Below are 57,671 nucleotides of genomic sequence, written 5' to 3'. Positions count from 1 at the left end.
AAATCTTCTAAATAATGAACAAGATTATATGTGAAACTGTCGTAATTATCTATAACTAATACCTTTATCATGATTAAATCTCTTCCGCTAGTTTAATAGCTTTGTTTAATGCGCCTAGTTTGTTATACACTTCCTGTAATTCATTTTTGGCATTGGATTTTGATACCAGTCCTGCACCTGCTTGCCAATGTAGTTTATGATTTTTACTCAAAAAGGTACGGATCATTATGGCATGGTTAAAGTTGCCGTCAAAGTCCATAAATCCAATGGCTCCACCATAAAATGTACGGCTTGTTTTTTCGTATTGCTCTATGAGTTGCATGGCCCGATGTTTTGGGGCACCACTTAAGGTTCCTGCAGGAAAAGTATCTGCCACCACCTGCATAGTTGAGGTGTTTTTATGTTTATTCCCAGTTACTTTGCTAACCAAGTGGATAACATGCGAGAAAAACTGAACCTCACGATAAGTCTCAACCGTTACATTGCTGCCATGTCTGCTCAAATCGTTACGAGCTAAATCTACTAACATGACATGCTCGGCATTTTCTTTATCGTCTATGGTTAACTGTTTAGCTAGTTCGGCATCTTTAGAATCCTTTCCTGTTCTTTTAAATGTTCCTGCGATAGGATGGATTTCAGCTTTGCCATGATTTACTATGAGTTGAGCTTCAGGAGAACTGCCAAAAATTTTAAAATTCCCGTAATCGAAATAAAATAGGTAAGGTGAAGGGTTAATGCTACGCAATGCCCTGTAAACGTTAAATTCGTCACCTTTAAATTGTTGCGTAAAACTTTTAGAAAGCACCAATTGGAAAACATCACCTCTTGCACAATGTTTTTTGGCCAATTCCACATGCTCTTTAAATTCTTCATCTGTTAAGTTTGATTCAATATTACCATTAGAAGAAAAACTGTAAGAGGCAAAATTTTTAACTTTTATAAGATGGTCAATATCATCAATATTGTTGTCTGCTTCATAGCAATGCGCAAAAATATAAGCTTCGTTTTTAAAGTGGTTGATAGCAATGATGTTTTGATAAACAGCATAATACACATCAGGTATTTGTAATGAATTTTCCTTTTTTGAAATTTCAATATCCTCAAAATAACGAACGGCATCATAAGCTAGATAACCAAACAACCCATTGTTTATGAATTTGAAATCTTGACTAGAACTCGCATTAAATCGTTTTGTGAACCCATGGATTTTCTCAGTAACATTGGTGTGGTCGTCTATTATGGTTGTAATATGGCTCCCATCTGGAAAAGTTTCCATGATTACTTCATTTTCAATCTTGATGGAAGCTATCGGGTTAAAGCAGACGTATGAGAAGCTATTATCGTTAGCATGATAGTCACTACTTTCCAATAAAATACTGTTAGGAAATTTATCTCTTATTTTTAAATAGACACTTACCGGCGTAATGGTATCGGCTAGAATTTTTTTATAATGAGTTTGTATGTTGTATGTTTTCATCTGTTAATGTTTATTTTTTATTGGTCAGATGCAATTCGTAAATAATCATTTTGTTTGTTATCAATTAAGCTGCCATAGCTCATTTCAAATGTTAAAAATTTTAGTAATTATTTTCTAACATTTGTTTATTTTACTGTCAACAAAAAAGGCTTGTCGTGAATGACAAGCCTTTTATATTTTTTAAGTTTTAAAAATACCAGGTTTACTTCACGAAATTTAGTTTCGAAAGCACCACCACCAAGTATTATTTAAAATCGTTTTCATTTATTTTTGTTTAACGGTTCAAATATAGAAATGAAAAAATAATTACGCAATAATTAAAACGGTTTTTATTTGTGTTTAATAAAAAAACTACCATAATTAGTCTGGTAGTTTTAGATGGTTATAAGGTCTAGGACGAATTTTAGTTTGCTATTAACCTTATTTTGCCTAATAATCAAATGAGCTCTTAAGCCTCATTGTTACTTCTATATACATTTACCCGTTGTTGTTTATAAAGATGTATGCTGATTGCATAAAATTAAACTTTTGTTAAATTAAGTAAGATTCATTTTACGAATATTTAAATTTAATGGTTGTATTGTTTAACAGCGTTTATTCATGAAAATTTTCAAGTCACTTTATTTTTTAACATTATTCTTTTTATTCTCTAACTGTGGTAATAAAAAAAGTAGCCATGATTCTGTTAATTTAATTGGTGATAATCATCCTACTGTACAAAGCACTTCTTCTATAGATTTGGAAGTTTATACTTTTGATGAGTTTTCTAAATTTTTAAATAAAAAAGATGATAGGGTTTATATTATTAATTTTTGGGCCACTTGGTGTGCTCCTTGTGTTAAGGAACTGCCTTATTTTGAGAAGATTAAAAAAGAATATGAAGGAGAAAATGTTGAGGTTCTATTGGTAAGCTTGGATTTTCCTCATTTATACGAGACAAAATTAAAGCCTTTTATAGTCAGTAAAAAATTAAAATCTAAAGTTGTTGCTCTAGACGATCCAGATATGAATGGCTGGATACCAAAAGTAGATAGTACCTGGACAGGTTCTATACCCGCTACAATGATATATAAAAATAATGCAAGAAAATTTTTTGAACAATCATTTACTTATGATGAGTTAAATACCGAATTGAAACAATTTTTAAAATAAACATACAGTTATGCAACAAATTAAATACATAGCACTTGCATTGGTCTTATTTACGATGCTTGGTGCTTTTAAAAATTCAAAATCCAGTTTAAGCAACGGATATCAAATAGGTGATGTAGTTAACGACTTTAAGTTAAAGAACATAGATGGGAATATGGTTTCCCTATCAGATTATAAAGATGCCAAAGGATTTATAATAACTTTTACTTGTAATACTTGTCCTTATGCAGTAATGTACGAGGATAGAATTATTGAACTTAATAATAAATATGCGCCTAAGGGGTATCCGGTAATCGCCATAATGCCAAATAATACTAATGTCAAGCCAGGAGATAATTTCGAGGCCATGAAAAAACGCGCAAAAACCAAAGGCTTTACTTTTCCCTATTTAATAGATAAGGAACAAACCGTTTTTCCAAAGTTTGGGGCAACGAGGACACCTCAGGTTTTTGTCTTGAAAAAAACTAAAAAAGGGAGTGTAGTAAAATATATTGGAGCTATTGATGACAATTATAAAGATGCTTCTGAAGTTAATACCAAATATGTTGAAAACGCAGTTAAAGCTCTTTTAGAAGGTAGGGAAGTTGAACAAAAAGAAACAAAAGCTATTGGCTGTTCCATAAAGGCTTAAAGGAAAAATACTCCAATAAAAAATCCGAGTTGTAATTTACTCGGATTTTTTTTGTTTATATTTAAATAAGATATATTAATTTTGTATCTCATCCTAATTACTAACCAATGGAAGATTTAACACAAGAAGAATGGGCTGAACAACTTGCTAAAGACAATAATGCAGTTGTTTTAGATGTTCGAACTGATGATGAAATAGCCGATGGAATGATTCCAAACGCCATTCATCTAGATATTTATAAAGGACAAGATTTTATTAATGAACTTGAAGAATTAGATAAGGCCAAAAGTTACTATGTGTATTGTAGATCAGGTAATAGAAGTGGCCAAGCCTGTCGCATTATGGATGAGTTAGGTTTTGATAACGTATTTAACCTTGAAGGAGGTATTTTAGAATGGCAAGGTGATATTGTAGATATAGACTAAAACATTGCAAATGAGGTTGGTTTTATTTTTATTTGGGTTAATGGTTTTTGTAGGATGTAAACAACCTACGGCATCCCAGACCAAAATTGTTACCCAAGAAGAGATGGAAGCTTTATTGCAAAACAAGGGCGTTCAATTGGTAGATGTTAGAACACCTGAAGAATATAGTGAAGGTTTTATACCGAGTGCAATAAATATTGATTTTTTATCACCTACTTTTTTAGAAGATATTGAAAGCCTAGATAAGGAAAAACCTATTATTGTGTATTGCCAAAGTGGTGGCAGAAGTGGTAAGTGCTCAAAAAAGCTGGAAGAAGCTGGCTTTAAAAAAATTTACGATTTACAAGGGGGGTACTCCAAATGGAAGTATAAAGGCCCTGATGCTGAAACAAAATAGTACAAAGCTCTCATTATGAGAGCTTTTTTTATCATCTGCTTTTTTTTTATTATATTTAGTAATCCAAATTAAGAGCCTGTATCTTAAATGAAAGATTTAGTTTTTCATTTATTATAATTCGATTTTTTCCAAAACATTTTTAGCAATCAATATGATATAATAGTGTATCATATTTAATCAACTAAATTTTTTTATTATGATTAAAAAATCAATTTCCCAATGTTTAATGGTTCTTTTAATAATGGGAGCCAGTATTACTTTGAAAGCACAAGATGATTCAAAGGATTATGTTATGTTTGAGAGCATGATGATGACTCCAGATTACACCAAGCTAAAAATTTTAGGAGACAATATGCGCGCCCATAATGCAAAGTATCATAAAGATGGGCCTTACAAAGCAGCTGTATATACTATTTCTACCGGACCAAATTCAGGTAGGATGGTGTGGATGATGGGACCTACAACTTATACGCATTTAGATTCTCGACCTTCAAATAATGGTCATGATGAAGATTGGAGAGATAATGTTATGCCCTATATCAAAAAAATTCATACTTCAGAATATTGGAAAATGAATGGTGAATTATCTAACACGTCTATGCTAGATGGAGATAACTCCAAATATCCATTAATATTGGTGAGATATGGTGAAATTGATGAAGATCATGCATATTCGCTTAACTCGTTTTTTGAAATGGTAAGTAAAACGGTAAAGGCCATGGAAGGGGAGAATCCTTGGGGCTTATACTATAATGAGTTTAGGCAAGGAAATTTAGGAAGGCATGTGGCATCTGTTAGTTTCTTTAAAAATTGGGCGGAATTAGATGACGACTCAGTAAGCTTTAAGGATACTTTTGAAACGACCATAGGAAAAAATAAATGGAGGAGCTTTATTGAGATGGGAGATGGTGTTTTTTCAAATTCATGGGACGAAATATGGTCTTATAGTGCTCATATGAGTGGAGAGTAAACCTATTGTAAAATTGTTTGTATTTTATCTATAAAAGTATAATCTTTATCAGTAAAGTATATCAGCAATTTTGGTTTTGTCTTGTTTTTGAGTTGTTTAACTTAAATATTTTTTAGCTTAAACACTTTTGTTTAATTTTATTGAGTAACTTAAAATATTAAGGTTATGAACATGATGAATGGTTGGGTAATTTTATCCATTGTCGCTTTACTTTTTTTAAGCATGTATGTCTATGCTAATATTTTTGTTTTTTTAGAAAGAATTAAGGAAAAGAAAAAAAGAAAGAAAGAAGCACACAATCTTGAGTTAATAGCTCAAGAGAAGGAAAGAAAGCGTCAAATTAGAGAGGAAAAGTTCAAGAAAATAAGAGATAGAAGTGAGGAAATTAAACAAGAACTAAAACGTTTGGAGTTGTTAAAATCCAATAGGATGAAAGCTGAAAAGGCACAATAGTATCTTTAAATTTTATTGAAAAACGGTCCCAAGATAATTTTATCTTGGGACCATTTTTTATATAGTTTGTTAATCAATAATTACTGGTGCTCCAGCCTGTACTAGTTGTTTTTCTAAATAAGGAATAGCAACGACAGCAAATTCTATTATTTTGGGTTTTACTCTATTGTATAATATTTTAGCTATGTCAAAACTTTCTAAATGCATTTTTGTTGGGCCATAAGTACCCTTAAATAGAGCAGATTGGGCAGTAGATAATCTGCCCATAATGGAAATTACATCCTTTTCACCAATTTCTTGTTTTGAAGAGCTTCCCTCTAAAATAGTTTTTATATCCTGCATGGTTTGATTTAAATCAAAAATTTGCTGTTCTAATTCACCGGGTACTTTTTCTAAGTATGTTAGTGCTTTTTCAAAAGTTTTTAATTTAGTTGAAGCTTTTTCAAACTGATTTTTTGATTGTTGTACAGCAACGAGCAATATTTCCAATTCGTTGATGTAATTATTAATTTCAATATTAGAAATCGGGTTTTTTAATGTATTTTTTCTAATGCGTTCCACTTCAAAAGTTTGTGTAGTTCCTAGTGTTTTTGCATCACCTTCAATAATAGAATATAAAGTCACTTTATAGGTTCCAGGACTAACATGTATTTGCCTGAATTGTGATCTATTTGAATTTGTGTCAAGATATGGTGTAAACGGTTTTTTAAGGTTCCAGGCCACACGGTTTATACCTTTTTTGTATGGTGTATTGATTCTGGTAATAATATTATTATCTAGGTCGCTTATAACTAAGGTTGCTGTAGGTTTTTCTTGATTCTTTTCGGCATCAAGGGCTTCCCAGCCTGGAAAAGGAATATCCTTGTTTTCTTTTTTTAGGGTCTTTTCCTTTTTTTGTCTAATAGCTTTCTTTGTATTAAAATTTTCGGGAATATAGAATGTAAAAATAGCGCCATAGTCAGGATTCTTTGCAGTGAAAAAACTTGCGCCTTGACTTGATGTGCCTCCTGTTATAGGTTCATACTGAAGCGCTTTCCTTGGTTTAAATAATTGTACATTTTGTAATTGCTTTGGATCAATGGTTCTTAGTGGTGTATAATCGTCCAGAATGTAAAACCCTCTACCAAAAGATGCGGCAACGAGATCATTTTCTCTTTTTTGAATGGCTAAATCCCTTATTGGAATAGTTGGAAGTCCACTGGAAAATTTATGCCATGAATTCCCTTGATCTAAGGATGTATAAATACCATACTCTGTTCCTAAAAACAAGAGGTTAGGATTGATGTGGTCTTGAACCATTCTCCAAACCAAACTATTGTTGGGAATACCTTTGGTCATTAAGGTCCATGATTTACCTCCATCATTACTCTTTAAAAAATAGGGTTTGTAATCTCCAAATTTATGATTGTCTAAAGCAACATACACTTTGTTAGTATCGTGTAAATCTGTTTTAATATCATTTACAAAGGCAGTAGCTGGCACTCCAGGCAGGTCATCAACTAAAATTTTATTCCAAGATTGGCCACCATTCTTGGTGTATTGAATAATACCGTCGTCAGTTCCAACAAAAATGAGGTTTTCATCAATTGGTGACTCCGATATTGAAGTAATGGTATTATAAGTAGACATGGCATACACATCCCAAGCTTCATCCCAACTTTGTGCTTTACCCATAATAGGCAAACTTAAACGCTCTTCATTTTTAGTTAAATCTTCAGAAATAGGCGTCCAACTATCTCCTCTGTTGTTGGAACGCCAAACACGTTGAGAACCAAAATACAACCGTTTAGGGTCGTGTTGACTAACTAAAATAGGGGAGTCCCAATTAAAACGTTCGTAAGGATCATCAGCACTAGCTTGCGGTTTTATATACACAGATTCAAGGGTGTTGCGTTCTATTCTCCTAATTTCACCTTGTTGGGATTGGGCATATAAAATGTCTGGATTACCAGGTTCGGTGGCAGGTTGGTGTCCGTCACCACCAAGTACAACATACCAGTCTGAATTAGATATACCGTTCGATTTGAACGTTCTTGATGGTCCTCCCTGCGAATTATTGTCTTGGGTGCCACCATAGATATTGTAGAAGGGTTCTGAATCGTCTACGGCTAGTTTATAAAATTGTGTTATTGGTAAATTGTTAACAAATTTCCAAGTATTGGTATCGTCAAAAGATTCATATATACCACCATCAGTTCCAATTAAAAGATAGTTAGGATCATTAAGTTTGAAGGTCAATGAATGGTTATCCGAATGTTTATCTGCCTCTTTCATGGTGTAAAAGGTTTTACCGCCATCTTCAGAAACCAACACCCTAACATTCATCAAATAAATTTTGTCCAATACGTGCGGTGATGCTACTAACTCTTGATAGTAATGTGGTCCCGTGCCACCAGAAACAGTATCAGACATTTTGGTCCAACTGGCACCTTGGTCACTCGATCTGTAAACAGCTCCCTTTTTTCTTTCAAGCTCTATAGCGGCATATAGAATATCAGGATTTATGGGTGAAATAGCCAAGCCTATTTTCCCCATGTTGGTATTTGGTAAGCCATGGGATAACTTATCCCAAGTTTCTCCTCCGTCAATACTTTTGTAAAGCGCAGTGCCCTCTCCACCACCTATATAGGCCGCTACATTTCTATGACGCTGCCAAGTGGCAGCATATAGTATCTTTTCATTTCTGGGGTCGATAACAATATCTGTAACACCAGTCCATTCATTGCTTTTTAAGGTTAATTTCCAAGTTTTACCCCCATCAACAGATTTATAAAGTCCCCTTTCGCCACCAGAACTCCATAAAGGCCCTTGTGCTGCTACCCAAATTTCCTGAGAGTTTTTTGGGTTGACGATTATTTTAGAAATGTGTTCCGATTTTGTTAATCCACTTTGCTTCCAGCTTTTACCACCATTATAGCTAACATAAATACCATGACCAATGCCCACATGGCGACCACCAACATTTTCTCCTGTTCCTAACCATATGGTATTGGAATTATTAGGGTCTATCGTTAAGCACCCTGTAGAATAAAATGGTTGGTTTTCTGTAAGGCAGGACCATGTTGTACCGGCATTTAGGGTTTTCCATACACCACCAGAGCCTACAGCGACATACCAAACATTTTGATTTTTAGGATCTATAGCAATATCGGCTATTCTTCCAGACATAAATGCTGGGCCAATACTTCTAAATTTTAACCCATTTAACGCTTGTTCTATTTTGGTGGTGTCTTTGTCTTTGTCTTGAGCTGTTGCTGTTATTATAGCAGATAAGAAAAGTGAAAAGAACAATATAAATATTAGTGAAGGAGTAATTCTTGAGGTTCTCATATTAGTTTTTTAAAGAGCAATTTAACCAATAAGCGCTTTCCATGTCATTGTTTTAAAGTAATTTTAACATCAGAAAATTTTAGATTCCAGTTTCCATCTTCATTTTTATGATCCAGAGCGATTTTAATGCCTTTAAAATCTTTATAATTTTCAAATGTGTTAATCAGTGAAGGAGTTGTACTATTTCCTTTTCTAAAGATCCATTCTTTTATAAGGTATGTATCGTCAAAAAACAGATCGTATGCGTCTCCAGGTGTATAACCTCCTATATTGGAGTAGGTTAGGGTTATTTTATTTAGGCTGTCTTTACTAATGGGAGCCTCAACTTTAGTTGGATTTGAAATTTCTAGACCATCATCCCAAACCAACTGAAAAGGGATTAGCAGCCAAAACTTATCGTTTATAAAAGCGCGGTCTATTTGTATTACTGTTGAATCTATATTAGAACGGTTATAATTTAGGGTAATGGTGTCTTTGGTATAGGTAACGGCATTGGTTTTAGGGTTCCATATCCAATGTCTTTTGCCATTAAAATTAAAAGCAACTTCAGATACATTTTTCCAGTTTTCGAAACCATGGGCATTGGCAATATTTTTGGCAATACTAAGCTTATTTTCTTTTTTATGGTTATTGCATGAAACAAAAAATAAAACTAGGAGAAGGGCAAGACATAAGTTTTTCATTAGTTTAGTTTTTGTAAATATAATACATCGTGATGAATGTAAATCATAGCTATATTATATTTAGTAGTCTACAATAAAGAGGGTTTTTATTAGGTGGTAAAACGTTAGCTTATTACTGTTCCAAGGGGTTTTAATTTGGTTTTTATCTCAAATTACAACCTAAAAAAGTGTAAACTATGTCCCTTTAACTTTGTAAACGATGTGCCTTTATCATACCTGCTTGTGCATAACGGTGAGTATAAGAATAGTAGCCGACTGCGTGGCACTTTCCTGTCAAGTTACAAGAAAGTTAAAGCGGGCTACAACCCTTAATTTTACTACTATCTCGGCTATATATATTTATACATTGTTAGTGTCTTTTATTCTTCTATTTTATATATTTTCAAATAACCTTGACAGCTTGCATATGAAAGAATGTACAGTTCGTTCTTTCCGTCATTATTTATGTCATATTCAAAAAATTGCAAATTATCAATATTCAAGATTTCCAAGTTCCCTTCCTGTCGTTTAAGAGTTACTGGATTTGTACCTGTGTCATCACATTTAAGTTGTTTTATGTGGATAACTAATTTCCCTAAACTTGTTTTGTGGTCAACATCTTTTTCAATGTATTTAATATCCCATTCCCCATTTGGTAATTCTTTTGCTTCTCTATTAATTCCAAATTTTGTAGTAGTTAATTCGGTACTACAAGACAAAGTGGATGAAGTCTTCAACTCAACACCATTTTCTTTTAAAACAACATATTCATTACCATATTTGAGAACTATGTTACTTCCATTTAAACAAACAGTCGCTCCACGAAATAAATGTCCTCCAAACCTTAGAACTCTTTGCCCTCTTTTAGGCTGGTCAAACATTACGTAAATATTTAAATTTGAACTATTAATCACATTTGTGTCTGGAAAGGTTTGTTTGATGAAGGCAGGCAAAATTTGTTCTTCCTTCTCATTATACTTAAACAAGTCTCCGTTTAATTTACCATCTTTGAATTTTTCAATACTTGCGATTTCCCCATTTGCATGATATGTAATCCATTCTCCATTTCTTCTGTTCCCCTTAGCTCTAATTGCTCCGCTCTCAAAGTAATTTTTTGCTTCTCCGACTATGGTGTCAGAATTAAAAACAGCTTCATATTTTAGCTTTCCACTTTTATAAAACTCTTTAAATTCTCCTTGCTTAATACCTTGATTATAATTCTTTATTGTTTCAACTGAACCATCAGAATAATATTCAATCCACAAGCTGTCATATTCCTTGTTCTTGAAAAATCCGGTCTCCCATGTTGTCCCATCTTTTGTATACTTTCTAAACGGACCTGTCAATGTATCATTCACATATGTTCGTTCAAACAACCAACTTCCTGAATAACCTTTGTGCGTTCCTTGTTTCCATCCATTTTCGTCAATATATCCTTCTTTCGTCTGCGAAAACGACAAGAATGGAACTAATATTAATATGATTGTTATTGTCTTCATTCTAATTGCCACTAACGTTTTAGGTTATGATTTCGGCGTGGAAAAAATCCGCAGGATTTGTCCGAAGAGAAATAAGCTTGGTTAAAAGTGCAGATTTTCTAAAATAGTGCATAAGCCACGCTGAATGATAGCCGTGTTAGGGCTTTTTATTTTCTTAATTTTATTTTTCTTGTTTGTACCACTTTAAGTTTTTTCTTTTTCAATTTGCCATTTTCTACTTTAATATAGCTATATCTTTTTTGTGACACCCAATTTCCATTCTCATCATATCTATATTCAAGTGTATAACAAACATTATCATCCTTGTACAAATTTCGTTCCCAATAGATTATGTCTCCATGTTCGTTATATTTTTTTGTTGATTTTTGCTTGTACTCGCCCTCATGCTTGATTGGTCTAACATTAGAAGATTTTAAGTTATGCCGATTGTCATAAACATTCACCTTCATTTTATTGTTTTCAACATCGTACTCAGCTGTTTCATAACCATATAAATTTCCGTTTTGATCATAGTTAGCCAATTGAATCAAATTTTGTCTGTCATCAAAGTCATACTTCCAATATTCTAGTGGTTGATTACCTGCATTATATTGTATTTGAATGAAATTATTTTGATTATCATATTCATAGATTGTGTAACTGGTTTGATAACCTAAAGTATTAATCCATTTTTTGTTATTTATCCTAACTATTCTTCCTAAGCTATCGTACTTATAGAGATTTAACCAAATCAATTTATTTTCTTCATTGAATCTTTGTAGACTCATTAAGCCCATTGAAGAATTAAATTTTTTATGTTCGATTTCTGTTTCAGAACCATCAGAATTGTAAAAAGTGGTTTTCTCGATTATTTCTTCAATTCCTTCATATTTATCATACATGTGCAGGTTTGATAAATAGCTACCAATAGATTGTGAAAATGTTATTTGGGTAAAAAACGAAAGAAAGACTAGATGAAATGTTTTCATAGATTAATTAGTAGTTTATAATGTGCCTTAGATATAATATAAGCCTAAAGCACTTATGTGCTACTATTAGTACACAATATAGGGAAAGATAATTATAAGATCAAAAAAGGCATATATTAATGCGATGCATTTTTTAACACCTCTGGCATTTTTGCCTTAAAGCGTTTTAAGCGTGGTATGGAAACACTTTTAATATAGCTGTTGTTAGGGTGCAGGCGCTCGTAATTTTGGTGGTAGTCCTCTGCTTCCCAAAACTTTTTAAAAGGCAATATTTCGGCAGCGATTTTTGCATTTAATGCTTTGGATAAAACGTCTTTCTTCTTTAAAATAATGTTCTTTTGAGTGTCATTTTGATAGAAAATTATGGAACGGTATTGGGAACCATAATCGGGATGCTGACCATTAACCTGAGTGGGGTCTTGTGATGCGAAATAGACATCTACCAAGGTTTCAAAGCTAACCACTTTGGGGTCGTATATAACTTCTACAGTTTCGGCATGGCCAGTACGGCCAGTATTGCTGGCTTCATAAGTCGGGTTTTTGGTATGTCCGCCAGAGTAACCACTTATGGCGTCTTCTACACCTCTTACACTTTCGTAAATGGCTTCTACACACCAAAAGCAACCACTTGCAAAATAGGCACGGGCCTTTCCATTTTTTATAGGAACTTCAACAGGGGTCTTATTTTCTGCAGATTGTTGTGATGCCTTTTCTTGGGCATTGTTTTTACAATTAAAGAGAAGTATAAATAATACTAGGACTACTATACGATTCATAAAATTTATTTTTTGCTTTAGACGTATTAATTTATAAAAACTTAATTTAAAATTATAAAACAATAAAAAAGCCCTCATTAAAATGAAGGCTTTGATGTATTGTGCTTTAATGGATTATAGTTTAGCAAACAACTTTTCCATTTTAGATTTTTGTTCTTCGGCCAGGGCAGCGTCTACTAAAATACGTCCGCTATGCTCATCGGTAATCACTTTTTTACGGGAAGCAATTTCAACCTGTACCTGAGGCGGAATGGTGAAGAAAGAACCTCCAGAAGCCCCTCTTTCAATAGGAACAACAGCTAAACCATTCTTAACACTACCTCGAATTCTGTTGTAGGCAGTTACCAAACGGTCTTCTATTTGATCTTTGTACTCTTCAGATTTTTGTATTAAAGCCTGTTCTTCTTTCTCGGTCTCGGCTAAAATTGCGTCAAGCTCCCCTTTTTTGTGCTTTAAATGAGTTTCACGTTCTTTTAAACGCTCTTTGGTTTCAGCAATTACTTCTTTCTTCTGCTCTATTTGCGCTTTAAATTCCTTGATGTGCTTTTCAGCCAATTCTATTTCCAATTCCTGAAATTCAACCTCTTTGGTAAGCGAGTTATACTCTCTGTTATTTCTAACATTCTTTTGCTGTTCGGTATACTTTTTTATAAGCGCCTTGGCTTCTTCAATAAGATTTTTTTTAGAAGCTATATCGTTGTCTATTAACTCTAGGCTTGAAACTAATTTTTCAAGTCTAATGTTTAGTCCAGCTACTTCATCTTCTAAATCGCGCACTTCTAAAGGCAGTTCTCCACGAACATTTCTAATTTCGTCAATACGGGAATCGATTAATTGTAAATCGTATAAAGCTCTTAAACGCTCTTCTACAGTTGCTTCTTTCTTTTTAGCCATACTTTAAAAATACTTAACAGGATTGGTGTTTGTGTTTGATAAAACGACTGCAAAATTAGTAATTTTTTTTGTAAGATACGCTACTAGAAGGTTTTTTGTGAAGTGTTCACTTTCATAATGCCCAATATCTGCTAAAAGGATATTGTTTTCGGCCGTAAAAAAGTCATGATATTTTAAATCGGCAGTTATAAACGCATCAGCACCTGCACGTTTAGCTGCTTGGATGGCAAAACTACCCGAGCCTCCAAGAACGGCTATTTTCTTTATGGATTTACTGGTCAAAGCCGAATGCCTAATACACTCCGTTTTCATAGTTTCCTTAACATATCTTAAAAAATCAATTTCACTTAATGCTGTTTCAAGTTCACCAATCATTCCCATGCCAATGTTTTGGTTTGCATTATCTAGAGTAGTTACTTCGTAGGCAACTTCTTCATAGGAGTGTGTTTCGAAAAGGGTCTTTAATATTTTTGATTCTAAATGCTTTGCAAACGTAACGGTAATTTTGGTTTCCTTTTCGGTATGAGTTTTCCCTTTGGAACCTTTTGTAGGATTGGAATTTTCGTTGCCATTAAACGTGCCATAACCCTCTACATTAAAACTACAGTCATTATAGTTTCCAATACTACCTGCTCCTGCTTGAAATAATGCCTTTCGCAATTGATCTGCTTCGGCAAAAGGAACATAGGTGGTTAATTTTTTAATGGTGCCCGATTGTGGGATGAGGATTCTTTTATTGGTTAATTGTAATTGGTTGCATATCATGTCGTTTACGCCTAATAATGAATTATCTAAAGCCGTATGCATGCTATAAATCGCAATATCATGCTTTATGGCTTTCATAACAACACGTTCAACATAGGTTTTTCCGTTAAGTTTTTTTAGACCTTTAAAGATAATAGGATGGAAGCTTACTACTAGATTGCAGTTGTTTTCGATAGCTTCGTCGATAACAGCTTCAAGAGTGTCCAAGGTCACTAATATGCCTTTTAATTTAGCCTTTTTGTCTCCAACTAAAAGACCTACATTGTCAAAATCCTCAGCATAATTTAGAGGAGCCAAAGCTTCTAAATGATTAATGACATCTTGAATAAGCATATTATTTTCATTTATTGATTATTAAACAAATATAAAATATTTACTTTGCTATTATGAACTTATTGCGGAAGATAGTATTTCCTGTAGTCCCCATTTATTATTTGGTGACCAGTGTAAGAAACAAATTATACGATTTAGGGTTAAAGACCTTTAGGTCATTTGATTTTCCAGTAATTTGTGTTGGGAATTTAAGTGTTGGAGGGACCGGTAAGACCCCCATGATTGAATATTTAATCCGTTTGTTTAGGGAAGACTACAAAGTAGCAACACTTAGTAGGGGTTATGGCCGAAAAACGAAAGGGTTTCTATTAGCTAATGAAAATGCTGATGCTGAAAGTCTAGGGGATGAACCTTTTCAGTTTTATAATAAGTTTAAAGGAAATATACAGGTAGCAGTTGATGCCAATCGGGTTAATGGTATTGAGCAGTTAAGGTCATTGCCCGAACAACCAGAACTTATTTTGTTAGATGATGCTTTTCAGCATAGAAAGGTAAAGGCGGGCTTAAATATTTTGCTTACCACATACGATAACTTGTATATTAATGATTTTGTGTTGCCGTCTGGAAATTTAAGAGAACCTAAAACAGGGGCCAATCGAGCTGATATTATCGTAGTTACAAAGTGTCCGATGCAGTTAAGTAATCTTGAAAAAGAAACTGTTTTGAGGCAGATTAACCCAAAGGGTAATCAACAGGTATTTTTTAGCTATATACAGTATGCTGATGAAGCAAAATCTTTAGAAAAGACCATTAAAATTGATGCTTTGCAGCATTTTACTTTGGTAACAGGTATTGCTAATCCAACACCGTTGGTTGAATTTCTAAAAAACAAAGGGCTTCGTTTTGAGCATTTAAGCTTTAAGGACCATCATAATTTTTCTGTTCAGGATATTGAAAAGCTTAAAGTAGAAACAATTATTTTAGCTACAGAAAAGGATTTTGTAAGATTGAAAAAGTACAATGTTTTAAGGGGTAAGTTGTATTACTTGCCAATAGAAATTAAAATAGAAAATGCAAAAGTGTTTGATAACCTTTTGAGAAGTTTTGTAAAAAGTTATTAGGCAGATTTTTTCTTTTTGTTAAGAGCATTGAATAGTTTCTTTTCAAACTCTTCCTGTTTAAAAGGTTTAGGGATTATATCTGTAAATCCAGCTTCATCAAACTCTTGCATTCTATCCTCGATAGTTACGGCAGTTAGTGCAAAAATGGTTAATTCTTTATCGAAGGTTCTAACAATCTTGGTCGCTTCAATACCACTAATGCCGGGCATATGAATATCCATTAAAACAATATCGTAATTATTCGTCTTAATCTTATCTACCGCATCTTCACCATTGTCTACAATATCGCATTTTAGATTCATTTTGGTTAGAATCTTTTTGGTGATCATTTGGTTGATTTTGTTGTCTTCAACTACCAATATTTTAACTTTTGTTAAATCAATTTCATTTGTTTCTTCAGAGAAATACGATTGTTTTGTTTCCTTAATTTCACCTTGTTCTGTATATTCCAGTGGAATTTCGAAATAGAAGGTTGTGCCTTTACCCAATTCACTAGTAAGATATATTTTACCATTGAGTATGTCTATTAACCCTTTAACAATAGAAAGCCCTAAGCCAGTACCACCATATTTTCTATTAATTTGAATTGATCCTTGGGAGAAGCTTTCAAACATATTGTCCTGTTTTTCTTTGCTAATACCTATACCATTATCTTCAACCTCAAACCTTAGGGTGTAAGTATTGTTTTGCTGTTCAATTTTATAAACCCTTATCCAAATATCACCATCTTTGGTAAACTTAATGGAGTTGCCAATAAGATTGATTAAGATTTGTGATATCTTAATTTGATCCGCAATAAAGTTTTTAGGTAAATCTTTAGGATAATCAAAATGTATTTTAATATTGTTATCCAATGCCGAATTGTTTAAGGCCATAACAATATTGCTTATTTTGTTTTTTAAGTTAAATGGTTCTGGCTCTATATTTACCTTATTGGCCTCAATTTTATTGAGTTGAAGAATGTCGTTAATAAAAGTAAGCAAATAATCTCCTGAAAATTTTAGTGATTTTAAGTGTTGGATTTGTTCAGGTTTAGGATCTTCATCCAATAACATATTGCTAAGCCCAGTTACAGCATATAAAGGTGTTCGTAACTCGTGTGTCACGGTTGACAGAAAATTAGCCTTGGTCTTAGAGGCCAACTCGGCCTTTTCTTTAGCAATAATAAGCTCACTGTTTTTTTTATGGAGCATGTTATTGGTCTTTAATCTGATATTGTTGTTTTTGTATAATGACAAGGTTAACAGAGACAAAATAGTAATTAGGGCAACACTTAGTATTGATATAAGGTTTACCATATGGTTTTTGTTTTCGGCTTCCTTTATATCTTCGTTGGCTTTTTTCAACTCTTCAGTGGTATCTGCCATTAAATATTCAATACGTTTTTCTGGAGAAAGGTTTTCGAGTTGTAAAGTTCTTAATGAGTCAGATAGTCTTATGTGACTTTTAAGGTAGCTGTAGGACGTCTTATAGTCATTTAACTTGCTACTTATATCACTCAAAATCAAATAACAATCATTTAAAACACTAGTATAGTTGTATAGTTTTGCCAGCTTTAAACTTTCATTTACTAAAGTTGAAGCGCGTCTGGTATTACCTTGTACAAGATACACTTCACTAAGGTTAACCAAGCCCTTACTTTGGATTTGGGATAGGTTGAAGTTTTTTGATAAGTAGATGGATTGATCTAGGTGTGTTATGGCGTTTTTGTAATTTTTTAGTTTTATGTAGGTAATGCCTTCGTAAAGTAATATTTCAGCTAACTTTTCATTTAGATCTTCTTCTTCAAATTTAGATTTTGCTGCTCTATATTGATCTAAAGCAAGATTGTATTCTTGTTTTTTTAAATAAATATCGCCAAATATTTTATGGGAATCCCCAAGATTGACATTATCATTGTTTAGTCGTTGTATTCTAATAGCTTGGTTAATGGACTTAATGGCCTTGTCCTCTTCTTCTACAATTAATTGTAACTTCCCTATAGCAGCATAAATGATACCTAAACGCGATTGATTATTGGCATCAGTAGCTAATTTTAGAGCAATATCAAGTTTTTTTTGTGCTTCAAAATAATCGAAGTTTTCAATATCGTTTATAGATCCCTGAATATGGTAATCGATACGATTCTGAATGATTTCTGGATCCTCTTCTATTGAGTTTTGCGCAAAGGACAGTAGACCAAAGCATATTAAAAATACAGGTATGTAAAGTTTTATATGGGGCATTATAAAATAATCTTACCGACAAATATAATTATTTTACCGATAAAACACACTTTTTTTCCGATAAATTGCATAATAAATCAATTATTCTTTGAGAATAACCTGTTTCATTATCATACCAGCCAATAATTTTTACCATGTTTCCAATTACCGAGGTCATTAACGAATCGAAAATACAGGAATGTGTATTTCCGACAATATCAATAGAAACAATGGGGTCTTCAGTATATTGGATAATATTTTTGTAATGATTATTTGAAGCTGTTTTAAAAGAAGCGTTTATTTGGTTGATTGAAACCGTTTGTTTTACATTAAACGTAATATCGGTTAAGGAACCATTTATTACGGGAACCCTAATGCCACAACCTCCAATAACATTAGAAAGTTCGGGGAAAATTTTAGTAAGCGCTTTAGCTGCACCTGTAGTTGTGGGAACTATTGATTGTCCAGCAGCTCTGGCACGTCTTAAGTCGCGATGTGCTTGGTCGTGAAGGCTTTGGTCTGTGGTATAAGAGTGTACTGTAGTAATATAAGCTTGATCAATACCACATAGTTTGTTGATTACATCTATCATAGGTGCGGCATTGTTTGTTGTGCACGAGGCATTTGAAATAATGGTTTCTGTTCCATCAATAATACTATCATTAACACCCATTACAATAGTTTTAATGTCGCTGTCTAGTGGAGGTACACTTAAAATAACACATTTTGCACCATTGATTAAATGGTAATCTAAATCAGGGGTAGATTTAAATTTTCCTGTAGATTCTATAACAAAATCAACATTAAAAGGCTCCCAATTTATTTGTTTGGGATGATTTTTATTTAAAAGCGGGATGAATTCATGGTTTACTATAATAGAATTAGTGCCATGTTTAATTTCAGCAGGGAAAATGCCATGTATGCTATCGTATTTAAGTAAGTGGCTTAAGGTTTTGCTATCGGATAAATCGTTAATGGCAACAACCTTAATGTATTTATGATTTTGAAGTAATCTAAAAATACGGCGGCCTATACGGCCAAAACCATTAATGGCAACATGTATCATAGTTTAATGAATGTGTTTTTGTGCATGGTAGGAAGAACGTACCAAAGCACTACTTTCTACATGCCTAAAACCAAGGTCTAAGCCAATTTGTTTGTAATCATCAAACTGTTCGGGGCTTATAAACTGTTTTACTGGTAAATGTTTTTTACTAGGTTGTAAGTACTGCCCAATAGTTATAACATCTACCTCATTAGATTTTAAATCGTGCAAGGTTTCTATAACTTCCTCTCTAGTTTCTCCAAGTCCTAGCATAATTCCCGATTTCGTTCGGCGTTGCCCTTGTTGTTTTAAATATTTTAAAACACCGAGGCTTCTATCGTATTTTGCTTGTATGCGTACTTCGCGCGTTAAGCGACGCACTGTTTCAATATTATGAGACACAACCTCCGGAGTTACGTCAATAATCCTATCAATATGCTGTTCTATACCTTGAAAATCTGGGATAAGTGTTTCAAGGGTGGTTTTGGGGTTCATCCTACGCACTGCTTTTACGGTTTCTGCCCACATAATGCTTCCCATATCCTTAAGATCATCTCGGTCTACGCTGGTAAGTACAGCATGTTTTATGTTCATGATTTTAATGGAGCGCGCCACCTTTTCGGGTTCATCCCAATCTACGCTTTCTGGTCTTCCTGTTTTAACGCCACAAAAGCCACAGGAACGGGTACAAATGTTTCCTAGGATCATGAAGGTTGCCGTGCCTTCGCCCCAGCACTCACCCATGTTGGGACAACTACCCGATGTACAAATAGTGTTTAAGTTGTATTTATCGACCAAACCCCTTAATTCAGTGTATTTTTTTCCTGTTGGTAATTTTACACGGAGCCACTTTGGTTTTGGTACTCTTTCTTTTGGTAATATGTTTGAAACGGTTTCTGTATTCATGCTATTAAATAAGGCACAAAGATACAAAGTATTGTGTTAATCTTGAATGGTTTGGTGTGTTTAAAGTTAGAAGGTGTCTTAGGGGTAAAAGCTTACAATTATGCTATGTTGAATTTCCCTTTTGCTTTTTTATTATGTCTGCTAGTAATTTTTTTGCCCTTAAGAGTTTTACCTTAACATTGTTAATAGGTTCTCCTAATTCAATGGATATTTCTTTGTAACTCAATTCCTGAAAATATCTAAGGTTTATGATTTTTTGATAATGAGGCTTTAGCTTTTTTATGTCCAACAGCAATTTGGCCAAATGCTGTTCGGTAATAATTTTATCTTCGGGAGAAGGTGATTCATCTAAAACCCTATAGGCATTGTCATCATCACGGGAAATGACTTTTGATATGGATTTTTCCTCTTTTCTTAATAAATCGATATGGATATTTTTTGATATAGTGATTAGCCAAGTTTTGAATTTATAGGATTCATCAAAAGTATCAATCCTATCAAATGCTTTAGAAAATGTTTGAATGGTAACATCTTCTGCATCATTTTCGTTTTGTATGCGTTTTAATTGGAAGCCATATACATCATCCCAATATAAGTCTAGTAAATAATTGAATGCTTTTTGGTCATTCTTTTTGGCGCGTTTAATGGCTTCTTTTATTTCCAATGATTAGGTTTTGAAACAAGATTGTTTATAAATATAAATAATTGTATGCTAATTAAGAAAATTTCTAAAAAAGGAATTGATACGATTAGGTCTTTACTATTTAATTTTTTAGAAGCTGCACCAACTGTTATATATTGCGCCATTAGTCTAATACTTAAAAAAATTATAACCCAATGCCATTGATGTTTAGTAACCAATAATATCAAAGTCAATACCCAAAAAACAAGTTGTAAACTGTAAATTAAAGCCAAAGCTATTTTATGCTTTAATTTGTAATACTTCGCAGTGGATACGTGACGCCGTTTTTGTAAAAACCACTCTTTAAAGGTGGTTTTAGCAGGTGAGGTTGTAAAACTGTTTTTCTTAAAGCAAATAGAAACGTTTTTAGTTGTGGCTACTTGATTGATAAATAGGTCATCATCGCCCGATTTAATGTGCATATGATCTATAAAGCCATTGACTTTAAAAAACAGACTTTTTTTATAGGCTAAATTTCTGCCAACACCCATGTAGGACATACCTATTTTAGTAAATGAAAAATACCGAAGTGCGGTTGTTAAGGTTTCAAACCGTATAAGTTTGTTAAAAAAAGAGTTTTTAATTCTTGTATGGGCGCCAAACCCTAATACAATTGACTTATGGCTATTGAAATGCCCAACCATTTCACTAATCCAATATTTCGATACGGGCTTACAATCAGCATCAGTAAATAAAAGTAAATCATGTTTTGAGGCTTTAATACCTAGGGTTAACGCATATTTTTTATTACCCCAAAAGGCTTCAATGGGTTTAACATTCACAATTTTAATGTTGTCGTACAATTCAGCAAACTGTTGCATTACTTCTAGGGTATTGTCATGTGAAGCGTCATTAATTAAAACAAGTTCAAATTCGGGATAGTTTTGTTGAATGATAGCTGGTAAAAACCGCTCTAAATTTTCTGCTTCATTTTTTGCACAAACAATAACCGAAACAGGTGTTGTGTTTAAATTTGTTTTGGTGGGTTTTGAAAACGAAAACCTACCATAAATAAATAGATAAATAGTAACTTGGATACATGCTACAATAATAAAAATGTAGAGTAGAATGTCAAGAATTTGCATGAACTAATTAGGAATGTTGAGGTTCGTTACATTCACTGTATTGGTCTGGAGTTCTTCCACAAAAGCCACAAGTTTCACCCTCTTTGTTAAGCATTGGGTTTTGACTGGCACAGGTGCCAGCAAACTTACCATCTTTTTTTGCCCAAATTTTTATGGCAATTCCAGCTAAGCCCAAGCCTAATAATATAAACGTTATTAAAAGAAGTTTCATCTGTGATAAATAATTTGTGCAAAGATAGGTAGTTTTATAAAATTAAAAAGCCTCAATTTCAAATTGAGGCTTAATTAATATAATATTTCTTTTTCTATTGTAAGCTTATGTGAGCAACCGAATTATCTAATGATGCTATGGAATTACCACCCTTTGGTTCTATGGTAATGTTAAGAGCTAAAGCATCTTCGGTATAAGGTATTGCTCTTAACTGTCGGTCCTCTTCTGTTAAAATACCTAAACTTACCATTTTACCTTGTAATTCAGCCCATATTTGGAAACATTGTTCTTCAGGTAATTCTGGTAATGAAACCACATCAATCATAGATGTTTTTTCTCTTGGATTAATGTAGGCAACAGTTTTTAATTTGCTCGCACGATTATTGCCTTGAATAATATATTTATAGGTTTCGGGGTCATTAAGTTTTACAAACTGTTGCATTACGGCGTCTAATTTCGCATTGTTTTCCTCTATATCACTACGTAAATCAAAAAGCTCATCAACCACCGTTTGGTTTTCTTCACTTAGTAAGTGATTGTAGTTACTAAGTTTTTGGTTTTGCTTGAAGAACATAAAACTGGTGCCAGCAAAAATAATAGAGGCTACACAGGCTGCCACACCTATTTTATACCAAGATTTATATTTTTGAAAGGTGCTTATGTTTACAACTGGAGTGTCATCTAGTTCATCTAAAACAGCGTTTAAGATGTCTTTTGGAGCTTCAACTGCATTACTTTTAGCAATAACTTCTAGGTTAAATTGCATTGTATTGTATGCATTTTGCACTTCTGGATATTTTGAGATATAAGCCTCGACCTGTTCTGTTTCGACAATAGTAGTTGTGCCAATTAGATATTTTTCTAAAAGTCCAGAATCTAAAAAAGTATTTATTTTTTCATCCATGACAATTTTTATTGCGGATCGTAAATTTTTTTCAGTTCACGCAATCCAATTTTTAATCTCGATTTTATAGTACCTAGTGGAATGTCTAATTCGTCACTAGCTTCTTGTTGTGTCATGCCCTCAAAAAAGAGAGCGTTTATTACAATTTGATATTTTTCGTCTATAGTTTTTAAATGCTTCTTTATATCTAATACGTCTTGGTTTAACGTGTTCGATGTTAACTTATATACGGATGAAACTTCTATTTGGACTTCCTTTTCGGTTTTGTTTTTTAAGGATCGTATTTTGTCTATAGCTGTGTTATATGCAATTCTATATAACCAGGTAAAAAGTTTAGCTTTAGAGGCATCATATTTTTTTGCATAACGCCATATTTTAACAAAGCTTTCTTGTAAGACATCTTGAGCAATTTCGTCATCAATAATTATCTTTTTAATAACGCCGTAAAGTGCATCAGAATAATTGTTATAAAGCAATGTTATGGCCCTTTTATCACCGTTTCTAAGTAATGAAACTATTTCTTTTTCTATTTCTGAAATCAATCTTTTGTTAGTTTAAAAGTATTAATTGCCTAATACTGGATTATATCAAATGTAGAAATTTCTTTTTATACTTTATAGAATATTTACTTCAGCTTCTAGGGTTATATTAAATAATCTTTTAATCGTTTTTTGAATTAACCTGGAAAGTTTCAATATATCTTCACCTTTTGCATTGCCATAATTGACCAACACCAAAGCCTGTTTATTATGAACGCCATAATCATTAAATCGTTTACCCTTAAATCCAGCTTTTTCAATAAGCCAACCGGCGGGGACTTTTATTTCATCTTCAGAAACAGGATAACATGGAATAAGGTCAAAGCTTTTTAACAACTTATTGTAATGTGATTTTGATATAATAGGATTTTTAAAAAAACTGCCACTATTGCCAATCTCTTTTGGATTAGGTAATTTACTTTCCCTAATAGCAATAACTGCTCGGGAAATGTCTTTTATGGTCGGGGTATTTACATTCAGGGTTTCAAGTTGCGAAGCAATGGCACCATAGTTAATGTGCAACTCGTGGTTTTTTTTGGTTAGCCTAAATGTAACACTGGTAATAACATATTTGCCCTTGGATTGCTGTTTAAATATGGAATTTCTATAACCAAAGTTACAATCTTCTTTAGAAAAGGTCTTTAGAGTTTTGTTTGCAACTGATAAAGCCTCACAGGACACAAAAACGTCTTTAAGTTCAACGCCATAGGCTCCTATGTTTTGAATTGGGGCAGTGCCTACATTACCTGGTATGAGTGACAAATTTTCAATACCGCCATACCCTTTGTTTAGGCACCAAAGTACAAATTCATGCCAGTTTTCGCCTGCATAGGCTTTAATTAAAACATTGTCTTCATTTTCTGAAATAATATCAATGCCTTTTATGTTGAGGTGAATTACAAGTGCATCTTGGTTTTTTGTAAGCAACATATTGCTACCCCCTCCCAAAATAAGTTTGTTGGGATATTTTTTTAGTGATAAAACAGACTTTAATTCGTTAATGCTAGATACGGAAACAAAATGTTTAGCAATAACATCAATACCAAATGTGTTATAAGGTTTTAAGGATATGTTGTCTTGAATGAACACTAATTGTTGTAAATCTTTAAAGCCTCTTTTATAATATTAACTGCTTTTATTAAACTTTCCTTATTAAGTACGTATGCAATTCGTATTTGGTTTAAGCCAACATTAGGGGTAGAGTAAAAGCCAGCAGCGGGAGCAACCATAACCGTTTCACCATTAATGTTAAAATCCTCTAATAGCCATTGCGCAAAATGATCGGCATTTTTTATTGGCAGTTCGACTACACAGTAAAAGGCACCATTGGGCTTAGCAACTTTAACACCTTCAATTTTTTCTAATTCATTAATTAAGGTATTGCGGCGGCCTACATACTCTTCTATAACGGCATCAAAATAACTTTGAGGGGTTTCCAGTGCAGCCTCGCTTGCTATTTGAGCAAATGTAGGGGGACTTAAACGTGCCTGCGCAAATTTTAATGCCGTTTGTATGACGGTTTTATTTTTTGAAACCAAACAACCTACACGAGCCCCACACATACTGTAACGCTTAGATACTGAGTCTATCATAATGGCGTGGTCTTCAATACCTGGTTCTTGCATAACTGAGTAGTGCTTGTGCCCATCGTAGGCAAACTCCCGGTAAACTTCATCAGCTATTAAAAACAAATCGTGTTTTTTAACCAAGCTAGCTAATTTTTGTATTTCTTCCTGAGAATATAAATAGCCCGTTGGATTTCCTGGGTTACATATTAGAATAGCTTTGGTCTTTGAGGTGATAAGTTTCTCAAATTCCTCGATAGGTGGTAAGGCAAAGTTGTCTTCAATCTTAGAAATTACAGGTACAATATTAATCCCTGAAGCTGTTGAAAACCCATTGTAGTTGGCATAAAACGGTTCTGGGATAATCACTTCATCATCGGCATCCATAATGGAACCAAAAGCAAATAATAGAGCTTCACTTCCACCTGTAGTCACTATAATATCATCGTGGGTAACTTCTATATTATTTTTTTCATAATAGTTGGCAATTTTAATGCGGTAGGTCTCTGAGCCTTCTGATCGTGAATAAGCGAGTATGTCCAATGATAGGTTCTTCACGGCATCGAGTGCAATTTGAGGCGTTTTTATATCGGGTTGGCCAATATTTAAATGATAAATGGTTTTTCCGTCCTTAATGGCTTGTTCTGCGTAAGGAACCAGTTTTCGTATGGGTGATTCTGGCATAGCCCCCCCCTTCTTTGATATATTTGGCATTTTAGTAAAATTTAATTTGAGATTGCAAATTTGGGAAAATTATCTTAAAGTTTTTTTAAAAAATGGGTTTAAATAATGTCTCTATTTTAAAGATTCGTAAATTGAATGAATAAATTTGTTTCCATCAATGCATAGAGTTTTAAGTTTTATTTTACTGATCTTTTGTTTTACTAATACAGCTTTTTCTCAAGGGAAGTTTACTGTACAAAATAAAAACAAATCAGATAAGGTTAGGTTTAAGTTTATTAATAACCTTATAGTTTTTCCAGTAGAAATAAACGGTGTAGAGCTTTCTTTTTTATTAGATACAGGCGTTAGCAAACCTATAATCTTTAACATATTAAACATTTCCGATTCCCTGAAGATTAAAGATACTGAGCTTATACAATTACGTGGTTTGGGAGATGGGGAGACGGTTGAAGCATTAAAGTCTACTAATAATGTTTTTAGAATAGGAGATGCTATTAAATTAAATCAGGACCTTTATGCAGTATATGATTCAAATTTAAATTTTGCTCCCAGATTGGGGATTCCGGTCCATGGTATTATTGGATTTGATTTATTTAAGGATTTGGTTGTGGAAATTAATTATACCCATAAATTTCTTAAGCTTACAGAACCAGATCATTACAGATATAAAAACTGTAAGACATGTGAGCGATTTTATTTGGAGTTCTATAATAATAAGCCTTACATTAATGCATCGGTAAGTATTAATAACAAAAATATCCCCGTTAAGCTTTTACTTGATTCTGGTGGAAGTGATGCCTTGTGGTTGTTTGAAAATGAAGCTTTAGGTATAAAATCCAGTGATAAATTTTTCAATGATTTTTTGGGCCTTGGTTTAAGCGGTAGTGTTTATGGAAAACGTTCTAGATTAGATGCTTTTTCTCTTAAAGGTTTTAGCTTGAAGGATGTAAATGTGGCATTTCCGGATTCATTGTCAATTTTTTATGCAAGGCGTTTTAAAAATAGAAATGGAAGCATTTCGGGAAATGTCCTCAAGCGATTTAATATTATAGTGGACTATCAACGGGGCATTATAACTTTAAAAAAGAACAGTAATTTTAATAGTAAATTTACCTATAATAAAAGCGGTATAGAGTTGGCCCATGATGGAGTTAGGTTAGTAAAGGAGAAAAATAATGACAGTAATACTATAGCAAATTCAAATAATCAAGAGTTAAACGGTACTAAAATTGTGTTGAATAATGAATATAAGCTGTTATTAAAACCAGCTTTTAAAATTGTTGAATTAAGGCGTGATTCCCCTGCTGATAAGGCAGGTCTCAAGCTTGGTGATATTATTTTATCTATTAATGGAAAACAAGCGCATCAACACAGTTTGCAGGATTTGACACATCTATTTTATGATGACATAGGAAAACGTATTAGGTTAAAAATTGACAGGAATGGTTTGGTTATGGGATTTTCGTTTATTTTAGAAGACGTATTTTCTGATTAATGAGGCTTTATTATACTGTTTCCCAACAAAAAACCCGAACAGTTTACTGTTCGGGTTTTTTGTTGCAAGTAAACAATTTATTTACTGCTGTACAATACTTTTATCTTTCTTTTCCAAAACGCTTTCCTTGCTCGAATCGACTACTAATCCTTTTATTTTTAAGGCTACGGTAGGGGTTTCAGCATTAGAAATAACTGTGATGGTCTTTCTAATAGGGTTCACTCTGTTGGTGTCGTACTTCACTTCAATTTCTCCAGTTTTTCCAGGTAAAATAGGGTCTTTTGGTTTTTTAGGAATAGTACAGCCACAGCTGGATTTTACTTGTGATATAATTAAAGGTTCATCGCCTGTATTGGTAAATTCAAAAACACGAACACCATCAGAACCTTTTTCAATAGTTCCATAATCAATAGTATCGCTTTTAAACTCAATTTTAGCTTGAGCATTCATTGAAAAACTCAATAAACCAATACATAACATAGTAATTAATTGTTTCATCTTTATAATTTTTTAGTTAATTAATTCAATATTCAATTAAGCATTTTTAGATGCTTTAGCTTCATAAACCAAGTCAAACATACTTACTTTTTCTTCAAACAACAAAAATATTAGACATACTGCACAAGTATTAACATATTCAACTTAGTGAAATGTACCATGCTTCTGTTGTTTTGCACTGTTTTTTGTAAACCTATTGGTTTCACAGCTAAAGAAATATAAGTACTTTTGCACTCTAATTGTCAAAAACTATTCCAAAGTATGCAAATTCCATCAAAATATGATGCAAGCCAAGTAGAAGGTAAGTGGTACGATTACTGGATGAAACATAATTATTTTCATTCTACACCAGACGAAAGAGAACCTTATACCATTGTAATACCTCCTCCAAATGTTACTGGTGTGTTGCATATGGGGCACATGCTTAACAATACCATACAGGACGTATTAATACGTCGTGCACGATTACAAGGTAAAAATGCCTGCTGGGTGCCCGGAACAGACCATGCTTCTATTGCTACTGAGGCAAAAGTAGTTGCTAGGCTAAAGGAGCAAGGCATCAACAAAAATGACTTAACACGCGATGAATTTTTAAAATATGCTTGGGAATGGAAACATGAGTATGGAGGTATTATTTTAGAACAATTAAAAAAACTTGGCGCATCCTGTGATTGGGATAGAACAGCCTTTACCATGGATCCCGCTTTGTCTGAGTCTGTTATTAAGGTTTTTGTAGACTTATATAATAAAGGTTTGATATACAGGGGCTATCGTATGGTGAATTGGGATCCAGAAGCAAAAACGACTTTATCAGACGAAGAAGTGATTTATGAGGAACGTCAAGGCAACTTATATTATTTGAAGTATGATATAGCAGGATCTGATGAAAAAGTGACCATAGCCACCACTCGCCCAGAAACCATTTTAGGTGATACTGCGATTTGTATTAATCCAAATGATGAACGTTTCATCCATTTAAAAGGGAAAAAGGCCATAGTGCCTTTGTGTGAAAGGGAAATACCGATAATTGAAGACGATTATGTTGATGTTGAGTTTGGCACAGGATGTTTGAAAGTTACCCCAGCACATGATGAAAACGACAAAACTTTAGGAGATAGGCACAATTTAGAAGTCATCGATATATTTAATGCCGATGCTACTTTAAATTCCTTTGGGTTGCATTACGAAGGAAAAGATCGCTTTGTGGTACGAAAGGAAATTGCAAAGGAGTTGGGAGACAAAGGCTATTTGGTAAAGGTTGAACAATATACCAATAAAGTGGGGACTTCTGAAAGGACCAAATGTGTTATAGAGCCAAGATTATCGGATCAATGGTTTTTAAAGATGGAAGCACTTGCCAAGCCAGCGTTGGATGCGGTTTTGGGTGACAATAGGGAAGTAAAACTGTTCCCTAGGAAATTTGAAAATACCTATCGCCATTGGATGGAAAACATTCGCGATTGGAATATCTCCCGTCAGTTGTGGTGGGGACAGCAAATTCCCGCCTATTACTATGGTGATGGCAAGGAAGATTTTGTGGTGGCTGAAACCAAAGAAGAAGCTTTAGAGCTAGCCAAACAAAAAGCCAACAACCAACAACTAACAACCAACGACTTAACCCAAGATGAAGATGCCTTAGATACCTGGTTTTCCTCTTGGTTATGGCCTATTAGCGTTTTTGATGGCATTAGAAACCCCGAAAACGAAGACATAACATATTACTACCCTACCAACGATTTGGTTACTGGGCCCGATATTTTGTTTTTCTGGGTTGCCCGTATGATTATTGCTGGATATGAATACAAAGGCAAACGTCCGTTTGAAAATGTTTATTTAACAGGCTTAGTACGTGATAAACAACGCCGAAAAATGTCCAAGTCATTGGGTAATTCACCAGATGCCCTAAAACTTATTGAAGATTATGGTGCAGACGGTGTTCGCGTGGGGCTATTGCTAAGTTCGGCAGCGGGTAACGATTTGTTGTTCGACGAAGCACTTTGTCAGCAAGGTAGAGGGTTGGGTAATAAAGTATGGAGTGCCTTTTATTTAACCACACTTTGGAAGGTTTCAGAAACCCTAGAACAACCGCAATTCAATAGGATAGCATTAGACTGGTACAAGGCTAAGTTTAATCAAACTTTGACTGAAATTGAAGATCATTACAGTAAGTACCGTTTGAGTGATGTTTTAATGGCAATTTATAAATTGATCTATGATGATTTTTGTGGTTGGTTATTGGAAATTGTAAAGCCGGCTTATGAACAACCAATAGATGCCCATACGTACCATGCGTTAATTGCTGTTTTTGAGGATAACTTAAAAGTTTTGCATCCTTTCATGCCATTCATTACTGAAGAAATATGGCAAACCATGAAAGTGCGTACCCCAGAAGAAGCCTTAATTATAGCCAAATATCCAAAGATAGGGGCTTCTAATACAGAACTTGTACATCAATTCGATTTTGCTTCTGAAGTGGTTTCAGGCATTAGAACCATCCGTAAAGAGAAAAATATCGCTTTTAAGGATGCAATAGATTTGGTGGTAATCAATAATGAACGTGTTTCAGAAAATTTTGATGCGGTCATCAAAAAACTGGGCAATGTGGAACACCTATCCTATTCTGAGGTTAAGATTGATGGAGCCATGAGTTTCCGTGTAAAATCTAATGAATATTTTGTACCAATTTCATTGGATACCATTAATGTGGAAGAGGAAATTAGCAAACTAACCGAAGAACTTAATTATACCGAAGGCTTCTTGAAATCGGTGCAAAAGAAGCTGTCCAACGAGCGGTTTGTCAATAATGCTCCAGAACAGGTAGTTGCCACTGAAAAGAAAAAGGAAGCAGATGCTTTGGCCAAAATAGAAACCCTTAAGGCTAGTTTGGAGAGCTTACGTTAATTAAAAATTTAGTTGGATTAAAGGGCTTCGTTATTCTCAATATCACTTATATGATGTTCCAGTGCTTTTACCGAAATCTGGATTTCAACAATCAAGAGTGCTAAGGATAAAATGAGTAAAAGCAAAGCTAAACCAAATATCCAAACGGCTATGGTGTGTTGTTGAATGTAAATTAAAAACATGGTGAGCACGCAAAGCAATAAACTGGTAATACCAAAAATTTGCATGGAACGCGTTAAGTAAAGCCGCTTTTTAATATTTTCTATTTGTTTTATTAATACCTTATTTTTTTTCTTTTGGTACTTATCATGAAGGGCCCTAACAACAGCAGCGTAAGCCAAAAATCTATTAGTGTAAGCTAGCATAATTAAAGAAATAGCTGAAAATAGTAGTGCAGGTGTTGTTAAAGTAAGTTGTTCCATAGTGTAATTTTGTGCAAATTTATCAATTTGTGTAATAATTATGGATTTAGAATTTGTTAGTTTTAGAGTAAGTTTTATCTTTCTATTATGCAAGAAGACTTTTTACATTACCTCTGGAAATATAAAAAAATTGACCTTCATAGATTAAAAACTGTCCAAGGTGAAGTAATTGTTGTTAAGTCGATTGGGCAACATAACTGTGATGCAGGCCCCGACTTTTTTAATGCCCAGTTACAAATTGGTGAACAGCTTTGGGCTGGCAACGTAGAAATACATGTGAAATCGGCAGATTGGTTTTTACACAACCACGAAAAGGACAAAACTTATGATAATGTTATCCTGCATGTGGTATGGGAACATGATACGGAAGTCTTTAGAAGTGATAATACTACTATACCAACGTTACAGCTTAAAGATTATATTCAAACAAATGTATTGAATAATTACAAAGCATTATTTGCTAAGAAAAATAGTTGGATTAACTGTGAAAATGATTTCACAAGTATAGGTGATTTTTTGTTAAACAATTGGCTAGAACGTCTGTATTTTGAACGTTTGGAACGAAAAGCATTAACTATTGAATCGCTGTTAGAAACTTCAAAAAATGATTGGGAAGCTGTATTGTTTAAACTGTTGTCTAAGAATTTTGGTTTAAAGGTCAATGGTGAAGCTTTCTTTAGTATGGCAAACGCAACAGATTTTTCAATAGTTAGAAAAATTCAATCCAACCAGCAAAATCTAGAAGCCTTATTTTTTGGTCAGTCAGGTTTATTATTGGATACCATTGAAAATGGTTATCATAATATCTTGGTAAAGGACTATGAGTTTCTTAGGCAGAAATTTAAATTAGAGAACTCAAAAGTACTGCCTTTGCAGTTTTTTAGGTTAAGGCCCTCAAGTTTTCCAACCATACGCTTATCTCAGTTGGCTAATCTGTACCATTGGCATCAAAATTTGTTTTCAAAAATTATCAAATCAAAAACATTGAATGAGTTTTATAAATTGTTCAAGGTTGCAACTTCAACCTATTGGCAAAGTCATTACACCTTTCAAAGAGAATCCAAACCATCTATTAAAACTATTTCAAAAGCTTTCGTCGATTTATTGCTTATCAACACCATAATACCTTTAAAATATTGTTATGCAAAACAACAGGGGGATCCAGTAGATGATGAGATTTTAAAGCTTATTTCAGAAATCAAATCTGAACAGAATCGTATTGTAGAAGCCTTTCAAAAGTTAAAGCCAATAGCAACATCAGCTTTACATTCGCAAGCTTTGGTTCAGTTAAAAACAGAATATTGTAGCAAAAATAGATGTCTACAATGTGCTATTGGAAACAAGCTTTTGAACAAATAAGGTAAGATTATATACATTAAGGTTGATGTCAATTAATCATTAACCTTTAACTTCTTTAGAAATTAACTTTTAAACTAAAAAAGGAAATACTAAATTGCGACATGAATGTTTACAAACCATTACTTTTTTTTCAAAAGCATGGCTATTATGTGTGCCAGCGTATTGCAGATCGATTGGGTATTAGAGCTAAGGTAGTGCGTACGTCGTTTATGTACCTAACCTTCGTGACTTTAGGTTTTGGCTTTGCGTTATATTTGTTTTTAGCATTTTGGATACGCATTAAAGATTTAATTTATACGAAACGCTCATCAGTTTTCGATCTATAATTATATGACTAATCATCTAATTCGTTTTTTTAGAACCAAAATATACACAGCTTTATTTTTGTTATGTGTTATCATGTTAATTGGTGTAATAGGCTATGTTATAATATCGGGCTATTCATGGGTCGATGCCTTTTATATGACGGTAATAACTATGACTACCGTTGGTTTTGGGGAAGTGGTGCCATTGAATGAAGAGTCCAAGGTTTTTACAATATTTTTAATACTGGCTAGTATAGTAATTGTGGGATATGCCTTATCGGTTATTACGGAATATATCTTAAGTAAAAATAATTTAGAAGAATTAAAACACAGGAGAATGCAAAAACAAATTGATGGCTATAAAAACCATGTTGTGGTTTGCGGCTATGGAAGAAATGGGAAGCAGGCCGTTAAAAAACTAATGGCACATAAAAAAGCTTTTGTGGTTATTGAAAAAAATAAGGAACTGGAAGAACGCCTTCAAATAGATGGAGTACCATATATAATTGGAAATGCTAATGAAGATGAGGTGTTAATACAAGCCGGTGTGGATCGGGCTTCTAATTTTATTTCAGCATTGCCAAATGATGCCGATAATTTGTTTGTGGTCCTCTCAGCTAGGCAAATAAATAACGAAATCAATATAATTAGCAGGGCATCTAACGAGTCGTCTTATGATAAATTGAAGTTTGCCGGGGCGAATAACGTGATTCTTCCAGATAATATTGGAGGTAACCATATGGCATCGTTAGTAGTTGTTCCAGGATTAATGGAATTTGTTGATAATTTGAATATCGTAGGTAAAAACAATATTAATATAGAGGAAGTAGCCGTTGAAAAGTTGCATACTAAAACATCTGGTAAAACCATTAAGGATTTAGATTTAAGAAAAAAGACCGGTTGCACAGTCATTGGTTATAAGGACGAGAATGGTGATTATTTTGTGAATCCTGAAGCAGAATTGGAGTTGGCTCCTAACTCCAAGATAATTGTTTTGGGGCGTCCAGAACAAATAGAAGCTTTAAATGCAGTTTATAATATAGATTAGCTTTTTCTATTTTAACAGCTTATGTTTTAAAAAACAAATAATTTTTAGCATCTTGCTACCTTTAAATATAAAAATTTTTAAAAACTAACTAATCTTAATTCTCTATGAAGAAATATCTTCTTTCTGTTTTCGTATTAATTTTACCATTTATAACATTTGCACAACAAACTGCCGAAAAAGGGATAGACCAGCAAATAGATGAGGCATTTAAACCTGTATCAGATTTTTTCTCACGTGTCATCTTTTTTACCATTAACGGGACACCTTTTGTCTTGATATTATTGGTGTTCAGTGCTGCATTTTTTACTATATATTTTAAATTTCCCAACATCAGACATTTCTGGACGGCCATAAGTGTAGTTAGAGGAAAATATGAAGATATTGAAAAGCACGGTGCTAAAATTCTTTATGGTGAAGATGGTATTTCACAAGGTGTTGACCTTAATAAGGTAGATGATATTGAAGAGCATATTGATAATATAGAAAACCTACATAGCGATCTGGAAATAGATGGTGATATAAAGGATACGATTAGGGATGAAAGTTCCCATGGTGAGGTGTCACACTTTCAAGCTTTGGCAACTGCGGTATCGGGAACAGTAGGAAATGGAAATATTGCAGGAGTAGCTTTGGCTATTGCCTTGGGAGGTCCAGGGGCGACATTTTGGATGATTGTTTGCGGGCTTTTAGGAATGTCTACCAAATTTGTAGAGTGTACATTGGGCGTACATTACAGGGATGTAGGTGAAGATGGAACAGTTTATGGAGGCCCCATGTATTACCTGACTAAAGGCTTAAAAGAAAAAGGCCTAAAGACTTTGGGTAAGGTAGCTGCGGTTTTATTTGCTGTTTTCTGTATTGGAGGTTCCTTTGGTGGTGGTAATGCAGCACAATCGAATCAAGCAACAATTGTTGTAAAAGAACTCTTAGGTTTGGAAAGCACCATGGCAGGTACGATAATAGGTTTGGTTATTGCCTTTATAGTTGGTGTAATTATCATTGGAGGAATCAAGAGAATTGCTTCAGTAACCGAAAAGATTGTGCCTTTTATGGCCGTATTGTACATTTTATGTTGTTTATATATCATTTTTGGAAACTATAGTTTAATAGATGATGCCATTGGTTTAATTATGAAAGAAGCCTTTAACCCAACAGCTATTGGAGTAGGAGGGTTTATTGGTGTTTTACTTGTAGGCTTTAAAAGAGCCGCTTTCTCTAACGAAGCAGGAGCTGGTTCGGCATCTATTGCGCACTCGGCAGTAAAAACAAAATATTCTGCATCCGAAGGTTTGGTAGCATTATTGGAACCGTTTATTGATACGGTAGTGATTTGTACCATGACCGCTTTGGTAATCATTATATTCAACTTTGGAGGATTTTTTGAATACGGGGCAGATGTTAGTACAGATGGTAGTGGAGCTGTAATGATAGGAAATGAAATGGTTCAAGGTGCAGGTATTACGGCTAAGGCTTTTGCTAAATATATTCCGTTTTCAAATGTGTTTTTAACGATTGCTGTGTTTTTATTTGCCATCTCTACGATGATTTCTTGGAGTTATTACGGTTTGCAATCTTGGAAATTTTTATTTGGTAAAGGAAAAAAAGCCGACCTTACTTACAAAATCTTATTTTTAACCTTTGTGGTTATTGGCGCAGCAGCAAGTATGGGGTCTATTTGGTCTTTCTCCGATGCCATGATTTTTGCGATGGTATTTCCAAATATGGTAGGCTTGTATCTGTTAATGCCTGTTGTTAAAAAACAATTGAAGCGTTACACGGATGCTATTAAAATGAAAAGAGAGGCGTTGAATAGCTAATCATAAATATGAATAAGTTAAAATCCCATTTTACGTTTACCAAACAGCAAAGGAATGGGATTTTTTTATTGGTACTACTTATTGTAATAGTTCAGGTGAGTTATGTTTTTATTGATTTGCCTTCTGAAACTGTTTCTTTTAATGAAGATGTCTATGATACCTATACTAAAGAAATAGATTCTTTGAGACAAGTTGAAATAGCTATGCGACAACCAAAGCTGTTTCCTTTTAACCCCAATTATATAACCGATTATAAAGGGGCTGCTTTAGGAATGAGTAATGAGGAAATAGATAGGTTATTGGTTTTTAGAAAACAAGACCAATGGATTAATTCTGCCAAACAATTTCAGGAGATTACCAAAGTATCCGATTCTTTATTGGGTGCTATTTCTCCTTATTTTAAATTTCCAGATTGGGTAACCAACCCTAGAGCAAGGAATATTATTAATGAGAGTTATGGTAACAAGTCAAAAACCTATGCCCAAAAATTGGATTTAAATTTAGCAACGGTACAACAATTACAAAAAGTTAATGGTGTTGGAGAGGTGCTTTCAGACCGAATCGTTAAATTCAGGAATAAGTTTGTTGGCGGTTTTATTGCCGATGTACAATTAGAAGATGTTTATGGCCTGTCTCCCGAGGTTATTGAACGTATCACCAACCATTTTACAGTTAAAACACCAAGGAAGGTAGAAAAAATAAATTTAAATTCGGCTACGGTAACTCAATTGGTAACAGTGCAGCATATTGACTACGATTTAGCTTCAGAGATTATAGAAATGAGAACCTTAAGAGATGGCTTTCAGTCGTTAGACGAGTTGAAAAAAGTAAAAGATTTTCCGGTAAATAAATTAGAGATAATTAAATTATATTTGTCGCTCGAAAATTAGAATAAATGAATAAGTACTTTACCGAAGAACATCACCTTTTTAGAAAGAGTCTACAGGATTTTTTAAAGAAAGAAGTTGTTCCGCATATTGAATCTTGGGAAAAAACTGGAACTATTGACCGGTTTATTTGGAAAAAGTTTGGAGATATGGGCTTCTTAGGTATTAGTTATCCAGAGGCCTATGGTGGATTGAATCTGGACCTGTTCTATATGGTTATCCTATTGGAGGAACTTCAAAAAATAAACTCAGCTGGTTTTGCTGCGACAATTTGGGCGCATGTGTATTTGGCAATGACGCACCTTAATGCACAAGGCAACGAAACCATCAAACAAAATTATCTTACATCCAGTATAACTGGAGATAAAATAGGCTGCTTATGCATTACCGAGCCTTTTGGAGGTAGTGATGTAGCTGGTATGCGAACTACAGCTGTTAAAGAGGGCGACTATTATATAATTAACGGTTCTAAGACTTTTATCACCAATGGGGTTTATAGTGATTATTTAGTTGTTGCTGCTAAGACGAAACCCGAATTAGGCAATAAAGGATTGAGTATCTTTGTAATCGATAGGGATGCAAAAGGAGTGTCGGCTACAAAGTTGGATAAATTGGGTTGGCGTGCTTCCGATACGGGTGAAATAGCATTTGATAATGTAAAAATACCAGCGACTAACATGCTAGGTGAAGAAAATAGAGGTTTTGGGTATATTGTCCAACATTTTTCACTTGAGCGTTTGGTTATGGGGATAAATGCCCATGCCCGTGCAGAATATGCTTTGGATTATGCTTTAAAATACATGTCTGAACGTAAAGCTTTTGGAAAAACTATTGATCAATTCCAAGCATTACGTCATAATGTAGCTGATTTATATGCCGATATTGAACTGTGTAAAAACTATAATTATATGGTGGCCTCAAGACTGGATAAAGGAGAGTATGTTGTAAAAGAAGCCACTATATCCAAATTAAAGTCAACAAAAATGGCCGACGAGGTTATTTACCAATGCCTGCAATTTTTAGGCGGTTATGGTTATATGGAAAATTACCCAATGGCGCGATTGTTGAGAGATAGTAGGTTGGGACCTATAGGAGGTGGTACTTCAGAAATACTTCGTGAGATTTTAGCTAAGATTGTAATTGATAAAAAGGAGTACAAGCCGGCAACTTAATTTAAGAAATGAGTTATTGGGTTGGCTAGGATTTAGTATTAAAATAATTCTTAAACTTTTAATTGCTCATTATTATTTATTAATTATATTTGCACCCACAAAATCTAAAAGAGAGGAGGTTAAGATACTATGTTAATAATACCAATTAAAGAAGGAGAAAATATAGATAGAGCATTAAAGCGTTTTAAGCGTAAGTTCGATAGAACAGGTGTTAAGCGTCAGTTACAGATTCGCAAGCAATTTACAAAGCCTTCAGTTGAGCGTAGAGCACAAATACAAAAAGCGCAGTACATTCAAAGGTTAAGAGATGCTGAAGAAATTTAAAGTATACTACAATTATATATTATCCCGCTATATGCGGGATTTTTTTTGCCCTAAATAGTACATCTTTGTACTGAATTAGTTTTTGAAACCAGTTTTTTATAACTTTAAGCTTCAAACTACACAAACCTTGAACTTTCTAAAACCTTTTACAGATTACTTGTCGTTGGAAAAAAACTATTCAGCTTTAACTGTAAAAGCTTACACTAAGGACATCGAAAGCTTTTCAGAATTTATTGAGATAGAGTTTGGTTACAGTGATATCAATCAGGTTAATTATGGTCAAATTCGAAACTGGATAGTATCATTGGTTGAAAAAAACATCTCAAATAGAAGCATAAACAGAAAAATTTCTTCACTCAACACCTATTGTAAATTCCTATTAAAAATAGGTGAGTTGGAAGTAAACCCCTTAGCCAAACATAAAGCCTTAAAAATGCGGAAGAAAGTACAGGTACCGTTTTCGGAAACCGAAATTAATACGGTTTTGGACGACTTGATTTTTGATTCCAGTTTTGAAGGCTATAGGGACAAATTAATTGTAGAGTTGTTTTACTCAACTGGAATCCGAAGAATAGAATTAATTAACTTAAAACTTAGTAATGTTAATGTTCATAATAAAACATTAAAGGTTTTAGGTAAAAGAAACAAAGAGCGTATTGTACCTTTATTGGATATTACCTTACAAACCATGTGCGAATATTTAGTATTTAGAGATGACCTGCTACAAATAGTAGACAAAGAGCATTTATTTTTGACTAAAAAAGGAGTAAAAATTTATGAAACGCTTGTGTACAGAATAATAAATAATTATTTTAGTAAAGCATCTTCTAAAGTGAAAAAGAGTCCGCACATATTACGACACTCTTTTGCGACCCATTTATTAAACCAAGGTGCCGATCTAAATGCTGTTAAAGAACTTCTTGGACATTCTAGTTTAGCTGCGACTCAAGTATACACTCATAATAGCATTTTAGAGTTGAAAAAAGTACACGTAAAAGCGCACCCAAGAAGTAAAAAATAGTATTCATTATTATTGTCTAACCAAAAAAAAAAGTAGTAATATGAAAGTAAACACGCAATCGGTAAATTTTAATGCTGACAAAAAATTGTTGGATTTTATTCAAAAGCGAATGGATAAGTTAGAATTGTTTTATGATAAAGTTATACAATCGGATGTGTATTTAAAGGTAGAAAACACAAGTGACAAGGAGAATAAAATATTTGAAGCAAAGGTTAGTGTCCCTGGTGATAGTTATGTGGTAAAAAAGCAATGCAAAACTTTTGAGGAAGGAGCCGATATGGCAGTATCATCGTTAGAAAGACAGCTCATAAAACGAAAAGAAAAATTAAGGGCGCATTCCTAATAAATATTTTAAAAAAAATGTTTTGAATAAAAAAATAAATATATACATTTGCAGTCCGTTAGAAATAGCGGGCTTTTTTTGTGAAAAAAAAGTAGGTAAAAGCCTCCATAGCTCAGCTGGCTAGAGCAGCTGATTTGTAATCAGCAGGTCGTGGGTTCGAGTCCCTCTGGAGGCTCTTTAATTTCTTAAAGAAAGGGATTTAAAGTTGATAATTTGGATTTTGTTCTTTTAAATATTGGAATTATAAATAAAATGGGAAGATACTCAAGCGGCCAACGAGGACAGACTGTAAATCTGTTGGTTTTCACCTTCGCAGGTTCGAATCCTGCTCTTCCCACTTATAATTTCTAATAAGTATCTGTCAAAAGTTCACTTTTGTAAAGTTGCGTTTAGAAATTATTTAGATTGGGTCGCCAATCTAGGATCATTAAGCGAAGCGAGATAATCCATTAATAAAACCAAGCAGGTTTGTGCTTGCTAAATTGCGGGAGTAGCTCAGTTGGTAGAGCGTCAGCCTTCCAAGCTGAATGTCGCCGGTTCGAACCCGGTCTCCCGCTCAAAACTTGAAGTTAAAGGTTTCAAGTTTTAAAAGTTTAAGGTTTTTGAGCTAAACTTGAGACTTTTAACGTAAAACCTGAAACACAAATTGCCGGTGTAGCTCAGGGGTAGAGCGTTTCCTTGGTAAGGAAGAGGTCACGGGTTCAAATCCCGTCATTGGCTCTGTTTTTAAATAGACATTTATAAATACACTAATATTATTATATAACTAAGATTAAATTATTTTAACATGGCAAAAGGAACTTTTGATCGTTCAAAACCACACTTAAATATAGGTACAATTGGACACGTAGATCACGGTAAAACAACTTTAACAGCTGCTATTACTAAAGTATTGGCAGACGCAGGTTTATCAGAAGCTAAGTCATTTGATCAAATTGATAACGCTCCTGAAGAAAAAGAAAGAGGTATTACAATTAATACGTCTCACGTAGAATACCAAACTGCGAATCGTCACTATGCACACGTTGACTGTCCAGGTCACGCCGATTACGTTAAGAACATGGTAACTGGTGCTGCACAAATGGATGGTGCTATTTTGGTTGTTGCTGCTACTGATGGTCCTATGCCACAAACTCGTGAGCACATCCTTTTAGGTCGTCAAGTAGGTATTCCTCGTATCGTTGTTTTCTTAAACAAAGTTGATATGGTGGATGATGAGGAGCTTTTAGAGCTTGTTGATATGGAAGTTAGAGATTTGCTAAACTTCTATGAGTACGATGGAGATAACGGTCCTGTAATTTCTGGTTCTGCTTTAGGTGCACTTAACGGTGAACAAAAATGGGTAGATACAGTAATGGAATTAATGGAAGCTTGTGATACTTGGATTGAAGAGCCAGAAAGAGATATGGATAAGCCTTTCTTAATGCCTATCGAAGATGTATTCTCTATTACTGGTCGTGGTACTGTTGCAACTGGTAGAATTGAGACAGGTGTAGCTAATACTGGAGATCCAGTAGAAATTATTGGTATGGGTGCAGAGAAGTTAACTTCTACTATTACTGGTATCGAGATGTTCCGCCAAATATTAGATAGAGGTGAAGCTGGTGATAACGCAGGTATCTTATTAAGAGGTATTGATAAAAATCAAATCTCTAGAGGGATGGTTATTACGAAGCCTGGTTCTGTAACGCCACACAAACAATTCAAAGCTGAGGTTTATATCCTTAAGAAAGAAGAAGGTGGTCGTCACACGCCATTCCACAACAATTATCGTCCACAGTTCTACGTACGTACAACTGATGTAACAGGAAATATTTCCCTTCCAGATGGTGTTGAAATGGTTATGCCAGGTGATAACTTAACCATTACTGTAGACTTAATTCAACCAATTGCAATGAACGTAGGTTTACGTTTCGCTATCCGTGAAGGTGGTAGAACAGTTGGTGCTGGTCAGGTAACTGAAATTTTAGACTAATACAAAACTAGTTTATAAATAAAGACTTAAGGTATCACGCTATATGCGTGATGCCTTTTGACTTATAATTACGGGTTTAGCTCAGTTGGTAGAGCACTGGTCTCCAAAACCAGGTGTCGGGAGTTCGAGTCTCTCAACCCGTGCGAAGCAAAGGATTGTGAGCGAGAAGTTTATGCTGAGCGTAGTCGAAGCAAGTCTCTAAACAAATCTGCACCGGGCGAAATCTAGGTGTGCGAAAGAGAAAGTTGGAATCCCAAATGGGCTACACAGTTGTAGTGCTTAAAAAAAATAAACAAATGGCTGGAATAGTAAATTATATTAAGGAATCATTTGAAGAATTAAAGAACAATGTGACATGGACACCTTGGGCAGAAGCTCAAAGACTAACAGTTCTTGTGGCTGTTTTTTCAATTATTTTTTCACTAGCTATTTGGGGTGTAGATACAGTTTTTAGCAAAGTTATTACACTTTACTTTGATTTGATTAACTAACGGCTAAAACGGAATTATGTCTGAAGTAAGTGAAAAAAAATGGTATGTAGTTAGGGCTGTAAGTGGTCAGGAAAACAAAATTAAAACCTATATCGAGAACGAAATTACGCGATTAGGTTTACAAGATTATGTTGATCAGGTTTTAGTGCCTACCGAAAAAGTAATACAAATCCGTAATGGAAAAAAAATTAGTAAAGAAAAAGTTTTTTTCCCAGGATATATTATGATACAGGCCAATTTATCTGGTGAGATTCCCCATATTATAAGATCTGTTACCAATGTTATTGGTTTTTTAGGTGAAACAAAAGGGGGTGATCCTGTACCGTTAAGACAGTCTGAGGTTAACAGAATGTTAGGTAAGGTGGATGAACTTTCGGTTGAGGAAACAGCAAATGTAGCTATACCATTTACTAAAGGAGAAACAGTAAAAGTAATCGATGGGCCTTTCAATGGATTTGATGGTACTATAGAAAAGATAAATGAAGAAAAGCGTAAACTAGAGGTAATGGTTAAGATTTTTGGAAGAAAAACACCATTAGAGCTAAGTTATATGCAAGTTGAAAAAGTATAATAATTGTTACATTATATATAGGTATAAATCTTACGCTTCCAAAAATTAAGAGCTATACCGACTTAAATTATTAAAAATGGCAAAAGAATTAAGTAAAGTAGTTAAGTTACAAGTTCGGGGAGGTGCTGCGAATCCGTCGCCACCGGTTGGACCCGCTTTAGGTGCTGCTGGAGTAAACATTATGGAGTTCTGTAAGCAATTTAACGCGAGAACCCAGGATAAACCAGGTAAGGTATTGCCTGTTGTTATCTCTGTTTACAAAGACAAGTCGTTCGACTTTGTTATTAAAACACCTCCAGCTGCAGTACAATTATTAGAAGCGGCCAAAGTAAAGAAAGGTTCAGGAGAACCAAACCGAAAGAAAGTAGCTAAAGTTTCGTGGGATCAAATCAAGACCATAGCTGAAGACAAAATGCAGGATTTAAATGCATTTACTGTTGAATCTGCTATGAAAATGGTTGCTGGTACCGCAAGATCGATGGGTATAACCGTAACAGGGCAGTTCCCTTCTTAATCTATTAAAGACATTAAAAAATGGCAAGATTAACAAGAAAGCAAAAAGAAGCTTTAGCAAAAATAGAAAAGGGCAGATTATATTCATTAGATGAAGCATCTGCTTTAGTGAAAGATATTACCAATACAAAATTTGATGCATCGGTAGATATTGCTGTTCGATTAGGTGTAGATCCAAGAAAAGCAAATCAAATGGTGAGAGGTGTTGTATCGCTTCCTCACGGTACTGGTAAAGACATGAAAGTTTTAGCATTAGTTACTCCAGACAAAGAAGCAGAAGCAAAAGAAGCTGGTGCGGACTATGTTGGTTTAGATGAATACCTTGATAAAATCAAAGGTGGTTGGACCGATGTAGATGTTATTATTACTATGCCAAGTGTTATGGGTAAGTTAGGACCATTAGGACGTATTTTAGGACCTCGTGGTTTAATGCCTAACCCGAAAACGGGTACAGTAACTATGGATGTTGCTAAAGCTGTTAGTGAGGTAAAAGCTGGTAAAATTGACTTTAAAGTTGATAAAACCGGTATCGTTCATGCCGCAATTGGTAAGGCATCATTTAGTGCCGATAAAATTGCTGGTAATGCACACGAATTAATCAATACATTAATAAAATTGAAACCAACTGCTGCTAAAGGTACTTACGTTAAGAGTATTCACTTATCTAGTACAATGAGTCCAAGTGTTGCAGTAGATCCAAAAATAGGTTAATTATAGTTAAAAACTTTTATTATGACAAGAGAAGAAAAATCACAAATAATTGAAGACTTAACTGCACAATTAGCCGAAAACCCAAATATTTATTTGGCTGATATTTCTGGATTAAATGCAGGAACGACTTCAGATTTAAGACGTGCTTGTTTTAAGGCAAATATTAAACTAGCAGTTGTTAAGAACACATTACTTGCAAAAGCGATGGAAGCTTCAGACAAAGAGTTTGGAGAGCTTCCTACAGTATTAAAAGGTAATACTTCGGTAATGTATTCCGAAACTGGTAATGCACCAGCAAAGGTTATTAAAACCTTCAGAAAGAAGTCTGATAAACCTTTGTTAAAAGGTGCTTTTATTGAAGAAGCTATTTACATTGGTGATGATCAATTAGATACTCTTGTAGACATTAAGTCTAGAGAAGAATTGATAGGAGATATTATTACATTATTACAATCTCCAGCCAAAAATGTGGTTTCAGCACTTCAATCAAGTGGAGGAAAACTTGCTGGTATTATTAAAACCCTATCCGAAAAAGAAGGATAGTAATAACAAAGTACGCACTTTATTACAATTATATTAAAATTAAAAATTTATTAAAACGATAGAAAAATGGCAGATTTAAAAGATTTCGCAGAACAATTAGTTAACTTAACAGTAAAAGAAGTAAACGAGTTAGCTACTATATTAAAAGATGAGTATGGTATAGAGCCTGCTGCTGCAGCTGTAGCAGTTGCTGCTGGTCCTGCTGCTGGTGGAGACGACGCTGGTGAAGCTCAAACTGAGTTTGACGTAATATTAAAAGCAGCTGGTGCTTCTAAATTAGCAGTTGTAAAATTAGTTAAGGAATTAACTGGTTTAGGATTAAAAGAAGCTAAAGAATTAGTTGACAGTGCACCTAGCGCAATTAAAGAAGGTGTTTCTAAAGACGAAGCTGAAGGTTTAAAATCTTCTTTAGAAGAAGCAGGAGCTGAGGTTGAGCTTAAGTAAGCTTAAAACCCAAACAATACAAAGGTTTAGGTCTGTCCCGCTAATGCGGGATAAGTCCTAAACCATTTTGCGTATATAATGATATACCCAAAAAGGCACTTAATAGTAAATTGATTTTAAAATTGCTATTTAGTCCGTTTTACTAGTGTTTATAGGCACTATCACTATTTTTTTAATCAAAATTTCGTCCATTGATGTTGTCAACACAAGCTGAAAGATTAAATTTCTCATCTATTGTAAATAGAACGGAATATCCAGATTTCTTGGATATTCAGATTAAGTCCTTCCAGGATTTTTTCCAATTAGAAACTAAATCTGAAGAAAGAGGTGATGAAGGGTTGTATAATACCTTCATGGAAAACTTTCCAATTACAGATTCACGTAATCAATTCGTATTAGAATTTTTAGATTATTTCGTAGATCCACCAAGATATACTATTGAAGAATGTATTGAGAGGGGATTAACTTATAGCGTTCCGCTAAAGGCAAGGTTAAAGTTGTATTGTACAGACCCTGAACATGAAGATTTCGAGACCATTGTTCAAGATGTGTACTTAGGAACTATACCTTACATGACACCTAGTGGTACATTTGTTATTAACGGAGCCGAGCGTGTAGTTGTTTCCCAATTACACCGTTCACCAGGGGTGTTCTTTGGTCAATCGTTCCATGCGAATGGAACCAAGTTATACTCTGCAAGGGTTATACCGTTTAAAGGGTCTTGGATAGAGTTTGCTACAGACATCAACCAAGTAATGTATGCATACATCGATAGAAAGAAAAAATTACCTGTAACAACTCTTTTCCGTGCTATTGGTTTTGAGCGTGATAAGGATATCCTAGAAATTTTTGATTTAGCTGAAGAAGTTAAGGTTTCTAAAACTGGATTAAAGAAATATTTAGGGCGCAAGCTTGCAGCACGTGTACTTAATACATGGCATGAGGATTTTGTTGATGAAGATACAGGAGAAGTTGTTTCTATCGAACGTAACGAAATTGTGTTGGATCGTGATACCGTTTTAGATAAAGAAAATATTGAAGAAATTCTTGATGCTGAAGTAAAAACAATCCTTTTACACAAGGAAACTTCAGAGCAAGGTGATTATGCTATAATTCATAACACACTTCAAAAGGATCCAACGAATTCCGAAAAGGAAGCGGTTGAACATATTTACCGTCAGTTACGTAATGCAGAGCCACCAGATGAAGAAACGGCTCGTGGTATTATTGATAAATTATTCTTTAGTGACCAACGTTATTCTTTAGGCGAAGTTGGTCGTTACAGAATGAATAAAAAATTAGGTCTTGATATAGGAATGGATAAGCAAGTGCTTACCAAGGAAGATATCATTACCATTATAAAATATTTAATTGAGCTAATCAATTCTAAGGCAGAGATTGATGATATTGATCATTTATCAAACCGTCGTGTACGAACAGTAGGTGAGCAATTATCACAACAATTTGGTGTTGGTTTAGCGCGTATGGCACGTACCATTCGTGAGCGTATGAACGTTCGTGATAATGAGGTGTTTACACCTATCGATTTGATTAACGCCAAGACCTTATCGTCTGTAATCAATTCATTCTTTGGTACAAACCAGTTGTCTCAGTTTATGGATCAAACCAATCCATTGGCAGAGATAACCCATAAGCGTCGTTTATCTGCTTTAGGACCAGGTGGTCTTTCCCGTGAAAGAGCTGGTTTTGAGGTGCGTGATGTTCACTACACACACTATGGTCGTTTATGTCCTATTGAAACACCTGAAGGACCAAACATTGGATTGATCTCTTCACTTGCTGTATATGCTAAGGTGAATTCCATGGGATTCATAGAAACGCCTTACCGCCCTGTTGAAAATGGGGTTGTTGATATCAAAGGAGCTCCTGTATATTTAAGTGCAGAAGAAGAAGAAGAAAAATTGATTGCTCAGGCAACAGTAAAGGTAGATGATATTGGAAAGATATTGCATGATAAGGTAATTTCTAGAATGGAGGGTGATTTTCCTGTTACCGAACCAGATAATGTACATTATACCGATGTAGCACCTAATCAAATAGCTTCTATTTCGGCATCTTTAATTCCGTTCTTGGAACATGATGATGCAAACCGTGCTTTGATGGGATCGAACATGATGCGTCAGGCCGTACCATTATTATTACCGCAATCACCAATTGTTGGTACCGGTTTAGAGCGTCAAGTAGCATCAGACTCTAGGGTATTGATTAATGCTGAAGGAAATGGAGAGGTGCTTTATGTAGATGCAAACGAAATAAAAATTAAATACGAACGCTCAGAAGATGAAGCTAAGGTAAGTTTTGATAGTGATATTAAAACTTACGAATTGGTGAAGTTCAGAAAAACAAACCAAGGGACTTCTATTAACTTAAAGCCAATTGTGGTTAAAGGTGATAAGGTAACTAAAGGTCAAGTGTTGTGTGAAGGATATGCAACACAAAGTGGTGAGTTGGCACTTGGAAGAAATATGAAAGTAGCCTTTATGCCTTGGAAAGGTTATAACTTCGAGGATGCGATTGTGATTTCTGAAAAGGTTGTTCGTGAGGATATATTTACCTCAATACATATTGACGAATATTCGTTAGAGGTAAGGGATACTAAACTTGGTAATGAAGAACTTACCAACGATATTCCAAATGTTTCAGAAGAAGCCACAAAGGATTTAGATGAAAATGGAATGATTCGTGTTGGTGCAGAAGTAAAACCAGGCGATATTCTTATTGGTAAAATTACACCAAAAGGGGAAAGCGACCCAACACCAGAAGAAAAGTTATTACGTGCAATATTTGGTGATAAGGCAGGAGATGTAAAAGATGCCTCTTTAAAAGCGTCTCCATCATTAAATGGTGTTGTAATCGATAAAAAGTTATTTGCCAGAGCCGTTAAAGATAAGAGAAAACGTGCTCAGGACAAAGACGATATATTACAATTAGAAGGTGTTTACGATGCTAAGTTTGATGACTTAAAGAACGTTTTAATCGATAAACTTTTTGCTATAGTAAATGGCAAAACGGCTCAAGGTGTATACAACGATTTAGGTGAAGAAGTATTGCCAAAAGGTAAAAAATTCACACTTAAAATGTTAAATGCTGTTGATGATTATGCACATTTAGTGTCAGGAAAATGGACTACAGATGATCATACTAATCAGTTAGTAGCCGATTTACTGCATAACTATAAGATAAAGGAAAACGATTTGCAAGGAGCTTTGCGTCGTGAGAAGTTTACCATTTCTGTAGGTGATGAGTTACCAGCTGGAATCATTAAGTTGGCTAAAGTTTATATTGCTAAAAAACGTAAACTTAAAGTAGGAGATAAAATGGCCGGACGTCACGGAAACAAAGGTATTGTAGCTCGTATTGTACGAGAAGAGGATATGCCATTCTTGGAAGACGGAACGCCTGTTGATATTGTACTGAATCCACTTGGTGTGCCGTCACGTATGAACATTGGTCAGATTTATGAAACCGTTCTTGGATGGGCAGGACAAAAATTAGGACGTAAATTTGCGACCCCTATTTTTGACGGAGCAACCATCGATCAGATTAATGAATTGACTGATGAAGCCGGTATTCCACGTTATGGTCATACACATTTATATGACGGTGGTACTGGTGAACGTTTTGACCAAGCAGCGACAGTGGGCGTTATCTACATGTTGAAGTTAGGACATATGGTAGACGATAAGATGCATGCACGTTCTATAGGACCTTACTCATTAATTACACAACAGCCTCTAGGTGGTAAAGCACAATTTGGTGGTCAACGTTTTGGTGAGATGGAAGTTTGGGCACTTGAAGCTTATGGTGCTTCAAGTACTTTACGTGAGATTTTAACCGTAAAATCAGATGATGTAATTGGAAGGGCAAAAACATACGAAAGTATTGTAAAAGGTGAACCAATGCCAGATCCAGGACTACCTGAGTCATTCAACGTATTGATGCACGAATTGAAAGGCCTAGGGTTAGATATCAGATTAGAGGAGTAGTTAATTAAAAATCATTTCAACCATATATTATGGCAAGAAAACAAGATAAGAACGCAGTAAAGAGGTTTAACAAAATCTCAATTGGTTTGGCTTCACCAGAGTCTATTTTAGCAGAGTCTAATGGTGAGGTTTTAAAGCCAGAAACTATTAATTATCGAACACACAAACCAGAACGTGATGGTTTGTTTTGCGAGCGTATTTTTGGTCCGGTAAAGGATTATGAATGTGCCTGTGGAAAATATAAGCGTATTCGCTATAAGGGTATTGTTTGTGACCGTTGTGGTGTAGAGGTTACTGAAAAGAAAGTGCGTCGTGATCGCGTAGGACACATTAACTTAGTGGTTCCTGTGGCCCATATTTGGTATTTCCGTTCATTACCTAACAAAATAGGTTATTTGTTAGGCTTACCATCTAAGAAATTAGATATGATTATATACTACGAACGTTACGTAGTTATTCAACCAGGTATAGCTAAAAATGAAGAAGGGGAACCATTGCAAAAAATGGATTTCCTAACGGAAGAAGAATATTTAAACATTCTTGAATCATTACCGCAGGATAATCAGTATTTAGACGATACCGATCCTAATAAGTTCTTGGCTAAAATGGGTGCCGAATGTTTAATAGAGTTGTTGGCAAGAATCGATTTAGAATCTTTGTCATACGAATTACGCCATAAAGCCAATACTGAAACGTCTAAACAACGTAAAACAGAAGCTTTAAAACGTTTGCAGGTGGTTGAAGCTTTACGCGAAGCTAACAACAATCGCGAAAATCGTCCAGAGTGGATGATTATGAAAGTTATTCCGGTAATTCCACCTGAATTACGTCCGTTAGTACCGTTAGATGGAGGTCGTTTCGCTACGTCCGATTTGAACGACTTATACAGAAGGGTAATTATCCGTAATAACCGTTTGAAACGTTTGGTGGAAATCAAAGCTCCAGAAGTAATCTTACGTAACGAAAAACGTATGTTGCAGGAATCTGTAGATTCGTTATTCGATAATACACGTAAGTCTTCAGCTGTAAAAACTGATTCTAACAGACCATTAAAATCTTTATCTGATTCCCTTAAAGGTAAACAAGGCCGTTTTCGTCAAAACCTTTTAGGTAAGCGTGTTGATTATTCTGCACGTTCGGTAATTGTTGTAGGTCCAGAATTAAAATTATATGAGTGTGGATTGCCAAAGAATATGGCAGCAGAGCTTTATAAGCCTTTCGTCATCAGAAAATTAATTGAAAGAGGTATTGTTAAGACTGTTAAATCTGCAAAGAAAATTATAGACAAAAGAGAGCCTGTGGTTTGGGATATCTTGGAAAATGTGCTTAAAGGCCATCCAGTATTGCTAAACCGTGCTCCTACCTTACACCGTTTGGGTATTCAAGCTTTTCAACCAAAATTAATTGAGGGAAAAGCTATTCAGTTACATCCATTAGTATGTACGGCATTTAATGCGGATTTTGATGGTGACCAAATGGCGGTACACTTACCGTTAGGGCCAGAGGCTATTTTAGAGTGTCAGCTATTAATGTTGGCATCACATAATATCCTTAACCCAGCGAATGGTTCCCCAGTTACGGTACCGTCTCAGGACATGGTTCTTGGGTTGTATTATATGACCAAAGAGCGTAAGTCTACACCAGATAATCCAATTAAAGGAGAAGGATTAACATTCTATTCTCCAGAGGAAGTAGAAATTGCGTTCAACGAAAAGAAAGTTCACCTAAATGCAGGTATTAAGGTAAGAACATTGGATATTAACCAAGATGGTAAGTTAGAGCCAATGATTATTGAAACTACTGTTGGCCGTGTGTTGTTTAACCAACATGTACCTCAGGCAGCGGGTTATATCAATCAGGTATTAACTAAAAAATCGTTGAGAGATATTATTGGGGATATTCTTAAAGTGACTTCAGTTCCTGAAACAGCTGATTTCTTGGATGCGATTAGAACTTTAGGATTCCAGTTTGCATTCCAAGGCGGTTTATCATTTAGTTTGGGAGATATTATCATTCCGCCAGAAAAACAAAACATGATAGTCAGTGCTAACCAGCAAGTAGATGGTATTATGGCCAACTATAATATGGGACTGATTACAAATAATGAACGTTATAATCAGGTTATTGATATATGGACCTCTACCAATGCAGAGTTGACTGAGTTGTCCATGAAGCGTATTCGTGAGGATCAACAAGGGTTTAATTCGGTATTCATGATGCTTGACTCTGGAGCTCGTGGATCTAAAGAACAGATTCGTCAGCTTACCGGTATGCGTGGATTGATGGCCAAGCCTAAAAAATCAAACGCTGGTGGAGGAGAGATTATTGAAAACCCGATTCTTTCTAACTTTAAGGAAGGGCTTTCTATTTTAGAATATTTTATTTCTACCCACGGTGCACGTAAAGGTCTTGCGGATACGGCTCTTAAAACTGCTGATGCAGGTTACTTAACGAGACGTTTGGTTGATGTGTCTCAAGATGTGATAATTAATTCTGAAGACTGTGGAACCTTAAGAGGTGTTGAAGTAGAACCATTAAAGAAAAACGACGAAGTTGTTGAAACACTAGAAGAAAGAATAGTAGGTCGTGTGTCTTTAAATGATGTATATAATCCATTAACAGACGAATTGTTAGTAGCATCTGGTCAGTTAATTGAAGATGATATTGCTAAAGCGATTGAAGAATCTCCAATAGAAAGTATTGAGGTGCGTTCTGCACTTACCTGTGAAGCCTTACAAGGAATTTGTGCGAAGTGTTACGGTCGTAATCTAGCTACAGGTAAAATGGTACAGCGAGGTGAAGCTGTTGGTGTTGTTGCAGCACAATCTATTGGTGAGCCTGGTACACAGTTAACATTGCGTACCTTCCACGTGGGAGGTATTGCAGGTAATATTTCAGAAGAAAATAAATTGGCCGTTAAGTTTGATGGTATTGCAGAAATTGAAGACCTAAAAACGGTAAAAGGTAAGGACGCTGAAGGTAATGAAATAGATATCGTTATTTCACGTACTTCTGAAATTAAGTTAATAGATAAGAAAACAGGTATTACATTAAGTACTAATAACATACCTTATGGTTCAACATTATACATAAATAGTGGCGATGAACTTAAGAAAGGTGATGTGGTTTGTACTTGGGATCCATATAACGGTGTAATTATTTCAGAATTTGCTGGTAAAGTAAAATATGAAAACATTGAACAAGGGGTCACTTACCAAGTTGAAATAGATGAACAAACAGGTTTCCAGGAAAAGGTGATTTCGGAATCAAGAAACAAGAAACTTATTCCAACGCTTCATGTTGAAGATGGTAAGGGAGAGGTTATCCGTTCCTACAATTTACCAGTTGGTGCCCACTTAATGATTGATGATGGTGAGAAGATTAGTGTAGGTAAAATTTTAGTAAAAATACCTCGTAAGTCGGCTAAGGCTGGGGATATAACAGGTGGTCTTCCACGTGTTACCGAGTTGTTCGAAGCACGTAATCCATCGAACCCTGCGGTAGTAAGTGAGATTGATGGTGTAGTATCTTTTGGTAAGATTAAGCGTGGTAACCGTGAAATCATTGTTGAGTCTAAATTAGGTGAAGTTAAAAAGTACTTGGTCAAACTATCTAATCAAATTTTGGTTCAGGAGAATGATTATGTAAAAGCCGGTATGCCTTTATCTGATGGTTCTGTAACTCCAGACGACATACTAAATATAAAAGGACCTTCTGCAGTACAACAGTACTTAGTAAACGAAGTACAGGAAGTTTACCGATTACAAGGGGTGAAAATTAACGACAAACACTTTGAGGTTGTTGTTAGGCAAATGATGCGTAAAGTACAGATTATTGATTCAGGGGACACCTTATTCTTAGAAGATCAATTAGTACATAAATCAGATTTCATCAAGGAAAATGATGATATTTTTGGGATGAAGGTTGTTGAAAATGCTGGAGATTCTGTCAATCTTAAAGCTGGACAGATTGTTTCTCCACGTCAGTTAAGGGATGAAAATTCTCTGTTACGTCGTGAAGATAAGCAACTTGTTGAAGCTAGGGATGCCCAACCAGCAACTGCAACACCTATATTACAAGGTATTACAAGAGCTTCGCTTCAAACCAAATCATTTATTTCTGCTGCATCTTTCCAAGAAACAACAAAAGTACTTAACGAGGCTGCTGTTGCAGGTAAGGTAGATACTTTAGACGGATTGAAGGAAAATGTTATTGTTGGACATAGAATTCCAGCAGGTACAGGTATGCGTAACTATGCAAACATTATAGTAGGTTCTAAAGAGGAGTTCGAAGAAATGATGCAAGTGAAGCAAGAGTTGAATTACAACTAGAATTTTTCATTTCCGCGAAGGCGGGAATCTATCAAACTAAAGCCTTCAAGTTATTATAACCTGAAGGCTTTTATATTTAAAACTTACAGTTATGGCAAACGAAAACGATAACAAAAAACAAGGACAAATCAATATTGAGCTTGATGAGAAGGTTGCAGAGGGGACTTATTCCAATCTGGCTATTATTAATCATTCTGTTTCAGAATTTGTGATTGATTTTGTCAATATCATGCCAGGGGTTCCTAAGAATAAGGTGAAATCCCGAATTATATTAACGCCTCAACATGCCAAGCGATTGCTAAAGGCATTGGGTGATAATGTGGCACGGTTTGAAAATGCCCATGGGGAAATCAAGGATTACGAGCAACCGCCTATACCTTTGAATTTTGGACCAACAGGACAGGCTTAGTGAGAATTTTTCAAATACCGCTTAAAAAAGGGTTGCTTGAAATGTTTTAAAGAGCAACCTGCTATTCCTTTGAATTTTGGACCAATAGGACAGGCTTAGTGAGAATTTTTCAAATACCACTTAAAAGAGGTTGCTTGAAATGTAACTTATAGCAACAGACTATTCCTTAGGTTTTTGTGACTTTAGCCTCTAAGTATAATAGAATGAAAAAATCCTTTGAAGAAACTCATCCAAAGGATTTTTTAATAATCAACACTTATTATCGAATTTAAACTGTATGCTTTTCTTCTTTTTTAAGATAATACTGTAAGGCCCCAGAAGGGCATCTTTTAATTTGTTGTATGATTTTTTTGGTCTCCGTATTATCTAAATTCACCCAAGGAATAACAGAGTTGCTAAAAACATCTGAAAGTTCTTTTGCACATTTTCCAGAGAGTGTACAAATACATGGGTCGTAGGTTACAGTAATCTCATTATTACTAAATTCTCTGTCATTTACTTCTTCCATGGCTCAATCATTTTGGGGTGATGATTCTTTATTAAAGTTAAAGAATAGGTCATTTAAGGGTTAAAAAATTGGGTTAACAGTTTAAAAAATACGATTAACAGATGAATTACAGGTAGTATTTAATTAAATTCAGATGTGAAATAAAATTTTATACTGGGGTATTTTTGTTGGGTCATTTGCAACGAAAATGCCGAATCAGCCAAGAATACCAGTTGGTTTTGCTTGTCTTTGGCCAAATAACGTTGTTTTACTCTAATAAACTCTTTGTATTCTTCATTCTTTTCATCTTCAGCATCCACCCAACAAGCTTTATGAACATTTAAATTTTCATAAGTACACTTGGCACCATATTCGTGTTCCAAACGATATTGAATGACTTCATACTGTAATGCGCCAACAGTACCAATTACTTTTCTGCCGTTAAGTTCCAGAGTAAACAATTGGGCAACACCTTCATCCATTAACTGGTCAATTCCTTTATAAAGTTGTTTCGATTTTAGAGGATCAGCATTATTTATGTATCTGAAGTGTTCAGGTGAGAAACTTGGTATTCCTCTGTAATTTATAGTTTCTCCTTCAGTAAGGGTGTCGCCAATTTTAAAGTTTCCAGTATCATGTAAACCAACAATATCTCCTGGATAGGATACATCTACAATTTCTTTCTTTTCAGCAAAAAAAGCATTTGGGCTGGAAAATTTCATTTTTTTGTTGTTTCTAACATGTAAGTAGGGCTTATTACGCTCAAACTTGCCGGAAACAATTTTTACAAAGGCCAATCGGTCTCTGTGGTTAGGATCCATATTGGCGTGTATTTTAAATACAAAGCCACTAAACTTATTTTCGTCTGGTTTTACCAAACGTTCTTCACTTTGCTTAGCCCTTGGTTTAGGGGCAATTTCAACAAAGCAGTCCAATAATTCCCTTACGCCAAAATTATTTAATGCCGAACCAAAAAAGACAGGTTGTAAATCACCAATCAAATATGCTTCTTTGTCAAATTTTGGGTATATCCCTTCAACCAACTCTAGATTTTCACGTAAAGTATGAGCCGATATTTCTCCAATTAGTTTATCTAATGTTTGAGATTGTAAATCTGAAATCTCAACGGTTTCTTCTATATTTTTACGACTGTCACCGCTGAAAAGATTAACATTTTTTTCCCATATATTATAGATTCCCTTAAAGTCGTAACCCATACCAATTGGAAAACTTAAAGGACAAACGGTTAAGCCCAGTTTTTGTTCTACTTCATCCAATAGGTCGAAAGCATCTTTTCCTTCCCGATCCAATTTGTTAATAAAGACAATCATAGGAATGTTACGCATACGGCATACTTCCACCAACTTTTCGGTTTGTTCCTCAACCCCTTTGGCTACATCAATAACCACAATAACACTATCTACAGCAGTAAGCGTTCTAAAGGTATCTTCGGCAAAATCTTTATGTCCAGGTGTATCTAAAATATTTACTTTGGTGCCATTATATTCAAAGGCCAATACAGAAGTAGCTACCGATATACCTCTTTGGCGCTCAATTTCCATAAAATCGCTGGTAGCGCCTTTTTTTATTTTATTACTTTTTACAGCGCCTGCTTCTTGTATGGCACCACCAAAAAGCAACAATTTTTCGGTTAATGTTGTTTTACCAGCATCGGGATGAGATATAATACCAAAGGTGCGTCTGCGATGTATCTCTTTTAAAAAAGACATATATTAAAAATTTCAGCAAATATATTAATCATTTCAACAAAAGATACCGCATTACGTGTCTTATATTATATTAAAAGTGATTTTATTTACTATAGTCCATAAGTTTTAGGATGGTCTTAATTCCTGAAATAAAATTGTGTATAACATGTTTAAAAAAAAATAATGAAACAAAATATCATTCCATCTATATTTCTATTTTTAGAAAACACTTATAGGTTTCATAATTATGATAACAACTAGGTTAAGCCCTCACTTAACACTTCGTTTTAAAAAGTATTTAAGACAAAATACATTTGAAAACTCAAATAAAGAGATAAACGTTGTTTTTAAGAACATTATTTGCACGGTTGTTTTTTTAATATCTGGTATAGTATTATCCCAGACAATGGGAGATTATCGTTCAATAGGCGATGGGGATTGGACAGATCCAGCTAATTGGGAATATTATAACGGAACTACTTGGGTCGCGGCAACTTATTACCCTGGAGACCCGCTAGGTCCGACAACAAATGATGTATTTGTCATAGGGGGAAATACCATTATTCTAAGTTCAGATATTCTTGGATCAATGAGCTCAGTAACCATTGGAGATGGTATTACCCCACCTTTAGACAGAATTGAATTAATTGCGGATGCTTTTTTAAACACCTTGATATTATTTGCAAATGATGGAGGTGTCATGGACTGGGAGAATTCTGTAGACCTTATTTTACCGGCAGGGGCTGCTTTTATTGTGGCTTTAGATGATCCCGATGACCCTAATGATGTAGGTGGCTTTTTAGATAATAGTATCCCTTGTAGTTCTTCGAAAAGATTACGAATTGGTGATGCTATTTTTGCCTCCTGCAATGGTGAAGGAGGAGGGCAGGATGATCCATTTAGCTTTGCAGATTTAATGGCCAATGGCGGCAGTATTTATGTAGCGCCATCTTCTAATTCGCCGATATGCGAAGGAGAAGACCTAAATCTAATGGCAAATCCCTCTGGAACTGGAGCAACCGATCCTACAAACACATTTGTCTGGACTGGTACAGGACCTGGAGGATATTCCTTTAACAGCACACTGCAAGATCCGGTAGTTAGCGGATTATCCATTGGAACTTACACCTATGAAGTTACAATCACACATCAAATTGTTTTTACATTTACGGCTTCAATTGAGGTTGTTGTAAACCCATTACCTAATGCAGTTGCTTCGAATAGCAGTCCGGCTTGTCCAAATGCGGATATAATTTTGAATGAAACTGGTGGTGATGCCGTTTCTTGGCTTTGGTCTTCTAATGGTTCTAGTACTTTTGATGATAATACATCTCAAACACCAATAGCTAGTGGAGCAGTTGATGGTGAAATATTTACTGTAGAAATTACCGATATTAATGGTTGCATTATTACTGATACTACTACAGTTACAGTTGAGGACTTAATAGATCCTGTACCTGGTTGTCCATCGGACATATTTCAGGGAACGGATGCCAGTGGCTGTAATGCAGTAGTTACCTGGACAGAGCCAACAGTCTCAGATAATTGTAGCGTAACGAGCTTTACTAGTACTCATAGTCCAGGAGACACTTTTCCTTTGGGAACGACGACTGTAACTTACACGGCCACCGATGCAGGGGGCAATACCTCATCATGTAGTTTTGATATTACAATTACCGATGATGATAATCCTGCAATTATTTGTCCTCCGGATGTATTAGTTAATGTTGATGCTGGTTTATGCACGGCCAGTGGTGTTGATTTAGGTTCAACTCCAACAGGTTCGGACAACTGTAGTGTTGCAAGTGTCGTTAATGATGCGCCGGCTGTTTTCCCATTAGGAGACACAACTGTAACTTGGACTGTTACGGATGGATCGGGTAACACAGCTACTTGTGAGCAAACAGTTACTGTAGAGGACAATGTGGATCCGACGGCTATCTGTCAGGACATCACAGTTCAGTTGGATGCCAGTGGCAATGCCAGCATAACGCCATCGGATATTGATAATGGTTCCAATGATGCTTGTGGCATTCAGTCACTTGCCATAGACGTGAACAGTTTTGATTGCGGCAATATAGGCCCCAACACGGTGACCTTAACGGTGACGGACAACAACAACAATGTTTCTACTTGTACGGCCACAGTTACTGTAGAGGACAATGTGGATCCGACGGCTATCTGTCAGGACATCACAGTTCAGTTGGATGCCAGTGGCAATGCCAGCATAACGCCATCGGATATTGATAATGGTTCCAATGATGCTTGTG

52 protein-coding genes and 5 tRNA genes (1 of these 57 running past the window's edge) are annotated in these 57,671 nt (G+C 34.8%); 34 read left to right on the top strand and 23 right to left on the bottom strand.

What is annotated here, in order from left to right; translation table 11 throughout:
• On the bottom strand, positions 1 to 71 hold the beginning of the coding sequence (locus MR053_RS12665) for an anthranilate synthase component II (RefSeq protein ID WP_242132787.1). 496 nt of this gene lie to the left of the window's left edge; 71 of the gene's 567 nt are visible here — the first part of the coding sequence; it begins with the start codon at positions 69 to 71; its stop codon lies beyond the left edge, outside the window.
• Between the two features lie 2 nt (positions 72 to 73).
• Positions 74 to 1,477: an anthranilate synthase component I family protein gene (locus MR053_RS12660; protein WP_242132786.1), complete on the bottom strand. Its 1,404-nt coding sequence runs from the start codon at positions 1,475 to 1,477 to the stop codon at positions 74 to 76.
• A 600-nt stretch (positions 1,478 to 2,077) separates the two neighbouring features.
• Between MR053_RS12660 and MR053_RS12655 the strand changes: the two genes are divergently transcribed.
• The 6 genes from MR053_RS12655 to MR053_RS12630 all read left to right on the top strand — a co-directional run bounded on the left by MR053_RS12655 (position 2,078) and on the right by MR053_RS12630 (position 5,505).
• Positions 2,078 to 2,629 (top strand): TlpA family protein disulfide reductase, encoded by a 552-nt coding sequence (locus MR053_RS12655; protein ID WP_255745076.1) that lies wholly within the window; start codon positions 2,078 to 2,080, stop codon positions 2,627 to 2,629.
• 10 nt (positions 2,630 to 2,639) lie between these two features.
• Positions 2,640 to 3,260 (top strand): thioredoxin family protein, encoded by a 621-nt coding sequence (locus MR053_RS12650; RefSeq protein WP_242132785.1) that lies wholly within the window; start codon positions 2,640 to 2,642, stop codon positions 3,258 to 3,260.
• A gap of 107 nt (positions 3,261 to 3,367) precedes the next feature.
• On the top strand, positions 3,368 to 3,685 hold the full coding sequence (locus MR053_RS12645) for a rhodanese-like domain-containing protein (protein ID WP_242132784.1): 318 nt from the start codon (positions 3,368 to 3,370) through the stop codon (positions 3,683 to 3,685).
• Positions 3,686 to 3,695: 10 nt separating this feature from the next.
• Positions 3,696 to 4,082 carry a rhodanese-like domain-containing protein gene (locus MR053_RS12640; protein ID WP_242132783.1) on the top strand — a complete coding sequence of 129 codons (387 nt, stop codon included), beginning with the start codon at positions 3,696 to 3,698 and terminating at the stop codon, positions 4,080 to 4,082.
• Positions 4,083 to 4,278: 196 nt separating this feature from the next.
• Positions 4,279 to 5,052, top strand: a complete 774-nt coding sequence (locus MR053_RS12635; protein WP_242132782.1) for a hypothetical protein — start codon at positions 4,279 to 4,281, stop codon at positions 5,050 to 5,052.
• A gap of 165 nt (positions 5,053 to 5,217) precedes the next feature.
• Entirely contained in the window at positions 5,218 to 5,505 is a 288-nt protein-coding gene (locus MR053_RS12630) for a hypothetical protein (protein WP_242132781.1), read from the top strand.
• A gap of 69 nt (positions 5,506 to 5,574) precedes the next feature.
• Here MR053_RS12630 and MR053_RS12625 read toward each other — a convergent pair whose 3' ends face one another.
• The 7 genes from MR053_RS12625 to MR053_RS12595 form a co-directional block, all read right to left on the bottom strand.
• Positions 5,575 to 8,835, bottom strand: a complete 3,261-nt coding sequence (locus MR053_RS12625) for a WD40/YVTN/BNR-like repeat-containing protein (RefSeq protein ID WP_242132780.1) — start codon at positions 8,833 to 8,835, stop codon at positions 5,575 to 5,577.
• A gap of 44 nt (positions 8,836 to 8,879) precedes the next feature.
• Entirely contained in the window at positions 8,880 to 9,518 is a 639-nt protein-coding gene (locus tag MR053_RS12620) for a hypothetical protein (RefSeq protein WP_242132779.1), read from the bottom strand.
• A gap of 359 nt (positions 9,519 to 9,877) precedes the next feature.
• Entirely contained in the window at positions 9,878 to 10,996 is a 1,119-nt protein-coding gene (locus MR053_RS12615; RefSeq protein WP_242132778.1) for a toxin-antitoxin system YwqK family antitoxin, read from the bottom strand.
• 146 nt (positions 10,997 to 11,142) lie between these two features.
• On the bottom strand, positions 11,143 to 11,964 hold the full coding sequence (locus MR053_RS12610) for a hypothetical protein (RefSeq protein ID WP_242132777.1): 822 nt from the start codon (positions 11,962 to 11,964) through the stop codon (positions 11,143 to 11,145).
• A 116-nt stretch (positions 11,965 to 12,080) separates the two neighbouring features.
• On the bottom strand, positions 12,081 to 12,740 hold the full coding sequence (gene msrA / locus MR053_RS12605; protein WP_242132776.1) for a peptide-methionine (S)-S-oxide reductase MsrA: 660 nt from the start codon (positions 12,738 to 12,740) through the stop codon (positions 12,081 to 12,083).
• A 114-nt stretch (positions 12,741 to 12,854) separates the two neighbouring features.
• Positions 12,855 to 13,634 (bottom strand): zinc ribbon domain-containing protein, encoded by a 780-nt coding sequence (locus MR053_RS12600; protein ID WP_242132775.1) that lies wholly within the window; start codon positions 13,632 to 13,634, stop codon positions 12,855 to 12,857.
• A gap of 3 nt (positions 13,635 to 13,637) precedes the next feature.
• Complete coding sequence (locus tag MR053_RS12595) at positions 13,638 to 14,732, bottom strand: Nif3-like dinuclear metal center hexameric protein (RefSeq protein ID WP_242132774.1); 1,095 nt, start codon at positions 14,730 to 14,732, stop codon at positions 13,638 to 13,640.
• A gap of 53 nt (positions 14,733 to 14,785) precedes the next feature.
• Between MR053_RS12595 and lpxK the strand changes: the two genes are divergently transcribed.
• Entirely contained in the window at positions 14,786 to 15,793 is a 1,008-nt protein-coding gene (gene lpxK, locus MR053_RS12590) for a tetraacyldisaccharide 4'-kinase (RefSeq protein WP_242132773.1), read from the top strand.
• On the opposite strand, the gene MR053_RS12585 is transcribed toward lpxK, so the two are convergent.
• From MR053_RS12585 to MR053_RS12540, 10 genes are all read right to left on the bottom strand, one after another.
• Positions 15,790 to 18,018 carry an ATP-binding protein gene (locus tag MR053_RS12585; RefSeq protein WP_242132772.1) on the bottom strand — a complete coding sequence of 743 codons (2,229 nt, stop codon included), beginning with the start codon at positions 18,016 to 18,018 and terminating at the stop codon, positions 15,790 to 15,792. The two genes, lpxK and MR053_RS12585, sit on opposite strands and share 4 nt — an antisense overlap.
• 28 nt (positions 18,019 to 18,046) lie before the next feature.
• Positions 18,047 to 19,063 (bottom strand): type I glyceraldehyde-3-phosphate dehydrogenase, encoded by a 1,017-nt coding sequence (gene gap / locus MR053_RS12580; RefSeq protein ID WP_242132771.1) that lies wholly within the window; start codon positions 19,061 to 19,063, stop codon positions 18,047 to 18,049.
• 3 nt (positions 19,064 to 19,066) lie between these two features.
• Positions 19,067 to 19,948, bottom strand: a complete 882-nt coding sequence (gene lipA, locus MR053_RS12575) for a lipoyl synthase (protein WP_242132770.1) — start codon at positions 19,946 to 19,948, stop codon at positions 19,067 to 19,069.
• A gap of 103 nt (positions 19,949 to 20,051) precedes the next feature.
• Positions 20,052 to 20,612, bottom strand: a complete 561-nt coding sequence (locus MR053_RS12570) for an RNA polymerase sigma factor (protein ID WP_242132769.1) — start codon at positions 20,610 to 20,612, stop codon at positions 20,052 to 20,054.
• Positions 20,603 to 21,715 carry a glycosyltransferase gene (locus MR053_RS12565; protein WP_242132768.1) on the bottom strand — a complete coding sequence of 371 codons (1,113 nt, stop codon included), beginning with the start codon at positions 21,713 to 21,715 and terminating at the stop codon, positions 20,603 to 20,605. The genes MR053_RS12570 and MR053_RS12565 overlap by 10 nt, the downstream gene beginning before the upstream one ends.
• Positions 21,716 to 21,722: 7 nt before the next feature.
• The gene (locus MR053_RS12560) at positions 21,723 to 21,926 is read right to left on the bottom strand and encodes a membrane or secreted protein (RefSeq protein WP_223551010.1); all 204 of its coding nucleotides are present in this window, start codon (positions 21,924 to 21,926) and stop codon (positions 21,723 to 21,725) included.
• A 94-nt stretch (positions 21,927 to 22,020) separates the two neighbouring features.
• A complete protein-coding gene (locus MR053_RS12555) occupies positions 22,021 to 22,830 on the bottom strand; it encodes an anti-sigma factor (protein WP_242132767.1) in 810 nt (269 codons plus the stop codon).
• An 8-nt stretch (positions 22,831 to 22,838) separates the two neighbouring features.
• On the bottom strand, positions 22,839 to 23,372 hold the full coding sequence (locus MR053_RS12550; protein WP_242132766.1) for an RNA polymerase sigma factor: 534 nt from the start codon (positions 23,370 to 23,372) through the stop codon (positions 22,839 to 22,841).
• Positions 23,373 to 23,444: 72 nt separating this feature from the next.
• Entirely contained in the window at positions 23,445 to 24,458 is a 1,014-nt protein-coding gene (gene murB / locus MR053_RS12545; RefSeq protein ID WP_242132765.1) for a UDP-N-acetylmuramate dehydrogenase, read from the bottom strand.
• Positions 24,458 to 25,648 carry a pyridoxal phosphate-dependent aminotransferase gene (locus tag MR053_RS12540; protein WP_242132764.1) on the bottom strand — a complete coding sequence of 397 codons (1,191 nt, stop codon included), beginning with the start codon at positions 25,646 to 25,648 and terminating at the stop codon, positions 24,458 to 24,460. Before MR053_RS12540 ends, murB begins: the two co-directional genes overlap by 1 nt.
• 127 nt (positions 25,649 to 25,775) lie before the next feature.
• Here MR053_RS12540 and MR053_RS12535 point away from each other — a divergent pair, with 127 nt between their 5' ends.
• Positions 25,776 to 27,113, top strand: a complete 1,338-nt coding sequence (locus tag MR053_RS12535; protein ID WP_242132763.1) for a retropepsin-like aspartic protease — start codon at positions 25,776 to 25,778, stop codon at positions 27,111 to 27,113.
• A gap of 81 nt (positions 27,114 to 27,194) precedes the next feature.
• Here the strand turns inward: MR053_RS12535 and MR053_RS12530 are convergent, their stop codons facing one another.
• Positions 27,195 to 27,611 (bottom strand): DUF1573 domain-containing protein, encoded by a 417-nt coding sequence (locus MR053_RS12530; RefSeq protein WP_223551023.1) that lies wholly within the window; start codon positions 27,609 to 27,611, stop codon positions 27,195 to 27,197.
• Between the two features lie 261 nt (positions 27,612 to 27,872).
• Here MR053_RS12530 and MR053_RS12525 point away from each other — a divergent pair, with 261 nt between their 5' ends.
• A complete protein-coding gene (locus MR053_RS12525) occupies positions 27,873 to 30,512 on the top strand; it encodes a valine--tRNA ligase (protein ID WP_242132762.1) in 2,640 nt (879 codons plus the stop codon).
• Positions 30,513 to 30,529: 17 nt separating this feature from the next.
• Here the strand turns inward: MR053_RS12525 and MR053_RS12520 are convergent, their stop codons facing one another.
• Entirely contained in the window at positions 30,530 to 30,934 is a 405-nt protein-coding gene (locus MR053_RS12520) for a DUF2721 domain-containing protein (protein ID WP_242132761.1), read from the bottom strand.
• Positions 30,935 to 31,021: 87 nt separating this feature from the next.
• Between MR053_RS12520 and MR053_RS12515 the strand changes: the two genes are divergently transcribed.
• The 24 genes from MR053_RS12515 (at position 31,022) to MR053_RS12400 (ending at position 53,205) form a co-directional block, all read left to right on the top strand.
• Positions 31,022 to 32,293 carry a DUF2851 family protein gene (locus MR053_RS12515; RefSeq protein ID WP_242132760.1) on the top strand — a complete coding sequence of 424 codons (1,272 nt, stop codon included), beginning with the start codon at positions 31,022 to 31,024 and terminating at the stop codon, positions 32,291 to 32,293.
• Between the two features lie 101 nt (positions 32,294 to 32,394).
• A complete protein-coding gene (locus MR053_RS12510; protein ID WP_223551031.1) occupies positions 32,395 to 32,619 on the top strand; it encodes a PspC domain-containing protein in 225 nt (74 codons plus the stop codon).
• 4 nt (positions 32,620 to 32,623) lie between these two features.
• Positions 32,624 to 33,646: a potassium channel family protein gene (locus tag MR053_RS12505; protein ID WP_242132759.1), complete on the top strand. Its 1,023-nt coding sequence runs from the start codon at positions 32,624 to 32,626 to the stop codon at positions 33,644 to 33,646.
• Between the two features lie 104 nt (positions 33,647 to 33,750).
• Entirely contained in the window at positions 33,751 to 35,463 is a 1,713-nt protein-coding gene (locus tag MR053_RS12500; RefSeq protein ID WP_242132758.1) for an alanine/glycine:cation symporter family protein, read from the top strand.
• An 8-nt stretch (positions 35,464 to 35,471) separates the two neighbouring features.
• On the top strand, positions 35,472 to 36,353 hold the full coding sequence (locus MR053_RS12495; protein WP_242132757.1) for a ComEA family DNA-binding protein: 882 nt from the start codon (positions 35,472 to 35,474) through the stop codon (positions 36,351 to 36,353).
• Between the two features lie 5 nt (positions 36,354 to 36,358).
• Positions 36,359 to 37,522 carry an acyl-CoA dehydrogenase family protein gene (locus MR053_RS12490; protein ID WP_242132756.1) on the top strand — a complete coding sequence of 388 codons (1,164 nt, stop codon included), beginning with the start codon at positions 36,359 to 36,361 and terminating at the stop codon, positions 37,520 to 37,522.
• A 129-nt stretch (positions 37,523 to 37,651) separates the two neighbouring features.
• Complete coding sequence (rpsU, locus tag MR053_RS12485) at positions 37,652 to 37,846, top strand: 30S ribosomal protein S21 (RefSeq protein ID WP_242132755.1); 195 nt, start codon at positions 37,652 to 37,654, stop codon at positions 37,844 to 37,846.
• Between the two features lie 127 nt (positions 37,847 to 37,973).
• Positions 37,974 to 38,867 carry a tyrosine-type recombinase/integrase gene (locus MR053_RS12480; RefSeq protein ID WP_242132754.1) on the top strand — a complete coding sequence of 298 codons (894 nt, stop codon included), beginning with the start codon at positions 37,974 to 37,976 and terminating at the stop codon, positions 38,865 to 38,867.
• Between the two features lie 40 nt (positions 38,868 to 38,907).
• On the top strand, positions 38,908 to 39,210 hold the full coding sequence (hpf, locus tag MR053_RS12475; RefSeq protein ID WP_242132753.1) for a ribosome hibernation-promoting factor, HPF/YfiA family: 303 nt from the start codon (positions 38,908 to 38,910) through the stop codon (positions 39,208 to 39,210).
• A gap of 101 nt (positions 39,211 to 39,311) precedes the next feature.
• Positions 39,312 to 39,385 (top strand) — tRNA-Thr (locus MR053_RS12470).
• A 79-nt stretch (positions 39,386 to 39,464) separates the two neighbouring features.
• A tRNA-Tyr gene (locus MR053_RS12465) sits at positions 39,465 to 39,547 on the top strand.
• A gap of 147 nt (positions 39,548 to 39,694) precedes the next feature.
• Positions 39,695 to 39,767: transfer RNA gene (locus MR053_RS12460), tRNA-Gly, on the top strand.
• A 91-nt stretch (positions 39,768 to 39,858) separates the two neighbouring features.
• A tRNA-Thr gene (locus MR053_RS12455) sits at positions 39,859 to 39,930 on the top strand.
• 67 nt (positions 39,931 to 39,997) lie between these two features.
• Entirely contained in the window at positions 39,998 to 41,185 is a 1,188-nt protein-coding gene (gene tuf, locus MR053_RS12450; protein ID WP_242132752.1) for an elongation factor Tu, read from the top strand.
• 70 nt (positions 41,186 to 41,255) lie between these two features.
• Positions 41,256 to 41,328, top strand: a tRNA-Trp gene (locus tag MR053_RS12445).
• Positions 41,329 to 41,481: 153 nt separating this feature from the next.
• Positions 41,482 to 41,676 carry a preprotein translocase subunit SecE gene (gene secE, locus MR053_RS12440; protein ID WP_242132751.1) on the top strand — a complete coding sequence of 65 codons (195 nt, stop codon included), beginning with the start codon at positions 41,482 to 41,484 and terminating at the stop codon, positions 41,674 to 41,676.
• Between the two features lie 16 nt (positions 41,677 to 41,692).
• Positions 41,693 to 42,247: a transcription termination/antitermination protein NusG gene (gene nusG, locus MR053_RS12435; RefSeq protein WP_223551051.1), complete on the top strand. Its 555-nt coding sequence runs from the start codon at positions 41,693 to 41,695 to the stop codon at positions 42,245 to 42,247.
• 76 nt (positions 42,248 to 42,323) lie between these two features.
• Positions 42,324 to 42,761 (top strand): 50S ribosomal protein L11, encoded by a 438-nt coding sequence (gene rplK, locus MR053_RS12430; RefSeq protein ID WP_223551053.1) that lies wholly within the window; start codon positions 42,324 to 42,326, stop codon positions 42,759 to 42,761.
• A gap of 20 nt (positions 42,762 to 42,781) precedes the next feature.
• Complete coding sequence (rplA, locus tag MR053_RS12425) at positions 42,782 to 43,471, top strand: 50S ribosomal protein L1 (RefSeq protein ID WP_242132750.1); 690 nt, start codon at positions 42,782 to 42,784, stop codon at positions 43,469 to 43,471.
• Positions 43,472 to 43,492: 21 nt separating this feature from the next.
• Positions 43,493 to 44,014, top strand: a complete 522-nt coding sequence (rplJ, locus tag MR053_RS12420) for a 50S ribosomal protein L10 (protein ID WP_242132749.1) — start codon at positions 43,493 to 43,495, stop codon at positions 44,012 to 44,014.
• Between the two features lie 66 nt (positions 44,015 to 44,080).
• A complete protein-coding gene (gene rplL / locus MR053_RS12415) occupies positions 44,081 to 44,458 on the top strand; it encodes a 50S ribosomal protein L7/L12 (protein ID WP_223551059.1) in 378 nt (125 codons plus the stop codon).
• A gap of 194 nt (positions 44,459 to 44,652) precedes the next feature.
• Entirely contained in the window at positions 44,653 to 48,465 is a 3,813-nt protein-coding gene (gene rpoB, locus MR053_RS12410; RefSeq protein WP_223551060.1) for a DNA-directed RNA polymerase subunit beta, read from the top strand.
• Between the two features lie 29 nt (positions 48,466 to 48,494).
• Positions 48,495 to 52,796, top strand: a complete 4,302-nt coding sequence (gene rpoC, locus MR053_RS12405; protein ID WP_242132748.1) for a DNA-directed RNA polymerase subunit beta' — start codon at positions 48,495 to 48,497, stop codon at positions 52,794 to 52,796.
• 91 nt (positions 52,797 to 52,887) lie between these two features.
• On the top strand, positions 52,888 to 53,205 hold the full coding sequence (locus MR053_RS12400; protein WP_242132747.1) for a DUF3467 domain-containing protein: 318 nt from the start codon (positions 52,888 to 52,890) through the stop codon (positions 53,203 to 53,205).
• A gap of 268 nt (positions 53,206 to 53,473) precedes the next feature.
• On the opposite strand, the gene MR053_RS12395 is transcribed toward MR053_RS12400, so the two are convergent.
• Positions 53,474 to 53,713, bottom strand: coding sequence for a (4Fe-4S)-binding protein (locus MR053_RS12395; RefSeq protein WP_242132746.1), 240 nt, complete (start codon positions 53,711 to 53,713; stop codon positions 53,474 to 53,476).
• 119 nt (positions 53,714 to 53,832) lie between these two features.
• Complete coding sequence (locus MR053_RS12390) at positions 53,833 to 55,422, bottom strand: peptide chain release factor 3 (RefSeq protein ID WP_242132745.1); 1,590 nt, start codon at positions 55,420 to 55,422, stop codon at positions 53,833 to 53,835.
• Positions 55,423 to 55,648: 226 nt separating this feature from the next.
• Here MR053_RS12390 and MR053_RS12385 point away from each other — a divergent pair.
• Positions 55,649 to 57,671, top strand: a 2,023-nt coding sequence (locus tag MR053_RS12385; RefSeq protein ID WP_242132744.1) for an HYR domain-containing protein, incomplete at its 3' end; no start/stop codon positions are given.

It is taken from the genome of Aestuariivivens marinum (genome assembly GCF_022662175.1).
Taxonomy (GTDB): domain Bacteria; phylum Bacteroidota; class Bacteroidia; order Flavobacteriales; family Flavobacteriaceae; genus Aestuariivivens; species Aestuariivivens marinum.
The sequence above is the reverse complement of the archived record's forward strand: the minus strand, read 5'-3'. Positions and strand labels throughout refer to the sequence as shown.

What these genes read in the sequence shown, in the direction of transcription:
- MR053_RS12660 (WP_242132786.1), bottom strand. Translation starts at nt 1,477, where the DNA reads ATGAAAACATACAACATACAAACTCATTATAAAAAAATTCTAGCCGAT.
- MR053_RS12655 (WP_255745076.1), top strand. Translation starts at nt 2,078, where the DNA reads ATGAAAATTTTCAAGTCACTTTATTTTTTAACATTATTCTTTTTATTC.
- MR053_RS12650 (WP_242132785.1), top strand. Translation starts at nt 2,640, where the DNA reads ATGCAACAAATTAAATACATAGCACTTGCATTGGTCTTATTTACGATG.
- MR053_RS12645 (WP_242132784.1), top strand. Translation starts at nt 3,368, where the DNA reads ATGGAAGATTTAACACAAGAAGAATGGGCTGAACAACTTGCTAAAGAC.
- MR053_RS12640 (WP_242132783.1), top strand. Translation starts at nt 3,696, where the DNA reads ATGAGGTTGGTTTTATTTTTATTTGGGTTAATGGTTTTTGTAGGATGT.
- MR053_RS12635 (WP_242132782.1), top strand. Translation starts at nt 4,279, where the DNA reads ATGATTAAAAAATCAATTTCCCAATGTTTAATGGTTCTTTTAATAATG.
- MR053_RS12630 (WP_242132781.1), top strand. Translation starts at nt 5,218, where the DNA reads ATGAACATGATGAATGGTTGGGTAATTTTATCCATTGTCGCTTTACTT.
- MR053_RS12625 (WP_242132780.1), bottom strand. Translation starts at nt 8,835, where the DNA reads ATGAGAACCTCAAGAATTACTCCTTCACTAATATTTATATTGTTCTTT.
- MR053_RS12620 (WP_242132779.1), bottom strand. Translation starts at nt 9,518, where the DNA reads ATGAAAAACTTATGTCTTGCCCTTCTCCTAGTTTTATTTTTTGTTTCA.
- MR053_RS12615 (WP_242132778.1), bottom strand. Translation starts at nt 10,996, where the DNA reads ATGAAGACAATAACAATCATATTAATATTAGTTCCATTCTTGTCGTTT.
- MR053_RS12610 (WP_242132777.1), bottom strand. Translation starts at nt 11,964, where the DNA reads ATGAAAACATTTCATCTAGTCTTTCTTTCGTTTTTTACCCAAATAACA.
- msrA (WP_242132776.1), bottom strand. Translation starts at nt 12,740, where the DNA reads ATGAATCGTATAGTAGTCCTAGTATTATTTATACTTCTCTTTAATTGT.
- MR053_RS12600 (WP_242132775.1), bottom strand. Translation starts at nt 13,634, where the DNA reads ATGGCTAAAAAGAAAGAAGCAACTGTAGAAGAGCGTTTAAGAGCTTTA.
- MR053_RS12595 (WP_242132774.1), bottom strand. Translation starts at nt 14,732, where the DNA reads ATGCTTATTCAAGATGTCATTAATCATTTAGAAGCTTTGGCTCCTCTA.
- lpxK (WP_242132773.1), top strand. Translation starts at nt 14,786, where the DNA reads ATGAACTTATTGCGGAAGATAGTATTTCCTGTAGTCCCCATTTATTAT.
- MR053_RS12585 (WP_242132772.1), bottom strand. Translation starts at nt 18,018, where the DNA reads ATGCCCCATATAAAACTTTACATACCTGTATTTTTAATATGCTTTGGT.
- gap (WP_242132771.1), bottom strand. Translation starts at nt 19,063, where the DNA reads ATGATACATGTTGCCATTAATGGTTTTGGCCGTATAGGCCGCCGTATT.
- lipA (WP_242132770.1), bottom strand. Translation starts at nt 19,948, where the DNA reads ATGAATACAGAAACCGTTTCAAACATATTACCAAAAGAAAGAGTACCA.
- MR053_RS12565 (WP_242132768.1), bottom strand. Translation starts at nt 21,715, where the DNA reads ATGCAAATTCTTGACATTCTACTCTACATTTTTATTATTGTAGCATGT.
- MR053_RS12560 (WP_223551010.1), bottom strand. Translation starts at nt 21,926, where the DNA reads ATGAAACTTCTTTTAATAACGTTTATATTATTAGGCTTGGGCTTAGCT.
- MR053_RS12555 (WP_242132767.1), bottom strand. Translation starts at nt 22,830, where the DNA reads ATGGATGAAAAAATAAATACTTTTTTAGATTCTGGACTTTTAGAAAAA.
- MR053_RS12540 (WP_242132764.1), bottom strand. Translation starts at nt 25,648, where the DNA reads ATGCCAAATATATCAAAGAAGGGGGGGGCTATGCCAGAATCACCCATA.
- MR053_RS12535 (WP_242132763.1), top strand. Translation starts at nt 25,776, where the DNA reads ATGCATAGAGTTTTAAGTTTTATTTTACTGATCTTTTGTTTTACTAAT.
- MR053_RS12530 (WP_223551023.1), bottom strand. Translation starts at nt 27,611, where the DNA reads ATGAAACAATTAATTACTATGTTATGTATTGGTTTATTGAGTTTTTCA.
- MR053_RS12525 (WP_242132762.1), top strand. Translation starts at nt 27,873, where the DNA reads ATGCAAATTCCATCAAAATATGATGCAAGCCAAGTAGAAGGTAAGTGG.
- MR053_RS12520 (WP_242132761.1), bottom strand. Translation starts at nt 30,934, where the DNA reads ATGGAACAACTTACTTTAACAACACCTGCACTACTATTTTCAGCTATT.
- MR053_RS12515 (WP_242132760.1), top strand. Translation starts at nt 31,022, where the DNA reads ATGCAAGAAGACTTTTTACATTACCTCTGGAAATATAAAAAAATTGAC.
- MR053_RS12510 (WP_223551031.1), top strand. Translation starts at nt 32,395, where the DNA reads ATGAATGTTTACAAACCATTACTTTTTTTTCAAAAGCATGGCTATTAT.
- MR053_RS12505 (WP_242132759.1), top strand. Translation starts at nt 32,624, where the DNA reads ATGACTAATCATCTAATTCGTTTTTTTAGAACCAAAATATACACAGCT.
- MR053_RS12500 (WP_242132758.1), top strand. Translation starts at nt 33,751, where the DNA reads ATGAAGAAATATCTTCTTTCTGTTTTCGTATTAATTTTACCATTTATA.
- MR053_RS12495 (WP_242132757.1), top strand. Translation starts at nt 35,472, where the DNA reads ATGAATAAGTTAAAATCCCATTTTACGTTTACCAAACAGCAAAGGAAT.
- MR053_RS12490 (WP_242132756.1), top strand. Translation starts at nt 36,359, where the DNA reads ATGAATAAGTACTTTACCGAAGAACATCACCTTTTTAGAAAGAGTCTA.
- rpsU (WP_242132755.1), top strand. Translation starts at nt 37,652, where the DNA reads ATGTTAATAATACCAATTAAAGAAGGAGAAAATATAGATAGAGCATTA.
- hpf (WP_242132753.1), top strand. Translation starts at nt 38,908, where the DNA reads ATGAAAGTAAACACGCAATCGGTAAATTTTAATGCTGACAAAAAATTG.
- tuf (WP_242132752.1), top strand. Translation starts at nt 39,998, where the DNA reads ATGGCAAAAGGAACTTTTGATCGTTCAAAACCACACTTAAATATAGGT.
- secE (WP_242132751.1), top strand. Translation starts at nt 41,482, where the DNA reads ATGGCTGGAATAGTAAATTATATTAAGGAATCATTTGAAGAATTAAAG.
- nusG (WP_223551051.1), top strand. Translation starts at nt 41,693, where the DNA reads ATGTCTGAAGTAAGTGAAAAAAAATGGTATGTAGTTAGGGCTGTAAGT.
- rplK (WP_223551053.1), top strand. Translation starts at nt 42,324, where the DNA reads ATGGCAAAAGAATTAAGTAAAGTAGTTAAGTTACAAGTTCGGGGAGGT.
- rplA (WP_242132750.1), top strand. Translation starts at nt 42,782, where the DNA reads ATGGCAAGATTAACAAGAAAGCAAAAAGAAGCTTTAGCAAAAATAGAA.
- rplJ (WP_242132749.1), top strand. Translation starts at nt 43,493, where the DNA reads ATGACAAGAGAAGAAAAATCACAAATAATTGAAGACTTAACTGCACAA.
- rplL (WP_223551059.1), top strand. Translation starts at nt 44,081, where the DNA reads ATGGCAGATTTAAAAGATTTCGCAGAACAATTAGTTAACTTAACAGTA.
- rpoB (WP_223551060.1), top strand. Translation starts at nt 44,653, where the DNA reads ATGTTGTCAACACAAGCTGAAAGATTAAATTTCTCATCTATTGTAAAT.
- rpoC (WP_242132748.1), top strand. Translation starts at nt 48,495, where the DNA reads ATGGCAAGAAAACAAGATAAGAACGCAGTAAAGAGGTTTAACAAAATC.
- MR053_RS12400 (WP_242132747.1), top strand. Translation starts at nt 52,888, where the DNA reads ATGGCAAACGAAAACGATAACAAAAAACAAGGACAAATCAATATTGAG.
- MR053_RS12395 (WP_242132746.1), bottom strand. Translation starts at nt 53,713, where the DNA reads ATGGAAGAAGTAAATGACAGAGAATTTAGTAATAATGAGATTACTGTA.
- MR053_RS12390 (WP_242132745.1), bottom strand. Translation starts at nt 55,422, where the DNA reads ATGTCTTTTTTAAAAGAGATACATCGCAGACGCACCTTTGGTATTATA.